Raw genomic sequence first — 54,729 nt, 5'->3', positions numbered from 1 at the left:
CAGCCCGGCCACCGCCGAGGTGACCACCGCCACCCCCAGGCACACCGGCAGCGCGACCCAGCTGAAGCGGAACGGCACCCCGGGCGGAACGAGGCCGTGGCCGACCATGCCGCCGAACCACTCGCGCGCCAGCACCGCACCCAGCGGGCACCCGGCCAGGGCCGAGGGGACCGAGGCCGCGACCGCCTGCGCGGCGGTGGCCCGCCGGATCTGCCAGGGCCGGGCGCCGATCGCGCGCAGCATCGCGAACTCGCGGTGCTGCTGGGTGACGGCGGTGCCCATCGTCGAGGCGACCACGAACACCGACAGATAGACCGAGCCGAGGAGCAGCACGACCGCCATGTCCCCTACGTGATGGGCCGCCATCACGCGCCGTGCGGATGCGGGGACGCCGTCCGCACCGGTTGCGGCGAGCATCGTCGTCGACGCCCCGACCACGGTCGCGGCGAACAGCGTCGCCACCGCCGTCCCCGCGAACGCGGGTCGGTGACCGCGCAGCGCGGCCCGCGCCAATCCGCTGGACATGTGTGTCCCTCTTCCCTCGTTCGCACCCTTCGCGCCGGTCGGTTCCGTTCGTGCCGCCCGGTTCCGTTCCCGGACCAGCGTGACGTCCGGATGCGGTCCGCCACCATGCGGCCCGCACTCCATCCCGGGTGGGGTTTTCCGCAGGTCCGGGGGGCGGAGAACCGCAGGTCGGGGGCCGCGGGCGGGCGGGGCCGGGCGGGAGTGAGGGGGAGGCCGTCGCGGGGCGGCCCCCGGACCTCGTAAGGTCGTGTCCGTGTTGGAGGAGATGCGGATCCGGTCCCTGGGCGTCATTGACGACGCCGTTGTCGAGCTGTCCCCGGGCTTCACGGCGGTGACCGGCGAGACCGGCGCCGGCAAGACCATGGTCGTCACCAGCCTCGGCCTGCTGCTGGGCGGGCGCGCGGACCCCGCCCTGGTGCGGATCGGCGCCAAGTCGGCGGTCGTGGAAGGCAGGATCACCCTCGCCGCCACGGCGCCCGCTGCCGTACGGGCCGAGGAGGCCGGTGCGGAGCTGGACGACGGCGCGCTGCTGATCAGCCGCACGGTCTCCGCCGAGGGCCGCTCGCGCGCCCACGTGGGCGGCCGGTCCGTACCGGTCGGCCTGCTCGGCGAATTGGCCGACGACCTGGTCGCCGTCCACGGCCAGACCGACCAGCAGGGCCTGCTGCGGCCGGCCCGCCAGCGCGAGTCCCTGGACCGCTACGCCGGGGACGCGGTGGCCGTCCCGCTCGCCAAGTACACGGCCGCCCACCGCCGGCTGCGCGCCGTCGCCGCCGAGCTGGCCGAGCTGACCACCCGGGCCAGGGAACGCTCCCAGGAAGCCGACCTGCTGCGCTTCGGCCTCGACGAGATCGCCGCCGCCGAGCCGCAGGCCGGCGAGGACACCGAACTCGCCGCCGAGGCCGAGCGGCTCGGGCACGCCGAGGCGCTGGCCTCCGCGGCGTCCGCCGCGCACGCCGCGCTGGCCGGCAACCCCGAGGACCCCGAGGGCGTCGACGCCACCACCCTGGTCGCCGGTGCGCACCGTGCGCTGGAGGCCGTCCGCAGCCACGACCCGGCGCTCGCCGCACTCGCCGAGCGGCTCGGCGAGATCGGCATCCTGATGGCGGACGTCGCGGGCGAACTGGCGGGTTACGCGGACGGCCTGGACGCGGACCCGCTGCGGCTGGCGGCCGTCGAGGAGCGCCGCGCCGCCCTGAACCACCTGGTGCGCAAGTACGGCGAGGACATCACGGCGGTGCTGGCCTGGTCCGAGCAGAGCGCCGCCCGGCTCGCCGAACTGGACGGCGACGACGACCGGATCGGTGAGCTGACCGCCGAGCGCGACGCCCTCCGCACCGAACTGGGCGAGCTGGCACAGGAGTTGACCGACGCCCGGACCGCCTCGGCGAAGCGCTTCGCGGACGCGGTCACCACCGAGCTCGGCGAACTCGCCATGCCGCACGCCCGGGTGAGCGTCTCGATCCGCCAAACCGAGGTGAGCGGGGACGCCGAGGGCGCCGACGGCATCGAGGTGAACGGCCGGACCGTGGCCTACGGGCCGGCCGGTGCCGACGAGGTCGAACTCCTCCTCGCCCCGCACCCGGGCGCCCCGCCCCGACCGATCGCCAAGGGCGCGTCCGGCGGTGAGCTCTCCCGGGTGATGCTCGCCGTGGAGGTCGTCTTCGCCGGCACCGACCCGGTGCCGACGTATCTCTTCGACGAGGTCGACGCGGGCGTCGGCGGCAAGGCTGCCGTCGAGGTCGGCCGGCGGCTGGCCAGGCTCGCCAAGTCTGCGCAGGTCGTGGTGGTCACCCACCTCCCGCAGGTCGCGGCCTTCGCGGATCGCCAGCTCCTGGTGGAGAAGACCAACGACGGTTCGGTCACCCGCAGCGGCGTCACGGTCCTGGAGGGCGAGGAGCGGGTCCGCGAGCTGTCCCGCATGCTCGCCGGCCAGGAGGACTCCGAGACCGCCCGCGCACATGCGGAGGAACTGCTGGAGGCCGCGCGTACCGGGGCATAGCAGCCGGAACGGGACACCTACGGACAGGCCCGAGGGACGGGGAGCCGAGCGCCGGGACGGGCCGGGTGAGGGGAGCGGCATGTCGGCGAGGGCGGGCGGCGGCGCGTCCGACGACGTGGCCGCCGCAGCCCTCCGCCCCGGGCCGTCGGCGCCTCTTCCGGTCGGACCCGCTCGGGGCCGCGGTCGCGCCCGTACCGGGGACGGGCGGATCCGGACAGTGAAGGACGGGTTCCGGACAGCGGTGGACGGGGACCGGGCGGGTGGGTTCGGCTGGTCCGGAGAGCGATCCGCGTGGTCGGCTTGTCGCCCATGTGGGTGAATCCCGGGATCCGGGGGTGAGACTTCCCACCGGAACGGCGTCCGCACGGTGGCGAATTGACGTCGCCGGACTGGCATCCTGGGCGCGGTGCGCAGTGCCGCCGCCGGCCCGCCCCGTCCCTCCCGAGGACGGGCACCGCCTGCGGGTCGCGGCGCATCGCAGCACCTCGCAGCAGGAAACCGCCTCGCCGGTACGGTACGTGCCGGCGCCGAACCAGGAGCCCGACCACGTGACCAGCACCCCGTCCCCGGCGCACGGCCTGTCGCCGCTGCGCACGGTCCAGGTGCTCGGCCACGGCAGCGGCGGCAGCGCGGCGCACGTCCGTTCGCTGGCCGAAGGGCTGGTCGCACGCGGGGTACGGGTCACCGTGTGCGCCACCCCCGAGGCCGAGGAGGCGTACGGCTTCGGCGCGGCGGGGGCCCGGTTCGTGCAGGTCGCCCCGCGGATGGACCCGGCGGGCATGGCCACCCTGCGCAGCGCCTGCTGGGACGCCGACCTGGTGCACGCCCACGGCCTGCGGGCCGGGCTGCGCGCCTCCGTCGCACTGCGCGGACTGCGCGGCCCCCGGGGCGGACGGGTGCCCCTCGTCATCACCTGGCACACCAAGGCGCACACCGAGGGCGCGCGGGCCCGGATCGTGCATCTGATGGAGCGGCGGGTGGCCCGCGCCGCCGCCGTCGTCCTGGGCGTCTGCTCCGACCTCGTCGACCGGGCGCGCGAGCGGGGCGCCCGCGATGCCCGGCTGGCGCCGGTCGCCATCCCGTGCCCCCGGCCCGACGGCATCCCCGGCGACCCCGCGGACGACGACCGCGCCCGCGACAAGGAGCGGGCCGAACTGGGCGCGGTGGACCGGCCGTTGCTGCTCGCGGTCGGCCGGCTCGACCCGTACCAGGGCCACGATCTGCTGCTGGACGCGGCGCACGCCTGGTGCGCGCTGGATCCCCAGCCGCTGCTCGCCATCGCGGGCGAGGGCGAGCAGCGGGCCGCGCTCCAGCGGCGGATCGACAGCGAGCGGCTGCCCGTCCAGCTGCTCGGCCGCCGCGACGACGTGCCCGAACTCCTCGCCGCCGCCGACCTGGTGGTGCTGCCCAGCCGGTGGGAGGCCCGCTCGCTGATCGCTCAGGAGGCGCTGCGCGCCGGGGTCCCGCTGGTGGCCACCGACACCGGCGGCACCCGCGAACTGGTCGGCCGGGCCGCGGAACTGGTCCGCTACGGGGACGCCACCGCCCTCGCCCGTACGGTGCTCGACCTGCTCGCCGACCCGGTGCGCCGCGACGCCCTCGCCGAGGCGGGCCGCGTCCAGGCCGCCGGCTGGCCCAGCGAGAACGACACGGTCGCCCAAGTGCTCAGCGTCTACGACGAGTTGACCCAGCCGGTGCAGCCGGTGCAGCCGGTCTGACGTGCCGGGCCCGCCGGGCCCCGGACTACGGCCGGTCCGTGTGCCGCCGCGCCCGCAGCGCCAGCCGCAGCCCGAGCACCGTCTGCGGATCGTCCAGGTCCGTGCCCAGCAGCTGGGCGATGCGCGCCAGCCGGTCGTAGAGCGTCTGCCGGTTCACGTTCAGATCGCGGGCGGTCTCCGCCTTGCGGCCCGCGCTGGCCAGGTACGCCTCCAGGGTCGGCAGCAGCGGCTGGCGGGCGCCGCGGTCATGGGCGAGCAGCGGCCCGATGGCGCGTTCCACGAAGTCGGTGAGCACCCCCTGTTCGCCGTGCTCCCGCATCCGCCACAGCAGCAGCTCGATGTCCAGGCGGCGGGCGTCGTACCAGGGCTGCTCCGGCAGCCCCTGGGCGGCTGCCGCGGCCTCCCCGGCGTGCCGCAGCCCGGGGCCGGCCGCCGCCCAGTCGCCCGCCGTACCGACGACGACCACCGGGCGGTGCGCGGACGGCCGGGCCAGGCCCGCGCGGGCGACCCCGGCGCGCAGTGCCTCGGCGATCCGGTCGGCGAGCGCGGCCCGGCCCTGGCCCGCCCGCAGTGCCACCAGCAGCGGGACCCGGCCCTCCACGGGACGGACGCCGAGGAGTACGGGCACGCCGAGGGCGGCCAGTTCCTCGCGCAGCGCCTGGGCGAGCAGCGCCCAGCTGCCGGGGGAGGGCAGCGCGACGGGCAGCCGCATCACCACCGGGAGCACCGGGTCGGCACCGGGGCGGAACCCCAGGAGCCGGGCCTGGGCGGGGGCCTCGGTCGCGGAGATCCGGCCCTCCGCCAGCTCGGCGAGGAAGTCCCCGCGCCCGCGCGCGGCCAGCACCTCCTCCTGGCGGGACTGGAGCATGACGACGGCGAGCAGATCGGCGGCCCGCTCCGCGGCGATCCGGTGGACCGGCGCCGGCGGGGCGTTGACCGGCAGCAGCACCAGCCGGGCGCGGACCGATTCGGGCCCGGGCCCGCCCCCGGGCACGTCGATCCGCATCCCGGTGTCGCGCAGGCCCTCCCAGGCCAGCAGCGGATCGGCGTCCGCGGGCCCGTCGTCGCCCTCCGGGCCCGCCGCGTACAGCGGGCTGCCGTCGGGGGCCTCCAGGCACAGCGGATTGCCGGTGAAGACGGCGAGCAGCCGCAGCACCTCGGGGGCACCGCCGCCGCGCAGCAGCACGTCGGTACAGCGCCGCAGCAGCTCGTCGGCCCGCCGCAGCAAGGTGTAGTGGCTGTTGATGATCTCGGTGTGGATCTCCTCGGTCACCGTGACGTACGGGACCTCGCGGTGCAGCTGGACCAGCGGCAGCCCGCAGTCCCGCGCGGCGTCGATCAGCGCCGTGGGCAGCGTGCCGAACCGGGAGCCCAGCTCCACCACGAGCGCGGCGATGTCGCGGTCGGCGAGTCTGCGGATGAAGGCGCGCTGCTCGGAGGGCCGGGTGCCCACCCCGAGGCCGGTGGTCAGCAGCAGCTCGCCGCCCTTGAGCAGCGAGGCGATGTGCGGGACCTCGCCGGCGTGCACCCAGCGCACCGCCCGGTCCAGCCGGTCCTCGCCGGCCAGTACCTCCGGCAGGCCGCGCCGCAGCGCGGGCAGCTCCAGCGCCCTGCGTACCGTGATCTCGGCTTCGATCTTCCGTTGCTGCCCCATGGCGACGAACGCTACCCGCAGTCCGGCTGTCCGGAGGGCCGTGATCCGGATGGCCGCCGCGCGGCACCCGGGCCGCGGGGCACCCGTCCCGCCCGTACGGGCACCGCGATGCCCGCTCCAACTCCTTTTCCGTTACGCCCCGTTGACGGTGCTCCACCGGCTCGGCAGGGTTCCGGGTACCTCCGTGGCGAGAGCACTCCCGTCACACACCCCCCACAAGGAGCAGCCCGTGATCACCCGTCGCAGCCTCCTCGGCGGCCTGGCCGCCGGCGCCGCCGCCACCGCCGGCCTGGCAACCGCCGCCCGCGCCCTCGGTGCCCCCGCCCCGGCCGGCCCGTCCGCCGCCGGCCTGCCCCTCCACATCGTCAACAGCTCCGGCGCCTACGCCAACTCCTCGGTCTGGGTCTACATCCTCGGCAACGACGGCACCCAGCAGGTCCACGTCACCGCGGACGGGCAGCTCAAGCCCGTCGCCGTCGCCGACAACGGCCCGGACGGCTTCACCGACTACGCCATACCCCTCGCCGCCGGCGGCACCACGACCCTCCAACTCCCCCCGATGTCCGGCCGGATCTACACCGCGCTCGGCGGCAAGCTCAAGATCAAGGCGGTCGCCGACGGCAACGGGAAGCCCGCGCTCGCCTACCCCGCGGGCTGGGTCGCCTCCGACCCCAACTACGACGTGCTGCACGACTGCGCGGAGTTCACCCACACCGCCGGCGGGATGTACTGCAACACCACCATGGTCGACATGTTCAGCGTGCCGCTGGCCCTCCGGCTCACCGGCGCCAGGGACCAGACCACCGGCACGCTCAAGGACGGCGCCCGCGCCCGGATCTTCTCCGACGTCAAGGGCGCCGAGGGCTTCGACCGGCTGGTCGTCGGCGACAAGCGGGTCATCGCCCCCGGCCACGGCCTGGACAGCGGCCTGTTCGGCAAGGACTACCTCGCCCCCGCCATCGACGAGGCATGGACCGCCTACGCGTCCAAGGACCTGACCGTCACCACCAACGCGGGCACGTTCACCGGCCGGGTCAGCGGCGACCGGCTCGGCTTCACGGGCCCCAAGGCGGTCTCCTTCGCCAAGCCCTCCACCCGCGACGTCCTCTTCTGCGACGGCACCCTCGCCGCCCCCAACGACGGCACCCTCGGCCCGGTCGCCGCCGTTCTCGGCGCCGCCCTCAACCGCTCCACCCTCACGACCCACCCCGCCCAGCCCACCACCGACCCGGCCGCCTTCTACCAGCAGCGGCTCACCAACCACTACGCCGCCGCCATGCACGCCGCGACCCGGGACGGCAGGGCGTACGGCTTCGCCTTCGACGACGTCGCCGGCTTCGCCTCGTACATCGAGGACCCCGCCCCGAAGGAACTCACCCTCACCCTGACCGCTTTCTGAGTCCCGACGCCCGCGGCCCCCGGCCCCGGCATACGAAAGGTGCCGCCCGGACCCACCGGGCGGCACCCGGGAACGCGGGAGTGCCGGACGAGCGCGGGGACGCGCCCTACCCCCCGTACGCCCCGCTCGCCGTCAGCCGCAGCGCGGTGTCGATCAGCGGGACGTGGCTGAACGCCTGCGGGAAGTTCCCCACCTGCCGCTTGAGCCGGGGGTCCCACTCCTCCGCCAGCAGCCCCAGGTCGTTGCGGAGCGAGAGCAGCTTCTCGAAGAGCTTGCGGGCCTCCTCCACCCGGCCGATCATCGCCAGATCGTCCGCCAGCCAGAACGAGCAGGCCAGGAAGGCCCCTTCGTCCCCTTCGAGCCCGTCCACGCCCAGCCCCTCGCCGGCCGTCGGATACCGCAGGATGAAGCCGTCCTCCGTGCCCAGCTCCCGCTGGATGGCCTCGATGGTGCCGATGACGCGCTTGTCGTCCGGCGGCAGGAAGCCCATCTGCGGGATCAGCAGCAGCGAGGCGTCCAGTTCCTCGGAGCCGTAGGACTGGGTGAAGGTGTTGCGCTCCTTGTCGTAGCCCTTCTCGCAGACGTCCCGGTGGATGGTCTCGCGCAGGTCCTTCCAGCGGTCCAGCGGCCCGTCCACGTCCCCGGACTCGATCAGCTTGACCGTGCGGTCGACCGCGACCCAGGTCATGACCTTGGAGTGCACGAAGTGCCGGCGCGGACCGCGGACCTCCCAGATGCCCTCGTCCGGCTCGTCCCAGTGCTTCTCCACCCACTGGATCAGCTTGATCTGGAGCAGCGAGGCGTAGTCGTTGCGGGCCAGCCCCGTCATGTGCGCCAGGTGCAGCGCCTCGGTGACCTCGCCGTAGACATCCAGCTGGAGCTGCCCCGCGGCGCCGTTGCCGACCCGCACGGGACGCGAATTCTCGTACCCGGGAAGCCAGTTGAGCTCGTTCTCGCCCAGCTCCCGCTCACCCGCGATGCCGTACATGATCTGGAGGTTTTCCGGATCGCCGGCCACCGCCCGCAGCAGCCACTCCCGCCAGGCCCGCGCCTCTTCGCGGTAGCCGGTGCGCAGCAGGGAGGACAGGGTGATCGCCGCGTCCCGCAGCCAGGTGAAGCGGTAGTCCCAGTTGCGGATCCCGCCGATGCACTCGGGCAGCGACGTGGTCGGCGCCGCCACGATCCCGCCGGTCGGCGCGTACGTGAGCGCCTTCAGCGTGATCAGCGAGCGCACCACCGCGTCCCGGTACGGCCCGTGGTAGGTGCAGTGCTCGACCCACTCGCGCCAGAACTCCTCGGTCGCCTCCAGCGCGCCCTCCGGGTCCGCCGCGGCGGCCGGCGGCTGGTGGTGCGAGGGCTGCCAGCTGAGCGTGAACGCGATCCGCTCCCCGGGCGCGACGGTGAAGTCGGAGTACGTCGTCAGATCCTTGCCGTACGTCTCCACGGACGTGTCCAGCCATACCGAATCGGGTCCGGCGACCGCCACCGTCCGGCCGTCCACCTTGTGGACCCACGGCACCACCCAGCCGTACGCGAACCGCATCCGCAGCTCCGAGCGCATCGGGACCCGGCCGCTGACGCCCTCCACGATGCGGATCACCTGCGGCGCACCGTCCCGCGGCGGCATGAAGTCGATCACCCGGACGGTACCGCGCGGGGTGTCCCACTCGGATTCCAGAACGAGTGAATCCCCTCGATAGCGGCGACGGTCGGCCTGCTTCGGGCCGTTGCCGTTGACGGGGCCCATCCGCCAGAAGCCGTGCTCCTCGGTGCCCAGCAGCCCCGCGAAGACCGCCGGCGAGTCGAAGCGGGGCAGGCACAGCCAGTCGACCGTGCCGTCCCGGCACACGAGAGCGGCGGTCTGCATATCGCCGATAAGTGCGTAGTCCTCGATGCGCCCGGCCACGTGCATCTCCCGTCGAACTGGAGTCACGCCCCCCATGGGACGTTGTGTGCTGTCCGTCCTGCCCATGAAACGTCGCCGAGCAGCTGGACCGGAAATTTCGGGCGGGGGTGGTGCCTTTTCCGGACCGCTCGTAGCGAGTGTCCGAGCAGGATACGACGCGGTCGGGTGTGGCGCGCGGTGCTCACGGGAGTGGGGTGCTCCGATCGAGTGGCCTGGATGATCCCGGGTGATGTCACCGCTCCCCTGAGTCGCCGGGAGCGACCATGCCCGGTCGCTGATAGCCTGGTACCCCGTGGACCGGTGGGACCCGAGCAGAACTACGTCACCCCCGAACCGCAGCGACGGCACCCCCTGAATCCCAGGACCGGCGCCGCTTCGCACCTCTCCACCTCGCGACCACGGGAGCTCCCTCTTGGCCATGCCGCCCACTGCTTCTCGATTGAATGCAGCCACGACGACCAAGCACCTCTTCGTCACCGGGGGCGTCGCCTCCTCGCTCGGCAAGGGGCTCACCGCCTCCAGCCTGGGTGCGCTCCTGAAGGCGCGCGGCCTGCGGGTCACGATGCAGAAGCTCGACCCGTACCTGAACGTCGACCCCGGCACGATGAACCCGTTCCAGCACGGCGAGGTCTTCGTCACCAACGACGGTGCCGAGACCGACCTGGACATCGGCCACTACGAGCGCTTCCTGGACGTCGACCTCGACGGCTCCGCGAACGTCACCACCGGCCAGGTCTACAACACCGTGATCGCCAAGGAGCGGCGCGGCGAGTACCTCGGCGACACCGTGCAGGTCATCCCGCACATCACCAACGAGATCAAGCACCGCATCCGTCGGATGGCGACCGACGACGTCGACGTCGTGATCACCGAGGTCGGCGGCACGGTCGGCGACATCGAGTCGCTGCCGTTCCTGGAGACCGTCCGCCAGGTCCGCCACGAGGTCGGCCGGGACAACGTCTTCGTCGTGCACATCTCGCTGCTCCCGTACATCGGCCCGTCCGGCGAGCTGAAGACCAAGCCGACCCAGCACTCGGTCGCCGCGCTGCGCAACATCGGCATCCAGCCCGACGCGATCGTGCTGCGCGCCGACCGCGAGGTGCCCACCGCCATCAAGCGCAAGATCTCGCTGATGTGCGACGTCGACGAGGCCGCGGTCATCGCCTGCCCGGACGCCCCGTCGATCTACGACATCCCCAAGGTCGTGCACGCCGAGGGCCTGGACGCGTACGTGGTCCGCAAGCTGGACCTGCCGTTCAGGGACGTCGACTGGACCCAGTGGGCGGACCTGCTCGACCGGGTCCACAACCCCGACCACGAGGTCCGGGTCGCGCTGGTCGGCAAGTACATCGACCTGCCGGACGCCTACCTCTCGGTCACCGAGGCGCTGCGCGCCGGCGGCTTCGCCAACCGCGCCCGCGTGAAGGTGAAGTGGGTCACCTCCGACGACTGCAAGACCCCGGCCGGCGCCGCCGAGCAGCTCGCCGACTGCGACGCGGTCTGCATCCCCGGCGGCTTCGGCGACCGCGGTGTGGACGGCAAGGTCGGCGCGATCACCTACGCCCGCGAGAACAAGCTCCCGCTGCTCGGCCTCTGCCTGGGCCTCCAGTGCGTGGTCATCGAGGCGGCCCGCAACCTGGCCGGCATCGAGGGCGCCAACTCCACCGAGTTCGACCCGGCCGCGGCCGACCCGGTGATCTCCACGATGGCCGAGCAGATGGACATCGTCGCGGGTGAGGGCGACATGGGCGGCACCATGCGGCTCGGCATGTACCCGGCCAAGCTCGCCGAGGGCTCGATCGTCCGCGAGACCTACGACGACCAGCCCTACGTCGAGGAGCGGCACCGCCACCGCTACGAGGTCAACAACGCCTATCGCGGCGAGCTGGAGAAGAAGGCCGGCCTGGTCTTCTCCGGCACCTCCCCGGACAACAAGCTGGTCGAGTACGTCGAGTACCCGCGCGAGGTCCACCCCTACCTGGTCGCCACTCAGGCGCACCCGGAGCTGCGGTCCCGCCCGACCCGCCCGCACCCGCTCTTCGCCGGCCTGGTGAAGGCGGCCGTGCAGCGGCAGCAGTCCGCGCGGAAGCCGGGCGCCGCGAAGTAGCCCGCGGCACGACGGATACCGTTGCCGGGGTACGGCCTCCTTCGCCGGGGCCGTACCCCGGTTTCTGCGTTGGCACCGCCGCACGAGAGGACGCGCATGGCGATCAAGGACACCCCGGAGGAGTGGACGGTCACCGCGACCACCACGCCGTTCACCGGTAACAAGACCAGCGTGCGCACCGACGAGGTCGTCATGCCGGACGGTGCCACCGCCCGGCGCGACTACCAGGTCCACCCCGGTTCGGTGGCGGTGCTCGCCCTCGACGACGCGGACCGGGTGCTGGTGCTGCGCCAGTACCGCCACCCGGTGCGCCAGCGGCTGTGGGAGATCCCCGCCGGGCTGCTCGACGTCCCCGGGGAGAACCCGCTGCACGCCGCACAGCGCGAGCTGTACGAGGAGGCGCACGTCAAGGCCGGGGACTGGCGGGTGCTGACCGACGTCTACACCACACCGGGCGGCTGCGACGAGGCGGTACGGATCTTCCTCGCCCGCGATCTGTCCGAGGCCGAGGGGGAGCGGTTCGAGGTCTCCGAGGAGGAGGCCGACATGGAGCTGGCGCGGGTGCCGCTGGCCGACCTGGTCCGCGGGGCGCTGGCCGGCGAGCTGCACAACAACTGCCTGGTCGTCGGGGCGCTGGCGCTGACCGCGGCCCAGGCGGGCGCGGGCGTGGAGGCGCTGCGGCCGGCCGACGCGCCCTGGCCGGCCCGCCCCTTCGAGGTCTGACCAGGGGGCGCGCGGCCCCCTTCCCCGCACCGGTCAGATGATCGTCCGATCCGATCGAGTGATCCAACCGCCCTGCTCCGCGCGGGACGTGACGGTTCGTGAACTACGCTCGGCAGCGTGCCCGACCGCGCTCGCGGCGGGCACGTACGCGCAGGTGGACGGGAGCGTGACCGGTGACGGACCAGGCGGTGGGCGGGGGGCACCTCGCGCCGGAGGCGGTGCGCGGGACCGGCACGGCGGCACAGCAGCGGCGGGCCCCGGGGCCCCGCCAGGACAGTGCCGCCCCCCGCCCCGTCCGCGCCGGTTTCGCCGGCCGCCGCCGTGAGCTCAAGGCCCTGCGCGCCGACATCCGGCAAGCCGGCCTGGACACCCTCTCCGGCCGCCGGGGCGCCCGCAGCCGGGTGCTGCTGATCGCCGGCCGTCCAGGATCCGGCCGTACGGCGCTGGCCGAGGAACTGCTCCGCGAGCTGGCGCACGACTATCCCGACGGGGTACTGCGCGCCGTGCTGACCGGACGCGGCGGCGAACCCCTGGCCACCGACCGCACCGCCCGCGAACTGCTCGGCGCGCTGGGCGTCGACGCCGCACCCGGCGCCCCCGAGGACGAGCTGACCGAGGCGCTGCGCGGTGCGCTCGCCGGGCGCCGGGTGCTGCTCCTGCTGGACGACGCACCGGGCGCCGAAGAGGTCGAGCCGCTGATCCCGGACGCCCCGGACTGCCTGGTGGTGGTGGTCTCGCAGGGGCCGCTGACCGGCATCCCGGACGTCCGGCCGTGCGCTCTCGGCGGGCTGGACACCGCCGCCGCCGTGGAGGTGCTGAGCCGCTACGCCGGACCGACCCGGATCACCGTCGACCCGCGGACCGCGGACGCCGTCGCGGAGGACTGCGGCGGCCAGCCCGCCGCGCTGATACTGGCGGGCGCCTGGCTCGCCGCCCGTCCCAAGTTCTCCGTCGCCGACCTGCGCCAGGCACTGCACGCCGTTCCCGTGCCACCGGACCTGCCCACCGGCGACCGCCCCCTCTACCGCGCCTTCCACCTCACCTACGAGGCGCTGCCGCAGCCCGCCGCCCGGATACTGCGGCTGACCACCCTCGCCCCGGACGGCCTGGTGGACGCCCATGTCGCCGCCGCGCTGGGCGGCTGCGCGGTCGGCGCGGCGGCCACCGTGCTGCACGACTTCGCCGCGCTCGGCCTGCTGCGGCCGGTGCCCGCCGAGGACGTCCCCGGAATCCCGCCCGTCGACGCCGAGCCCTACCCCCGCTACCGGCTGCCCGGCTGCCTCGCCCCGCTCTCCCGCGAACTGCTCCGGGAGTACGAGCGGCCGGCCGATGTGCAGTTGGCCCGCGCCCGGATGCTGGAGCGGACGGTACGGCTGCTCCAGTCCTGCCGGGCGGCGGCCGAACCGGCCGATTCGCCCGCGCGCCGGAAGGCGGCGGGGCTGCCGCGCTCGCTGCGCTTCCCCTCCCGGGCAGCCGCCGCGCACTGGCTGCGCACCCGCCGCGGCGCGCTCCTGGACGCCGCGCGGATCGCCGTCGCGGACGGCCAACTCGACACCCTGGACCGGCGGTTGCTGGCCGCACTGACCCGTGCGCTGCTCGCCCACCACGGCCCCGAGGCCGCCGCGCCCGACCTCTACACCCTGCACCGGCTCGTCCTGGAAGCCGCCTCGCGGCGCCGGCTGCCGCGCGAGCAGGCCGCCGCCCTGCTGAACCTCGGCGACCTGGACGCCCAGGCGGGCCGTACGGAGCAGGCGCTGGCCCGCTACCGGGGTGCGCTGGAGGCGGCGCGCGCGGTGAAGGACCCGGCGGCCACCGGCCGGGCGCTGGAGTCGCTGGGGGACAGCTACGCCGAGCTGGGCGACTGGACGCGGGCCGCCGACTGGTACGGGCGGGCGCTGGAGCTGCGGCTCGCCCGCGGCGAGCGGGCCGACGCGGCGCGGCTGCACGGCCGGATCGGCATCGCGCTCGGGTTCACCGGCCGGTACGAGCAGGCGCTGAAGGAGTGCCGGGCCGCCGCCCGGGCGTACCGCAGGCTCGGTGATCTTGCAGGTCAGGCGCGGGTGACGGGGGAGACGGCCCGCGTGCACGAGCACGCCGGACGGCCCGAGGAGGCGCTGCGGAGCCTCCTGGAGGCCCTCGGCACCGCCCGCGAGGCGTCCGATGCGCGGGCCGAGTCGGGGCTCCAGCTGCGGATTGCGGACACCCTCGACGGCCTCGGAGACCCGGCAGCGGCGCGGCTCCACCGGGCCGCTGGGGAGCGGCTGCGAGAAGAGCAACCCGACTGACCTACGAAATCGGTAGTGGCCCTCCGAAAAATTAATGCTTTGCAAGGCTAGACAACGTGAGGTCCTTCAATAAACTGGGCGAGCCGCGTATGGCGCGGTCAGTTCCGTCATGCATCGCATGAGGGGATAATTCCTCTGCAAGCTCTCATTCAAGGACCGTGATCGACGTGAAGGTCGGCATCCCCCGCGAAGTCAAGAACAACGAGTTCCGGGTGGCTATCACGCCCGCCGGAGTCAACGAGCTCGTCCGCAACGGCCACCAGGTCTTCATCGAGAAGGACGCCGGCCTCGGCTCGTCCATCACGAACGAGGAGTACGTCTCCGCGGGCGCCACCATCCTCGACACCGCCGATGAGGTCTGGGGCACCGCCGACCTGCTGCTGAAGGTCAAGGAGCCGATCGCCGAGGAGTACCACCGCCTCCGCAAGGACCAGACGCTCTTCACCTACCTGCACCTGGCCGCCTCCAAGGAGTGCACCGACGCCCTCCTGGCGTCCGGCACCACCGCCATCGCCTACGAGACCGTCGAGACGGCCGGCCGCCAGCTGCCGCTGCTCGCCCCGATGTCCGAGGTCGCGGGCCGGATCGCCCCGCAGGTCGGCGCGTACCACCTGATGCGCCAGGCCGGTGGCCGCGGCGTGCTGCCGGGCGGCGTCCCGGGCGTCCAGGCGGGCAAGGCCGTCGTCATCGGCGGTGGCGTCTCCGGCTGGAACGCCGTGCAGATCGCCGTGGGCCTCGGCTTCCACGTCACCCTGCTCGACAAGGACATCAACAAGCTGCGCGAGGCCGACAAGATCTTCGGCACCAAGGTGCAGACGATCGTCTCCAACGCCTACGAGCTGGAGAAGGCCGTCGTCGAGGCCGACCTGGTCGTCGGTGCGGTCCTGATCCCGGGTGCCAAGGCCCCGAAGCTGGTCACCAACGAGCTCGTCGCCAAGATGAAGCCCGGAAGTGTTCTTGTCGACATCGCCATCGACCAGGGCGGCTGCTTCGAGGACTCCAAGCCGACCACGCACGCCGAGCCGACCTTCCAGGTCCACAACTCGGTCTTCTACTGCGTCGCCAACATGCCCGGCGCGGTGCCCAACACCTCCACCTACGCCCTCACCAACGCCACGCTGCCCTACATCGTGGAGCTGGCGAACCGCGGCTGGGTCGAGGCGCTGCGCCGTGACCCGGCGCTGGCCAAGGGCCTGAACACGCACGACGGCAAGGTGGTCTACCCCGAGGTCGCCGAGGCGCACGGCCTGGAGTGCACCGAGCTGCGCACGCTCCTCGGCTGAGGCGTCAACCGCGCGCGTCAATGCCGCACAACCGGCCGGGCCTTGTCGACAGGGCCCGGCCGGTCGCATGTGCGACACGCCCCGGAAGCGGCTCCGGGCGGCCGACTCTCAACTCGCCGCGAACGTAACCCTTTAACCGATTCGCGTACCCCCGAAACTTCGCGCCAGTGCGCTGTGCACCCTTGACATCGAGGGGTTCCGTTACCGACACATCGGGCCGGGTCGCGCGGATTGTGTTGCTGCGGACGCCCGACACGCCATAGAGTCGCCAACCGTCGGCATGGTGCCACGCTGACCTATCGATAAGTTTCCTGGTCACATCCAAGGAGGTAAGACGACTTGTGAATGAGTCGACATTTACTCCCGGAGGTGGTCGGCCAGGAGCAGTTGCACGGGGCCAGGGTCCCTCGGGGCGCGAGGCTGTCGGCTCCGTAGCGGTCCACACCTTCGCAGCACACCAGAGCATTTCCACGACAGCCCACCAGAGCATGGACGGCCATCACGTGAACGCCATGGCCGGCGACCGGGGCAGTGGAGAACCCGCCCGTCTCGCCGACTACGACGACCTGCCCGAGGGGCACTTCTACGATCCGGACGCGGAGTACGAACCGGACCCCGAATACGCGGCGACGCTCGCGCCGGACGCCGCGCGCCAGCGCCGCGAGCGCGTCGGCCCGACCGGGCGACCGCTCCCGTACTTCCCCATCCCGGGACCGCTGTCGGATCACGGCCCCGCCAAAATCATCGCGATGTGCAACCAGAAGGGCGGGGTCGGCAAGACCACCTCGACCATCAACCTGGGCGCCGCACTCGCCGAATACGGACGACGGGTGCTGCTCGTCGACTTCGACCCGCAGGGAGCCCTGTCGGTCGGACTCGGCGTCAACCCGATGGAGCTCGACCTGACGGTCTACAACCTGCTAATGGAGCGGGGCATGTCGGCCGACGAGGTCCTGCTCAAGACCGCGGTCCCCAACATGGACCTGCTGCCCAGCAATATCGATTTGTCCGCGGCAGAGGTGCAGTTGGTCAGCGAGGTCGCCCGCGAGTCGACCCTCCAGCGGGCGCTGAAGCCGCTGCTGGCCGACTACGACTACATCGTCATCGACTGCCAGCCCTCGCTCGGCCTGCTGACCGTCAACGCCCTGACGGCCGCTCACAAGGTCATCGTCCCGCTGGAGTGCGAGTTCTTCGCGCTGCGCGGTGTCGCGCTGCTGACCGAGACGATCGAGAAGGTCCAGGAACGGCTCAACCCCGAACTGGAGCTGGACGGCATCCTGGCGACGATGTACGACTCCCGTACCGTGCACAGCCGTGAGGTCCTGGCGCGCGTCGTCGAGGCATTCGACGACCACGTCTACCACACCGTCATCGGCCGTACGGTCCGCTTCCCCGAGACCACCGTCGCGGGCGAGCCGATCACCACGTACGCGTCCAACTCCGTGGGTGCCGCCGCCTATCGCCAGCTCGCCAGGGAGGTGCTCGCCCGGTGTCACGCCGAGTGAGTCTGCCCGGAGCCGACGAACTGTTCCGTACCACCGGGGGAGTGGGGCTGCAACCGTCCGCTCCCCGTCGCTCGGCGAACGGCGCCCCGGCCGGCGAGGCACCCCGCGTGCCTGCGCCGGCCGGTGAGTCGGACTCGGCCGCGGACGTGCCCGAGGCGGGTGCCGCCCGGCAGCGGCGGCCGGAGAACGGCGCGGACCCCGAGGGCGCACCGGCTGCTGACGGCGGTTCAGCGGCGCGTACGGCGCCCGCCGGGGCACCGGCCGAGCACAGCGGCCGGGAGCCGGAGCCGGAGAGCCCCAAGGGGCACCGGACGGCGGCGGGCCGGGCCGGCCGGGGCGAGGCCGAGAGCGCGCAGGGCGCCGGGCCGGGCCGCCGGCGCGGTGGGCGCGGTGCCAACCGCCGCCCCAGCGGCCGGGAACGGCACGACGAGAAGATCACCGTCTATGTCTCCGCCGAGGAGCTCATGGACCTGGAACACGCCCGCCTGGTCCTGCGCGGCGAGCACGGTCTCGCCGTCGACCGCGGCCGGATCGTCCGCGAGGCGGTGGCCGTGGTCCTCGCCGACCTGGAATCGCGCGGCGACGCCAGCATCCTGGTGCGGCGGCTGCGCGGTCGCTAGCCGGCCGCCGGATAGCCTCCTACTTCGGCGGGATGCCCCGCCGTGACCAGCCCGCCGCCCTCAGGCGCGGGACCGCAGCACCCTGGACCGCGATGCCCACGACCGACGACGACGCCCCCGCCCCCCGTGCCCGACGAGCCCTGGGCCGGGGGCCGGGGGCCGCACCGGAGGCCGTACCGGAGCCGGCCCGGGAAACGCCGGCCCCCCGGGAGCAGCCGTATGAGGCCGCGCCGGGAGACACCGTTCCGCCCGAGGCCGTGCTGCCCGAGGCCGTACCGGGTGAGGCCGTGCCGGGCGATGCCGCGCCGCCGGAGGCCGCGGCCGGGGAGCCCGTGGCGGCTGAGGCCGCCGCCCCCGCCGGCGAGGCTCCTCGGGAGGGCGGTGACGGGCGCTTCACCCTCCGGCTGGACAACTTCGAGGGCCCCTTCGACCTGCTGCTCCAGCTGATCTCCAAGCACAAGCTGGACGTCACGGAGGTCGCGCTGTCCAGGGTGACCGACGAGTTCATGGCGCACATCCGGGCCATGGGGCCGGACTGGGACCTCGACCAGACCACGGAGTTCCTGGTCGTCGCGGCCACGCTGCTGGACCTCAAGGCGGCCCGGCTGCTGCCCGCGGCCGAGGTGGAGGACGAGGCGGACCTGGCCCTTCTGGAGGCCCGGGACCTGCTCTTCGCCCGGCTGCTCCAGTACCGCGCGTACAAGCAGGTCGCGGACATCTTCAGCGGCCGGCTGGCCGACGAGGCGCGCCGCTACCCCCGTACGGTCGGGCTGGAGCCGCAGCACGCCGAGCTGCTGCCCGAGGTCGTCATCAGCATCGGGGCGGAGGGGTTCGCCAAGCTGGCCGTCAAGGCGATGCAGCCCAAGGCCAGGCCGCAGGTCTACGTCGATCACATCCACGCGCCCCTGGTGAGCGTGCGGGAGCAGGCCGGCGTGGTGATGGCGCGGCTGCGGGAGGCGGGCGAGGCCGGCTTCCAGGAGCTGATCGCGGACGCACCGGACACCCTCACCGTCGTGGCGCGCTTCCTGGCCCTGCTGGAGCTCTACCGGGAGCGGGTGGTGGCCCTGGACCAGGAGGAGGCCCTGGGGGCGCTGACGGTGCGCTGGACGGGCGCGGAGGGGGCCGCGCCGGTGGTCACCGACGAGTTCGACCGGGAGTCGGGCGAGCGGGAGCCGGACGGGCCGGCGGGAACGACGGACACGGCGGAAGAGGAAGAGGAGGCGCGGGCGTGAGCGGCGCGGCGTACGACATCACGGAGCGGGGCCCCGGGGAGCTCCCGGAGGACGCGGACGCGCCCAGCGGGGCGATGGGCCTCGAAGGGCTGGAGCTGAAGCCCGCGCTGGAGGCCGTCCTCATGGTCGTCGACGAGCCCGCTACCGAGGAGCACCTGGCCAGGGTGCTGGAGCGGCCCCGCCGGGCGGTCGCGCTGGCGCTGCGCGAGCTGTCCGACGACTACACCCGCGAGGGGCGCGGTTTCGATCTGCGGCTGGTGGCCGGGGGCTGGCGGTTCTACTCGCGGGCCGCGTACGCGGACGCGGTGGAGAGCTTCGTCCTGGACGGCCAGCAGGCCCGGCTCACGCAGGCCGCATTGGAGACTCTGGCCGTGGTCGCGTACCGTCAGCCGGTCAGCCGTTCCCGTGTCTCGGCCGTGCGCGGAGTGAACTGTGACGGCGTGATGCGCACGCTCCTCCAGCGCGGCCTGGTGGAGGAGGCGGGGACGGAACCTGAAACAGGTGCGATCCTGTACAGGACGACGAATTACTTTCTGGAGCGGATGGGCCTGCGCGGCCTGGACGAGCTCCCTGAGCTCGCACCGTTCCTCCCGGAGGCGGACGCGGTCGAGGGCGACTCCCCGGAAGGTATCCCGTCGTTCGACGTAGACGACAGCGGCGACTCTCAGACGGATCATGATGCGAAGCAGCGGCAGGAACAGCAGCGGCAGCGGTAGCGGTAGGGGCAACTACCGCGGAGCTGGCAACAAGCGGGACGAGAAGCAGCAGCGCGCGGGCCGCCCCCGTCCCGAGGAGCGCCGCTACGACGTGGGCGGATCCGCCGGGAGCGGCGAGCGCGGGGGCGGCGGCAAGGGCGGCGCCCGCGGCGCGGCGGCCCGCGGCGGAGCCAAGGGCGGTCCCCGTACGGGCGCGTCCCAGGGCGGCCGGCCGGGCGGCAAGGACGGTCAGCAGCGCGGCCGCGGCCCGGCGCCCGCGCGGTCCCGTGAGTACGACGCCAAGATCGAGGAGCGCAACCGCGCCCGCTACGACAAGCCGCAGGTCAAGACCCCCAAGACCTTCGGTGAGCAGGAGGGCGAGCGGCTCCAGAAGGTGCTGGCCCGGGCCGGTATGGGCTCCCGGCGGGCCTGCGAGGAGCTGATCGAGCAGGCGCGCGTCGAGGTCAACGGCAAGGTCGTCATGGAGCAGGGCGTCCGGGTCGACCCGGAGAAGGACGAGATCAAGGTCGACGGCCTGACGGTCGCCACCCAGTCGTACCTCTTCTTCGCGCTGAACAAGCCGGCCGGCGTCGTCTCCACGATGGAGGACCCGGACGGGCGCCAGTGCCTGGGCGACTACGTCACCAACCGGGAGACCCGGCTCTTCCACGTCGGCCGGCTGGACACCGAGACCGAGGGCATCATCCTGCTCACCAACCACGGTGAGCTGGCCCACCGGCTGACCCACCCGCGCTACGGCGTCCGGAAGACCTACCTCGCCGCGATCCAGGGCCCGCTCCCGCGCGACCTGGGCAAGCAGCTCAAGGACGGCATCCAGCTGGAGGACGGCTATGCGCGCGCCGACCACTTCCGGGTCGTGGAGAACACCGGCAAGAACTACCTCGTCGAGGTGAGCCTCCACGAAGGCCGCAAGCACATCGTGCGCCGGATGCTCGCCGAGGCCGGCTTCCCCGTGGACAAGCTGGTCCGGACGCACTTCGGCCCGATCGCCCTGGGCGACCAGAAGTCGGGCTGGCTGCGCCGGATGACCAACACCGAGGTCGGCATGCTGATGCGCGAGGTCGAGCTGTAGGCGAAGCCGCTTGCGGCAGCGCCGGACCACCCCTTAATGTCATCGTGACGATTAAGGGGTGGTTTTTCATGGGGCAGCTCCACGGGGGGCGTGCGGCCACGGGATCGCTGATCGGGCTGGCGCTCGGCGACGCACTGGGCTTTCCGACCGAGTTCAGCGATGTGCCGGGGATCCTGGCGAAGTGCGGGCCGTGGCGGGGGATGGACCTGCCGACGCCCGCGTTCGTCACCGACGACACGCAGATGACGCTCGCGCTGGGGCGCGGGCTGCGGACGGCCATGGCGCGCGGCGAGCTGACCGCCGCGGGGCTGGAGCGGCCCGTACGGGACGAGTACGTGGCCTGGTGGCGGTCGCCCGACAACAACCGGGCACCGGGCGGCACCTGCCTGCGCGCCTGCGAACTGCTCAGCGCCCCGTCGCGGGCCTGGGCCGAAGCCAGCCAGATCGCCTCGAAGGGCTGCGGCGCCAATATGCGCGTCGCGCCCATCGGGCTGGTGCCGGGCCTGACCGCGGCGCAGCGCTCCGGTGCGGCGCAGTTCCAGTCCGCGCTGACCCACGGGCACCCCACCGGGCTCGCCGCCAGCGACCTGACCGCGTATGCCGTACGGGCGCTCGCCGACGGCGCCCGCCCGGCCGAACTGCCCGGTCTGCTGCGGGGATACGCGCACGCGCAGCGCACCGTCTACCGGGAGGACTGGCTCGGCGACCTCTGGCGGCGGTCCCAGGACCCGACGGCGGTGTCCTTCATCGCGCGCGGCTGGGACGAGTGCCTGGGCGTCCTGGACCGGCTGGACGCGGCGCTCGCCGCGCCGGACCCGGAGGCCGATCCGTGCCTGGCAACGGGCGCCGGCTGGATCGCCGAGGAGGCGCTGGCCACCGGGCTGCTGTGCTTCCTGCTCTTCCCCGAGGAGCCGCTCACCGCGCTGCGCCGGGCGGCCTGCACGTCCGGCGACTCCGACTCCATCGCCTGCCTCGCGGGCGCCTTCGCGGGCGCCTGGCTGGGGGCCGGGGCGTGGCCCGAGGAGTGGGCCGGGCGGATCGAGTACCGCGAGGAGCTGCTGGCGCTGGGGACGGCCTGGGATGCCTGAGCGCCCGGCAGCCGCCGGCGGAAGCGCGGTGCCCGCCGGACGGGACGCGGTGCTGCGGGCGGCCGGTCTGCCCGCCGTCGACCTGGACGCCATCGTGGGGGAGCAGCGCGACCCGCTGGTCTTCGCCACGGTCTCCGGCGCGCACCTCTACGGCTTCCCGTCCCGCGACTCCGACGTGGACCTGCGCGGCGCCCATCTGCTGCCGACGGCCGACCTCGTGGGGCTGCGCGAGCCCGAGGAGACCCGGACGCGGATGGGGGACCGGGACGGCGTCGAGACGGACCTGGTCTCGCACGACCTGCGGAAGTTCGCCCGGCTTCTGATGCGCCGCAACGGCTACGTCCTGGAGCAGCTGCTCTCCCCGCTGGTCGTGCGCACCACGCCGGTCCACGAGGAGCTGGTCGCGCTCGCGCCGGAGCTGCTCACCGCCCATCACGTGCACCACTACCGCGGTTTCGCGGGCACCCAGTGGCGGCTCTTCGAGAAGACCGGCGAGCTGAAGCCGCTGCTGTACACCCTGCGGGTGCTGCTGACCGGCATCCACCTGATGGCCAGTGGTCGCCTGGAGCCCCATCTGCCCACCCTGGTGGGCGAGTTGGCGGCGCCCGCCTACGTACCCGAGCTGATCGCGGCCAAGGAGGCGGCGGAACACGGACCGGTCGGCGCGGTGGTGGACCCGGCCCGGCTGCGCACCGACATCGAGGCGCTGCACGCCCGGCTGGACGCCGCGCAGGCGGCGACCGCGCTGCCGGACGCGGCGGGTGCCCGGGACGCGCTGCACGATCTGGTCGTCCGGGCCAGGCTCGGCGGCGCGGGGCGGGACTGACCCCTCAGACCCGGCCCAGCGCCGAGTCGCGGCGGGTCCGGTAGAGGAAGTCCGCCACCCGCGCACGGTCCGGCTCGGCGGGCAGCGGCGAGCCGGACACCGCCGCCTCGGCCTCCTCGGACAGCGCCGCCATCCGGCGCTGCACCGCCTCCCAGGGCACCTCGCCGCGCCGCACCGCCAGCAGCTCCTCGCGGGCCGGGCCGACGTCCAGCGTCAGGACGCCCGTACGCAGCAGGTCGCGGGAGGAGGCCAGCAGCCGCAGCAGGTGCATGGCGTGCTTCCACCGGGGCGCGCCGTACCGCCGCACATCGGCGCGCAGCTGCCTGAGCTGGCCCGTGGCGTAGCCGGCGAAGGTGCGGTGCGCCTGCCGGGAGAGGAACGCCCCGCGCAGCGCGAGCAGTTCTCGTCCGGTGGCGTCGGCGTGCTCCACGAAGGGGGAGTGCAGGCATTCCAGGATGGTGGGGTTGGCGCGCAGCGCCAGCTGGCAGAACCGTTCCAGCTCCCAGGAGAACTCCTCCTCGCGCGGCCCCTCCACATGCGTCGGCGGTTTCTCGAACCGCCAGAAGAGCGAGGTGGGCGCGAGGTAGACGCCGCGGCGGTCGGTGTCGCTGCTCTCGGTGGCGAGCCCGAAGGCGCGCGAGCCCATCACACACGCGTACACGGTGTGCTCGGTGACCAGGGAGTGAGCGGTGGCGGCTTCCGGCATGGCGGCGATTGTCGCTGGTGGGGCGGGCCGCTGTCACCGGGTTGACGACAGCGGGGGTGCCCGGTCGGCCATCTCGCCGACCGGCCGCCGCGGACGGATGTCGGTGCGGCCGATTACGCTGATCGTGCGTGCATATCGCACGGACACGGGGCGCGCCGAGGGTGCGCGACGCGGCACACGACGCAGGGGAGCAGTGACGTGGCGGTACGAGCCGTCCGCGGGGCCGTCCAGCTGGAGCGGGACGACGCGGAGCACATGAAGGAGCAGGTCGGCGAGCTGCTCACCGCCATATTGGAGCGCAACGACCTGGTGCCGGACGACCTGATCAGCGTGTGGTTCACCGCCACCCCCGATCTGCACAGCGACTTCCCGGCCGCCGCCGCCCGCGGCCTGGGCATCACGGACGTCCCGCTGATCTGCGCCCAGGAACTGGACGTCGCCGGCGCCATGGAGCGCGTGGTGCGGGTGCTGGCCCATGTGGAGACCGGGCTGTCCAAGGCCGGTATCGCCCATGTCTACCTGGGCGCGGCCGGAGCGCTGCGGAAGGACATCGCCCAGTGAGGACCGCACTCGTCATCGGAACGGGCCTGATCGGCACCTCCGCCGCGCTGGCGCTGAACGCCCGGGGCGTCCAGGTGTTCCTGGAGGACCACGACCAGGCGCAGGCCCTGACGGCCGCCGCGCTCGGCGCCGGTACGGCCGAGGCGCCCCCGGGGCCGGTCGACCTGGCCATCGTGGCCGTGCCGCCGGCGCATGTCGCGACGGCGCTGGCCGGCGCGATGCGGCGCGGCGCGGCGCGGGCGTACATCGACGTCGCCAGCGTCAAGGGCGGCCCGCGCCGCGAGCTGGAGGCGCTGGGCTGCGACCTGTCCGGCTATCTGGGCACGCACCCGATGTCCGGCCGGGAGCGCTCCGGACCGCTGGCCGCCACCGCCGATCTCTTCGAGGGCCGCCCCTGGGTGCTCACCCCGGCCCCCGGCGGCGAGACCGAGGTGCTCAATCTCGCACTGGAGCTGGTCGCGCTGTGCCGGGCCGTCCCGGTGGTGATGGACGCGGACGCGCACGACCGCGCCGTCGCCCTGGTGTCGCACACCCCGCAGCTGCTCTCCAGCCTCGTCGCGGCCCGCCTCAAGGGCGCCGACGAGACCGCGGTACGGCTCTGCGGCCAGGGCATCCGCGATGTGACCCGGATCGCGGCGTCGGACCCGGCGATGTGGATCGACATCCTGTCCGCCAATCCGGGTCCGGTCGCCGATGTGCTGGCCGCGGTCGCCGCCGATCTGGACGAGACCGTGCGGTCGCTGCGCGCCCTGGAGTCCACCGACGAGGAGAAGCGGGGCAGCGGGGCCACCGGCATCGCCGACGTGCTCCGCCGCGGCAACGCCGGCCGCGAGCGGGTGCCCGGCAAGCACGGCGCCGCCCCGGCCGCGTACGAGACCGTCGCGGTCTACATCGGCGACCAGCCGGGCGAGCTGGCCCGGATCTTCGCCGACGCGGGCCGCGCCGGGGTCAACATCGAGGACGTCCGCATCGAGCACGCCACGGGCCAGCAGGCCGGCTTCATCCAGCTGACGGTCGAGCCGCAGGCGGTGCCGGTGCTCACCGCGGAGCTGCGGGAGCGGGGGTGGTCGATCCGGCAGTGACTCCGTGGACGGCGCGCTGCGGGTGAGCCAGTAACCTTGTCCGAGGCCCTTGTCGCCTTGGACCGCCGCCCCGTGTACAAGAAAGGTGTTCGTCACCGTGGAAACCGCCGCTCGGACCGCCCCGGCTTCAGTGATTGTCGCCATCGACGGCCCCGCAGGCACGGGCAAGTCCAGCACGTCCAAGGCCGTCGCCGCCAAGCTGGGACTCGGCTACCTCGACACGGGCGCGCAGTACCGCGCGATCACGTGGTGGATGCTGACCAACGGCATCGACGTCGACGACGTGACCGCGGTGGCCGACGCCAGCGCCAAGCCGGTGATCGTCTCCGGTACGGACCCGGCCGCCCCGACCATCACCGTCGACGGCCTCGACGCCGCGGGCCCGATCCGCAGCCAGGAGGTCACCGCCGCGGTCAGCGCGGTCAGCGCCGTCCCCGAGGTGCGGGCCCTGATCACCGACCTCCAGCGCAGCATCGCCGCCGAGGCGCCGCACGGCATCGTCGTCGAGGGCCGGGACATCGGCATAACCGTCCTGCCGGACGCCGACCTCAAGGTCTTCCTCACCGCCTCCCCGGAGGCGCGGGCGGCCCGGCGCAACGGCGAGCTCAAGGGCAAGGAAGCCGTCGATCTGGCCGCCACCCGCGAGGCGCTGATCAAGCGGGACGCCGCCGACTCGTCCCGCAAGACCTCCCCGCTGGCCAAGGCGGACGACGCGGTCGAGGTCGACACCACCGATCTGACGCTGGATCAGGTCATCGAGTGCGTGGTCACCCTCATCGAGGGCGTCAGCGCCGAAAAAGCGGGGCGGGTCACTCGGTGACCGACTCCGGCAAGCCGCCGAGCCCCCAGGGCGCCGCGGTCGGCAGGCGGATCGGCATCGGGCTGATGTACGGCCTGTGGAAGCCGCGGGTGCTGGGCGCCTGGCGGGTGCCGGCCAGCGGGCCGGTGATCCTCGCCGTCAACCACTCCCACGGCATCGACGGACCGATGCTGATGGGCACAGCACCGCGACCGGTGCACTTCCTGATCAAGAAGGAAGCCTTCGCCGGCCCGCTCGACCCGTTCCTGCGGGGCATCGGGCAGCTGAAGGTGGACCGCCAGGCCGCCGACCGCAAGGCGATCACCGACGCGCTCGGCGTGCTGGCGGCCGGCGGGGTGCTGGGGATCTTCCCGGAAGGCACCCGCGGCGAGGGCGACTTCGCCTCGTTGCGGGCCGGGCTCGCGTACTTCGCGGTGCGCTCCGGCGCCCCGGTCGTCCCGGTGGCGGTGCTCGGCAGCACCGACCGCCCCAGCCGGCTCACCCCGGCCCTGCCGCGGCTGCGCGGTCGCATCGACGTCGTCTTCGGGGACGCCTTCGAGGCGGGCGACGGCAGCGGGCGGCGCACCCGTAAGGCGCTGGACGAGGCGACCGTACGGATCCAGGAGCGGCTGACCGCCCACCTGGCACAGGCCCGGCGCCTTACCGGGCGCTGACCGACACTTGAGTAGTGGGCCGGCCACGAGCCGCCCACCGACCACATGGATGAACGAGGAACGGACTTCATGAACGAGCAGATCCACACCGGCGACGAGCACGGTGCGCTTGGCGACGCCGAGTACGCGGAGTTCATGGAGCTCGCCGCGGAAGAGGGCTTCGACCTGGAAGAGGTCGAGGGCGACATCGCCGCGGCCGGGCACGGCCCGCTGCCCGTCCTCGCCGTCATCGGCCGGCCGAACGTCGGCAAGTCGACTTTGGTGAACCGCATCATCGGCCGCCGCGAGGCGGTCGTCGAGGACCGGCCGGGCGTCACCCGCGACCGGGTCACCTACGAGGCCGACTGGAACGGCCGCCGCTTCAAGGTCGTCGACACCGGCGGCTGGGAGCAGGACGTGCTCGGGATCGACGCGTCCGTGGCGATGCAGGCCGAGTTCGCGATCGAGGCCGCCGACGCGGTGGTCTTCGTCGTGGACGCCAAGGTCGGCGCGACCGACACCGACGAGGCCGTCGTCAAGTTGCTGCGCCGCGCCGGCAAGCCGGTCGTCCTGGTCGCCAACAAGGTCGACGGCCCGTCCGGCGAGGCGGACGCCGCCATGCTGTGGTCGCTGGGCCTGGGCGAGCCGCACCCGGTCTCCGCGCTGCACGGCCGCGGCACCGGCGACATGCTGGACGCCGCGCTGGAGGCGCTGCCCGAGGCGCCCGCGCAGACCTTCGGCGCCGCCGTCGGCGGCCCCCGCCGGATCGCGCTGATCGGCCGCCCGAACGTCGGCAAGTCGTCGCTGCTGAACAAGGTCGCCGGCGAGGAGCGGGTGGTGGTCAACGAGATGGCCGGCACCACCCGCGACCCGGTCGACGAGATGATCGAACTGGGCGGCAAGACCTGGAAGTTCGTGGACACCGCCGGTATCCGCCGCCGGGTGCACCTCCAGGAGGGCGCCGATTACTACGCCTCGCTGCGCACCGCGGCGGCAGTGGAGAAGGCCGAGGTCGCGGTCGTCCTGATCGACGCCGGGGAGTCCATCAGCGTCCAGGACCAGCGGATCATCACCATGGCCGTGGAGGCCGGCCGCGCCCTGGTCATCGCCTACAACAAGTGGGACACCCTCGACGAGGAGCGCCGCTTCTATCTGGAGCGCGAGATCGAGCGGGACCTCGTGCAGATCCCGTGGGCGATGCGGGTGAACGTCTCCGCACGCACCGGCCGCCACATGGAGAAGCTGGTCCCGGCGATCGAGACCGCGCTGGCCGGATGGGAGACCCGGATCCCCACCGGGCGGCTGAACGCCTTCCTCGGTGAGATCGTGGCCTCCCACCCGCACCCGATCCGCGGCGGCAAGCAGCCCCGCATCCTCTTCGGCACCCAGGCCGGCACCAAGCCGCCGCGCTTCGTGCTCTTCGCCTCGGGCTTCCTGGAGGCCGGCTACCGCCGGTTCGTCGAGCGGCGGCTCCGTGAGGAGTTCGGCTTCGACGGGACGCCGATCCACATCTCCGTGCGGGTGCGCGAGAAGCGCAGCAAGAAGAAGTAGGAGCAGGAGCGGAAGCGGCTGTTTCCTCTCCCCCGTGGTGGTCGGCCGGTGTCAGCGACCGCCGGGGGGCCGGGAGGAATCCCGCTGTCCCGGCGGCAGCGCCGGCATCTGGCCCCGGGACTGGAACGGCTGCCGCCCGACGGCCTCCCAGTGGCCCGTCGACGCCGTCGTACGGCGCCAACTCGCGCTGCCGCGCAGCGATTCCGGTACCTCCACCTCGTCCGTACGGTCCCCGGGCAGCGCCCGGAAGGAGCGGCGGTACTCGGCGTACAACGCGTCGTAGATCGGCGTGGCGGAGCCACGGTCGGCGGTGTGCGGCGTCCGGTGTTCGCGGGACGGCCGCATCGCGGGGATCGAGTGGGGGTAGGGGGCGCGGGGGGAGGGGTCGTATGCGTGCACGTAGGTGCCAACGACCCCGATGGCCCCGGGATGCGGCTTTCGGTCGGAAATGGCTGATCGCGGGCGTAATCCCGCCACATCGGGCGGTCATACTCCCGCGATCGGGGGAACGGCCGGTCAGGTCCCGGCCAGCGGCATCGACGCGGCGACCAGCGCGCCCTTCCCGGCGGCCTGCTCCAGCGCCTGGCGCATCAGGTCCTCGCGCGGCTGATGGCCGATGGCGCCGGAGGGTGCAGCGTACATCAGCACGCTCTGCGCCTTGTTGGCCGCGGTGCGCCAGCCGTCCGAGACGGCCAGCGGCTGATGGGCCTGCCACCAGGCGGACTGGCTGCCGGCGGTGCCGGGCTGGAGGACGGCGTGCAGCTTGCCCATCGCCAGCAGCGCGGACCAGCCGGCGATCGGGGCGGGCAGCGCGTTCATGTCCGTGACCGGGGCGAAGCCGTGCTCGATGAGCAGCGGCAGGAAGTCGTCCTCCAGGCCGGCCGAGCCGGGGCGGGCGATCGGGCCGTTGGGCTCCACCACGAGGGCGGGGTGGAGTTCGTCCTTGACCAGGACCAGGCCGCAGGTGATGCCGAGGGTCGCCTGGCGGTCGTTGGTGGGGATCGGGGCGGGCGGCGCGGGCTCCGAGCCGGGGGTGCGGGGCGCGGCGTCCTCGCCGGTGATCGAGCGCACGGCCCCCCGGAGCTGCTCCTCGGAGACCGGGACGACCTGCGAGGGGATGCACGTGGCATGGGCGAATGCGAGGACCGCGGTCTCCTCGCCGACGAAGAGCACGGTGCTGGTCCGCTCCTGCTCGCTGTCACCGGGGGTCCGGCAGGAGGTGCAGTCGTAGCTGCCGGGGGCATCGTCACCGGCCAGCAGGCGGTCGGCTTCTTCGTCGCCGATCTCGGCGCGAACGTCGTCGCTGACGTCGAGCATGCGCGGCACGGGTGGCTCCTCGATCTCTGAGCGGCTGCCGGGCGGTCTCCCGGCTCGTACAAGGACAACGGGCGACCTTCGGGAGAGTCACGCGCGGACGGGAACAGAATCGAACCAATCGGCGTACAGCGGGAATCGGCGGAAAGGGGTCCGAGAACCGGTCACACACCGCCAATCCCTGTACAGAACGTGGCCCAGGTGGCGGCGTTTTGTACACCGGACCGGGTGGGCTCGCGGGGCGGAGGGCGCGGCGCGGTGGCGCCCGGCGGCCCGCTGCCTACCGTCACCGGCTATGTCGGACAACTCTTCGGCGCCGCGGCGCTTCGCGGAATCCGTCGGGCTGCTCACCGCGGCAGCCGCTGCCCTGGTCCTGTGCTTCCCCAGCGGCGCCGTCGCCGACGGAGAGCCGGTTGGCGGTGGCGGGGCCAGGGGCGGGGGCGGGGGCGGCGGCAGGCCCCCGTACGCCTGCGCCGACGACGAGTGGCCGTGGGGCTGCCTCGCCGAGTGCGAGAGCAGCGGCGACTGGCACGTCAACACCGGCAACGACTACTACGGGGGCCTCCAGTTCTGGCAGCCCACCTGGGAGGCCTTCGGCGGGCTCCGGTACGCCGACCGCGCCGACCTCGCGACCCGGAACGAGCAGATCACGGTGGCCAAGAGGGTGCAGGCCGCCCAGGGTTGGGGCGCCTGGCCGGTGTGCGCCCGGCGCTACGGGCTGATCAAGGACACCTTCCATGTCGTACGGCACGGTGACACCCTCTCCCGGATCGCGCACCACTACCACATCAAGGGCGGCTGGCGGGGGCTGTACAAGGCCAACCGCAAGGCCCTCGGGGAGCATCCGGAGCGGCTGAAGGTCGGGACCCGGCTGAAGCTTCCGGTGGCGCGCCTCCGACGCTCCGCCTGAGTGCCCCGTTCCCGCAAGAGTTCCCGGATCCCGGTTCCGATGCCCTAACCTTTTCGGCACGAGTTGGCGAACGCCCCCAACCGCGAAGGCCGTTCGGCGGTCTTACTCTTCAACAGCCGGACGCCGGAGGCGGTCAGGGGCGGGCGACGTGGTCCGCGGGGGGACCGGGACGAGCGGAGACCAGGGGACGCGGGGACGGATGCACATCTCATTCCTCATTCACCATGCCTATGGCACCGGGGAGACGGTCCGTACGACGTTCGGCCTGGCGGGCGCCCTCGCCGAGCGGCACGACGTCGAGGTCGTCTCCGTGCTGCGGTACCGCGACGCCCCGGCCCTGGAGCTGGGCCCCGGCGTCGCGCTGCGGCATCTCGTGGACCTCCGGGCGCACGGTCCCGCCCGCGACCGCGCCGACCCGGCGCACACCCGCCCGGCCCGGGTCTTCCCGGCCGCCGACAGCAGCTCCGGCCAGTACAGCGAGCTCACCGACCGCCGGATCGCGCAGTACCTGCGCCGGACCGAGGCGGATGTGGTGGTCGGCACCCGGCCGGGACTGAATGTGCACATCGCCCGGCAGACCCGCCGCGGCACGCTCCGGGTGGGCCAGGAGCGGATCGGCCTGGACGGCCACGGCAGGGCGCTCAAGTCGGCGCTGCGCGGCGCCTATCCGCGGCTGGACGCCGTCCTCACCGCCGGCGAGGCCGACGCCCGCGCCTGGCGCCGCGGGCTGCGGCTGCCCGGCGTCCGCGTCGAGGCGCTGCCCAGCGGGGTGCCCGCGCCGCGCCTGGCGCCCGCCGACGGCAGCGGCAAATGGGTGGTGGCGGCCGGCCGGCTCACCCGGGCCGCCCGCTTCGACGTCCTCGTCCGGGCCTTCGCCGGGGTCGTCGCCGTGCGCCCCGACTGGCGGCTGCGGATCTACGGCGGCGGCGCCGAGAAGGCCGCGCTGCGCGCCCTGATCGACGAACTCCGCCTGTACAACCACGTGTTCCTCATGGGCCCGGCCAACCCCCTGGAGTCCGAGTGGGCCAAGGGCTCCATCGCCGCGGTCACCGCCGGCCGGGAGCCGTCCGCGACGACGGCCGCCGAGGCGATGCGCTGCGGACTGCCCGTCGTCGCCGCCGACTGCCCCTACGGGCCCGGTGAGATCGTCGCGGACGGGGTGGACGGCAGGCTGGTGCCGGCCGGGAATTCGGCGGCGCTGACCGGTGCGCTGCTCGCGCTGATCGGCGACGACGCCGCCCGCAGGCGGATGGGCGCCGCCGCGCTCGCCTCCTCCGCCCGCTTCGACCCGGCAGCGGTCGCCGGGCGCCATGCCGCGCTCTTCGCCGAACTGCTCGCGGTGCGGCGCGGCAACAGCCTGCGCGACTCCCTGCACCGCGCCCGGGGAGCCCTGGTCGGCGGTGCCTACGCGGCCAAGTACGCCGCCGAGCACACCGCCCGCGCCGCGGTGAGAGGGGTGCGAACGGCATGAGTGCCTCGACGCGGTCGACCGTCACCGGGCCCGGCGCGGCCGGGAGCCCGGCCCAAAGACCCGACAGCGGCCGGCCGGGGGAGCGGCGGACCACGGCGACGGGAGGGGAACCGCCGGTGCCGGTGGACCTGAAGGCCGACTGCATCGCGGACTCCGCGGGCGGCCTCACCTTCGATCTGAACGTCCCTCAGGGCACCGGCACTTCGTGGAGCGCGGCCCTGGTGCTGCGGCTGCGCGGCGGTGCGGGGACCGAGGGCGCCGATGACGAGGTGCGGCTCCCGCTCGGGCCGAACGGTCCCGGACGGCTGCGCGCCGTACTGCCCAGCACCGTCGCGCTCGCCGAGGGCCGCTGGAACGCCTACGCCGACCTCGGCGACGGGCGCGACGCGTGCCGGCTGCTGCCCGGCGTCAACGATCTGCGTTCGCTGGTGGACCGCCGGCCGCTGGCGGGCATCGGCCGGCTCGGGGTACGGATCCCGTACGCGACCAAGCTCGGCAATCTCGCGCTGCGGAGCTGGCTGCGCGGACCGCACGCCGAGGCCGGCGACATCCTCGTCACGCCCGAGGGCATGACGGTCACCGGCCGCCTCTACGGGGCGAGTCCGGCGGACGGCGCCCAGGCCGAAGCCCGGGCGCGCGGTGCGGACACGGAACCGGCCGCCGTCACCGTCCCGTTGGCCGTCGACGGCCCGGACTTCACCTTCACCGTCCCCTACGACGGGCTGGCCGCCGGCTGGCGCCGCGGCAGCGGGCCGTGGGACCTGTGGCTGCGCCCCGCCGAGGGCGCCCGGCCGGTCCGCATCGCCCGCCTCCTGGACGATGTCGCGGACAAGAAGCAGGTGTTCAGCTACCCGGCGCTGACGGTGCGGGCCGCGGCCGGCGAGCTCCGGATCGGCCCGTACTACACGCTCGACAACGACCTGGCCATCCGCGTCACCGGCCCGCCCGAGCACGGGTAGCGGCCCGTGGTGGCGGGGGAGCCGGGCGGGGTGCCGCCGAGCATCGGGGAGCTGGCCCGCCGGGCGGGGGTGACGGTCAAGACCGTGCGCCACTGCTCGGACGAGGGACTGCTCCCGGACGCCGGCCGCAAGCGGGACGGCGCCGCGTTCCGCGCCGGGCTGCGGGTGGTCTCGGCGGCGGGCGAGGATCCGCGGATGCGGGCGTACCGGCGGTACGTCGACGAGGTGACGGGCGGCGGCGGTCCGACGATGGGGGCCGCGCACGACTGGCTGGTCGGCGCGCTCGGCCGCGACGGCTGAGCGGGAAGCGGCGCGCGGCGGTCCCCAAGGCTGGGAGACTCGGGGCATGTTGGACACGTCGGCGCGTCTGCTGCGTCTGCTCTCGTTGCTCCAGTCCCGCCGTGAGTGGCCGGGGGCGGACCTCGCCGGCCGCCTCGGCGTCACCCCGCGCACCGTCCGGCGGGACATCGACCGGCTCCGCGAACTGGGGTATCCCGTCCACTCCGCGCCCGGCACGGCCGGCGGCTACCGGCTCGGCGCCGGCGCCGAACTCCCGCCGCTGCTGCTGGACGACGAGGAGGCGGTGGCGGTCGCGGTCGGGCTGAGCACCGCGGCGTCCGGCGGCGTCGAGGGCATCGAGGAGACCTCCGTACGGGCGCTGGCGAAGCTGGAGCAGGTGCTGCCGCACCGGCTGCGGCACCGGGTCGGGGCGCTCACCTCCGCCACCGTGCCGATGCTCGGCAGGTCCGGCGGCCCCCGGGTGGACGCCCAGGTCCTCACCGAACTCGCCCACGCCTGCCGGGACTCCCAGCGGCTGCGGTTCCGCTACGCCGACCACGGCGGCACGGTCACCCGCCGCACCGTCGAACCGCACCGCCTGGTGTCCGCGCAGTGCCGCTGGTACCTGGTCGGCTGGGACGTGGACCGCGCGGACTGGCGCACCTACCGCGCCGACCGGATCACCCCCGCCCCGCCGCACGGGCCACGCTTCACACCGCGCACCCCGCCCGCCGAGGACCTCGCCCGGTACGTCTCCCGGGGCGTCTCCGGGCGCGCGTTCCGGACGCAGGCCACGGTGCTGCTGCGGGTGCCGCTGGAGCGGGCCGCGGAGCGCGTCGGCCCGTACGACGGGGTGCTGGAAGCGGTCGACGAGCAGAGCTGCCTGCTGCGCACCGGGGCGCACAGCCTCGATGTGCTGGTGGTCCACATCGTGCTGCTGGGCTTCGACTTCGAGATCCGGGAGCCGGCCGAACTGGCCGTCCGGGCAGGGGAGATCAGGGACCGGTTGTCCCGGGCACTGGGGTGACCGCGGTCTCCGCGGACATCTCGGGGTGGTGCAGGTCGAAGGCCGGCGACTCGGAGCGGATCCGGGGCAGCGTGGTGAAGTTGTGCCGCGGCGGCGGACAGGAGGTGGCCCACTCCAGGGAGCGTCCGAAGCCCCAGGGGTCGTCCGCCGCGATCCGGGTGCCCTGGTGCGTGGTCCGCCACACGTTGTAGAGGAACGGAAGAGTGGAGACGCCGAGCAGGAAGGCGCCGGCGGTGGAGATGGTGTTGAGCGTGGTGAAGCCGTCGGTGGGGAGGTAGTCGGCGTAGCGGCGGGGCATACCGGCCACGCCCAGCCAGTGGTGGACGAGGAAGGTGGTGTGGAAGCCGACGAACAGCAGCCAGAAGTGGACCTTGCCGAGCCGCTCGTCGAGCATCTTGCCGGTGAACTTCGGCCACCAGAAGTAGAAGCCGGCGAAGGTCGCGAAGGTCACCGTCCCGAAGACGACGTAGTGGAAGTGGCCGACGACGAAATACGAGTCGGTGACGTGGAAGTCCAGTGGCGGCGATGCCAGGATGACGCCGGTCAGTCCGCCGAACAGAAAGCTCACCAGGAAGCCGACCGACCAGAGCATCGGGGTCTCGAAGGAGACCGAGCCGTGCCACATGGTGCCGATCCAGTTGAAGAACTTCACCCCGGTCGGCGCCGCGATCAGGAACGACATCAGCGAGAAGAACGGCAGCAGCACCGCGCCGGTCGCGAACATGTGGTGCGCCCAGACCATCACCGACAGCGCCGTGATGGCCATCGTCGCGCCGATCAGCATCACGTAACCGAAGATCGGCTTGCGGGAGAAGACCGGGATGATCTCGGTGATGATGCCGAAGAACGGCAGCGCGATGATGTAGACCTCGGGGTGGCCGAAGAACCAGAAGAGGTGCTGCCACAGCAGCGCGCCGCCCCAGCGGGCGTCGAAGACCACCGCGCCGAACCGCCGGTCCGCCTCCAGCACCAGCAGGGTCGCGGCCAGCACCGGGAACGCCATCAGCACCAGGACCGAGGTGAAGAGGATGTTCCAGGTGAACACCGGCATCCGGAACATCGTCATGCCCGGCGCCCGCAGCGCGATGATCGTCGCGATGAAGTTGACCGCTCCGAGGATGGTGCCGAAACCGGCCAGCGCCAGCCCCATGATCCACATGTCGGGGCCGATGCCGTCGGAACGGACCGCGGAGTTGAGCGGGGCGTAGGCCGTCCATCCGTACGCCGGGCCGCCCTCGGGCGTCAGGAAGCTGCCCAGCACGATCAGGCCGCCGAAGAGGTAGAGCCAGTACGAGAGCATGTTCAGCCGCGGGAAGGCGACATCGGGGGAGCCGATCTGGAGCGGCATGATCTCGTTGGCGAAGCCGGCGAACGCCGGGGTGGCGAACAGCAGCAGCATGATCGTGCCGTGCATCGTCAGGGCCTGGTTGAACTGCTCGTTGCTGACGAACTGGAGCCCGGGGCGGGCCAGTTCGGCGCGCATCACCAGCGCCAGCAGCCCGCCGACGAGAAAGAAGCCGAACGAGGTGATCAGGTAGAGGTGCCCGATCTTCTTGTGGTCGGTGGTGCTCAGCCAGTCGGCCAGCACCGTCCCGCGCTGCCGCGCCCCGGCCGGCCGGGCGCTCTGCCGGGAGATCTCGCTGACCATCGGCTGCACCTTCGTTCGGCCGGGGTTGAAGGGGGGGCGCCGGTCATCATGCTCGCGCCCGGGGCGCAGGGCGAGGGGACGCTCCGGTCCGTTCCGGTGGCGTCCCGCGGACCGCGGGCGGGAGCCGTGCGGGCGGGTCCGGGGCATCCGGGGCGATGTGCGGGAAATGTGTGTGGAATGTGTCTCGATGGCCAATTTTCGGGCGGCCGAAAAAGAGGGTCGGGCAAGGGGAATGCGGGAGTGTCGGGCGATTAATTTCCGCACGCTGCCCGGCTTTGCCCGAAATGGCGGCACAGTGTTCCGCATATGATCAAGAGGGAATTCCGGCCGCTTTGTTTTCCACCCGGTTGAGGCAGCGCACGGCGCGTAAGGGTGAGGGCGGCTGCGGCAATCGCAGGAGCGTTCGCTGTGACACAAGTGTGACCAATGACGGACCGGCAGGTCACCGCGGTGTGCGGTGGACGGCCCTTCCACGCGCCGTCCCGGCCGCCTACGGTGGCTGTCATGGCACCCGTACCGAACCTCCCCGGCGACAGCGACGACATCCAGGACGACGCCGAGGCGTATGTCGGCCTCGGTCGGCAGGAGGCGGAGGACCGGGCCCGGGCCCGCGGCTGGACCACCGTCCGCGCGGTGCCGCCGGGCGCGGTCATCACCATGGAATACCTCACCGGCCGGATCAACTTCGAGGTCGAGGACGGTGTGGTGCACCGGAGCTGGCAGGGCTGACCCGGAGCTGGCGACCCAGGGCTGACAGGGCCGGCTGACCGCCGGCACGGCGAAGGCCCCGGCTGCTCCCGAGGGAGCGGCCGGGGCCTTCGGCGCGGGGCAACAGGTGTGCGTACCGGCCCCGCGGCGCAGGGGCGGTCAGCCGGTGCCGTTGCGACCGCGGCCGGTGGCCGGGGTGAACGGCGCGGCGCCGCGCGGGATGCGGTCCGCGTGCGGCGGCCGGCGGCTGCCCGACGGGGTGACCGGGGTGCGCTCCGCGCGGCTGGTGTGCGGGCGCGACGGGTGGTGCGGCCAGCCGTCCGGGGCGCGGGTGGCGTGGCCGACGCCGACCGCCTCGCGCACCAGGACCTCGCCGTCCGGGGCGACCCGCTGCGGGGAGAGCCCGGGGACCAGCACGCCGGCCGGCAGCGGACCGCGCAGTGAATCGGGGCGCAGCCGCAGCCAGAGCCGCAGCAGGATGCCCATGAGGCGGTCCTCGACCCAGGTGATCCCGGGCTCGACCCACGGCATCGCCAGCAGCACCAGCAGGCCCGCGGCCCAGCCGAGCAGCACGTCGCTGACCCAGTGCGTACCGAGGTAGACGGTCGTCATGCCGACGCCCAGCGCACCCAGCGCGGCGATCACCGACAGGGTCCGGCGGCGCAGCGGGGTGGTCGCGATGTAGGCCAGCACACCCCAGGTGACCACGGCGTTCGCGGTGTGACCGGAGGGGAATATATCGCCGCCGAGCCACATCTCGTTGGAGCCGACCGTCGTCGCGTAGTGCGGGCCGAGCCGGCCCATGCCGAGCTTGGCGGCGCCGACGGTGATGTTCAGCAGCAGGAGCGAGGCGCCGAGCACCAGCAGCGGGTGGAGGTTGCGCTGCTTCCAGCAGCGCCAGCCCAGCCAGGCGGCCACCGCCACCGCGGTCGGGCCGCGCTGGCCCAGTACGACGAAGTAGTCGAGGAAGGCATGGATCGACGGCCACTGCTTATAGGGCCGGAAGAACATGACCTGCCAGTCGAGGGTGACCAGATAGGTGTCGGCCAGCACTCCGGCGACGATCGCGATGTACACCGCCAGCGTGCCCCAGAGCAGCCACAGGCGGGTCCGGGTCATGCGGGGGGGTTTGACGCGATCGGTCGGGAGCTGCTCCTCCATCTGGTCGAGCTTGTCATCGGTACGCACTCAAACGACGTTACCGCGTGTGATGTATGCACTTGGTCAAACCGTGCGCTTTGTAATGACGATGTGATGTGGAATGGGTCTCAATCACCGTTCGGTGACCTGGATTTCGAAGAGAATTCCCGTACCGCTGGATTCCCTTCCGGTCATCCGCGTGTCGGCACCGTACGTGCTTATCTGTTTTTCGCCGACTGAGTTTATCCGCGATTCGCACGGGTGTCGCGGCGTGTTTTCCCGGAGCGGTGATCGCGGAGCGGGATCTTCCGGTCACGGCGGGCCGGAACCGTTGAGCCAGAACGCGCCGTAGGCCGCCGAACCCGCCGCCAGCAGCCCGATGACCAGCCACGACCGCGCCGGACGCCACCGCGCCAGCCCCGCGGCGAGCGGCAGCAGCAGCGGGAAGGCCGGCATCATCAGCCGCGGTTTGGAGCCGAAGTAGCCCCGGGCGGTGAGCGCCAGCAGCAGCACCGTCCCGCCGTAGACCGCCAGCGGCAGCGGCTGGCCTTTTCGTACGCCGTGCACATACAGCCAGATCACCAGCGCGACGCCGATCAGCAGCCCGAGGCCGGCGGCGAACGCGGGCCCGGTCAGCTGGTGGCCGAGGAAGTGGCCGAAGGCGATTCCGCCGTCGAAGCCGTTGCCCCAGCCGGCCTGGACGTCGAGATAGCCGGTGAGCGAGCCCTGCCGGGCGGCGACCCACAGGAAGTAGCCGCACCAGCCGAGCGGTGCCAGCAGGGCGCCGAGCAGCATCCGGCGGTGCGGGCCGCGGAGGAAGGCGCGGAACCGGACGCCGCCGGCCCGCTCGTTCACCACCGTCACCGCCGCGGTGATCCACACCGCGGCGACCACCGCGGCGCCCACCGGCCGGGTCAGCCCGGCCAGCGACGCCAGCACGCCCGCCCACACCCAGCGGCCGGTCAGCACGCAGTACACGCCCCAGGCCGCGAGCGCGGTGAACAGCGATTCCGAGTACGCCATCCACTGCACGATCCCGACCGGCAGCGCGGCCCACAGCGCGGCCAGCGCCACCCCGGCCCGCGGCCCGTGCAGCCGCTCCCCGGTCGCGTACAGCGCCCAGGCTGCGGCCAGCGAGGTCAACCAGGCCACCGCCATCCCGGCGTCCGCGGCGGACAGCGGGGTGAGCGCCGACAGGCCCCGCTCCAGCCAGGGCAGCAGCGGGAAGAAGGCGAGGTTGGAGTGGACGGCGCCGTTGGCCAGGTGGACGGTGTAGCCGTAGCCCTGCTCGGCGATCCGGGTGTACCAGAGGGAGTCCCAGCGGGCGGTCAGCAGGGTGTGCCAGTCCTTGCCGTTCGCGGCCGACCAGACCATGAGCACGACCAGGCCCAGCAGCCGGACCGCCGCGTACGCCGCCAGCCCGGGGGCGGCGCGGCGCAGCGCGGCCCGGACGGCGGGCGGGCACAGCGTGCGGCCGGGAGCGGCGGCGGAGGCAAGATCGTTCATCGGGGTCGATTATCCAGGTGGAAAAGTGCGTCCGACCCCGGCGGGTCGGGCAACGTCCGGTGCTGCGACGAGCGTCTCACCGTGAGGTGGGCCACGCGGGCCCCAGGTGGACTCGCGTAGTCTGACGTCTCAACTCGCCCGTGCCACCGGTTTCCCCGAGGCGTCTTCGCGCCCCGGTCCGTGGCCGCGAGAGCATGACGGCGAGCGCATGACAGGAGGTACTGGATGTCAGGGACGACCGCGTCCGGCAGGGGGCGGACGGGGGGAGTTCCCCGGCACACAGGCGGCGGCGTGAACCGCTGGACCGTGCTGACCGTGCTCTGCGTCAGCCTGCTCTTCGTCGCGCTGGACACCACGATCCTGTACGTGGCGGTGCCCTCCGTCACCGAGGACCTGCGGCCCGGTCCGGTGGAGCTCCTCTGGATCGTCGACATCTACCCGCTGATCGCGGCGTCGCTGCTGATCCTCTTCGGCACGCTCGGCGACCGCGTCGGCCGCCGCCGCATCCTGCTCCTCGGTTACGGCCTCTTCGGGCTGGCCTCGGCCGCCGCCGCGCTGGCGCCCAATCCGCAGATCCTGATGACGGCCCGCGCGCTGCTCGGCATCGGCGGCGCGATGATCATGCCCGCGACGCTGTCGATCCTGCGCCAGGTCTTCCCCGACCGGCGGGAGCGCGCGGTCGCCATCGGCGTCTGGAGCGCGGTGGCCGCGGTCGGCGCCGCGGTCGGCCCGGTGCTCGGCGGCTTCCTCGTCGAGAACTTCTGGTGGGGGTCGGTCTTCCTCATCAACATCCCGATGATGGCGGCGATGTTCCTGATAGGACGCTGGCTGCTGCCGGAGTCGCGGGGCGAGCGCAACGGCCCCTGGGACGTGGTCGGCGCAGTCGTCGCGGCCCTCGGCGTGCTGGGCATCGTCCTGGGCGTCAAGCGGCTGGGCAGCGGCGCGCCCGTGGTGGGCCTGACCACGCTGCTGCCGATCGTCCTCGGTGCCCTGCTGCTGATCCTCTTCGTGCGCCGCCAGCGCCGCCGGGAGCACCCGCTGATCGACATGCGGCTGTTCGCCCGGCCCGCGTTCGGCACCTCCATCGCCTGCATCGTGCTGGCCATGCTCGCCCTGGTCGGGCTCCAGCTGATCGCCGTCCAGTACCTCCAACTCGTCCTCGGGCTGAGCCCGCTGGAGACCGGCCTGCGGATGCTGCCGCTGGTCTTCTCCGCGATGGCCGCCGGACTCACCGGCTCGAAGCTGCTCCAGGCGCTCGGCCCGCGGGCGATGGTCGCCGGCGGCTTCACACTGACCGCGACCGCGGTCCTGACGCTGACCGCGCTGGGCAGTCAGGACCGCTTCTGGCAACTGTCGCTCGGCTTCGTCCTGCTCGGCTTCGGCTTCCAGTCCACGCTGTTCGGCGCGTACGAGTCGATGCTCAGCGAGGCCCCCGCCGAGCAGTCGGGCGGCGCCGCGGCGCTCGGCGAGACCGCCTACCAGCTCGGTGCCGGGATCGGTGTCGCGCTGCTCGGCAGCGTCATGAACGCCGCGTACGCACCGGGCCTGGACCGGGTCGGCGGCGTCTCCGCCACGGCCGCCCGCTCGGCGTCGCATTCGCTCGGTGAGGCGTACAAGGTCGCGGCCGGACTGGGGGAGCACGCCCGGCAGGCGCTGCGGCTGGCCGCCCGGGACTCCTTCATCCACGGGCTGCGGGTCACCCTCGTCGCCAGCGCCCTGCTGCTGCTCGTCGGTGCGGGGATCGCGCTGCGGCTGCCGCGCGCGGCAGCGGAGTCCACCGAGCGGGCCGAGGCCGAGGGAGAGGCCGCCGCCGGCGACGGTGCGCCGGCCGCCGGGCGCGAGGGGGCACCGGCCCCGGCGAGCACCGGCCGCTGAGGTTTTCCGCCCCTGCCTTCGCACGCCCCGCCGCGCGGCGGTGACCCTTGCCCGCGCGGCGCCCGGGGCCGTACCGTCGGACGCGCGTAACTACCACTGCTAGTTTTTCGCGCGAGCGCTGAATCCGCCGGAGGCCCCGCCATGTCCGCAACGCCGTCCTCGCTTCCGCCGTTCGACCCGGGCGACCCCCTGGGCATCGACGATCTGCTCACCGACGAGGACCGCGCGGTCCGCGCCACCGTCCGCCAGTGGGCCGCCGACCGCGTACTGCCGCAGATCGCCGACTGGTACGAGCGCGGCGAGCTGCCCGACATCCGCGAACTCGCCCGCGAACTCGGCGCGATCGGCGCCCTCGGCATGTCCCTCACCGGCTACGGCTGCGCCGGCGCCTCGCATGTCCAGTACGGGCTCGCCTGCCTGGAGCTGGAGGCCGCCGACTCCGGCATCCGCTCGCTGGTCTCCGTCCAGGGCTCGCTGGCCATGTACGCGATCTGGCGGTTCGGCTCCGAGGAGCAGAAGCAGCGCTGGCTGCCCGGGATGGCGTCCGGCGAGATCATCGGCTGCTTCGGGCTGACCGAGCCGGACCACGGCTCCGACCCGGCGAGCATGCGGACCCACGCCAGGCGCGAGGGCTCCGACTGGGTGCTGACCGGGCGCAAGATGTGGATCACCAACGGGTCGGTGGCCGGCGTCGCGGTGGTCTGGGCGCACACCGACGACGGTATCCGCGGCTTCGCCGTACCGACCGACAGCCCGGGGTTCTCCGCCCCCGAGATCAAGCACAAGTGGTCGCTGCGCGCCTCGGTCACCAGCGAACTGGTCCTGGACGAGGTGCGGCTGCCCGCCGACGCGGTGCTGCCCGGCGCCAAGGGGCTGGGCGCCCCGCTGCGGTGCCTCGGTCAGGCCCGCTACGGGATCGTCTGGGGCGCGATGGGGGCGGCGCGCACCTGCTTCGAGACGGCCGTCGACTACGCGCGCACCCGCGAGCAGTTCGGCCGGCCCATCGGCGGCTTCCAGCTCACCCAGGCCAAGTTGGCGGACATGGCGCTGGAACTCCACAAAGGGGTGCTCCTCGCACACCACTTGGGGCGGCGCTGCGATGCGGGGACGCTGCGTCCGGAGCAGATCAGCTTCGGCAAGCTCAACAACGTCCGGGAGGCGATCGAGATCTGCCGCACGTCCCGGACCATCCTCGGAGCCAACGGGATCTCCCTCGAATACCCCGTCATGCGGCACGCCACGAACCTGGAGTCGGTGCTCACCTACGAGGGCACCGCGGAGATGCACCAGCTGGTGCTGGGCAAGGCGCTCACCGGGCTCGACGCCTTCCGGTGAGCGGTCCTGCCGCTGCTCGCTGGTATTGCCGTTGCCGTTGCCGTTGCCAGGGACGGTGCCGCGGGCGGCCGGCGCCCGGACCCCCGGCCAAAGACCCCACGCCCATCAACTCTGGTTGAAGAAGCCGCCGTTGCGGTGGGCGCGGGACTCGCCGGTGACCACCTTGTAGTCGGCGGGGGTCAGCAGGAACACCCGGGTCGCGACCCGCTCGATGGAGCCGCGCAGGCCGAAGGTCAGGCCCGCGGCGAAGTCGACCACGCGCTTGGCGTCGGCGGGCTCCATGGCCGTCAGGTTGACGATCACCGGGACGCCGTCCCGGAAGAGCTCGCCGATACCGCGGGCGTCCCGGAAGGAGGCCGGGGTGACCGTGGCAATACGGGTGCCCTGGTCCTTGGCGGCTTCGTCGGCCACCCGGACCCGGGGGTCGGTCACCCAGGGATTGCCACCCGAGTCCGCGGACTCGGGTCCCTCGGCGTAGTCGTCGTCGTAGTAGCGCTCGTCATCGTTGTCGTCGACGAGGCCAAGCCAGGCACTCGCCTTGCGCACCGATCCCATTGACGCCTCCTCTCACCCGCGGTGTCTGTGTTCTGTCCGCCCCTATCGTCGTTCATGAGGCCGAGTGTGTGCCAAGTGGATAGCCGCCGCACGGGGGGTTCGTGACATATCTGGTGCAAAGAGGGTGGTGCGCCGTCAGGTTGCGTGCCCCGGCGGTGAACTGACAGTACGACGGGGGTCACGGTCGGTGCCAGTCCGCGGTTGTCGACTTGTGGCCGGAGCTGACGGGATCGGACCTGTGGGTAGGTTCGCGGGTGGGACCAGGGCATATGTCGGCGGTCTTGGTCGCGGGTCTGGGTATCCCGATGATCGGGTGACTGGTCCGGAGGAGTGTCGTTGACGCCGGCGCGCGGAGCGTGCGCGGCCACGGGGCGGGCGGTCCGGCGGTCGCGCGCCCCTGCGGTCAGCGGATCTCCGGCGGACTGATCCGCGAGGCGGCGATGGCCGAGGGGGCGGTGCCCCACTTCTCCAGGATCCGGTCGTAGGTCCCGTCCTTCTCCAGGCGGTTGACCGCGGCTTGGAAGGCGGGCGCCAGCGGTGTCCCCTTCTTGAAGGCGAAGCCGACGTCCAGGCGCTTGAACTCGTTGAGGAACCGCAGTCCCGGCTGCTGCTTCACGGCGTAGCGCAGCCCGTTGACGGTGCTCATGACGACGTCGGTGCGGCCCTGCTGGAGCGAGATCCACAGCGCGCCCTGCTCGGCGAACGTCCTGACGTCGTACGGCTTCTTCCCGGCGTCCTTGCAGAGGTGCGCGTTCTCCTCCAGCGTGGTCTCGAAGGTGGTGCCGGCGCCGGTGGCGACGGTCAGGCCGCACAGCCGGGTCAGTGCGGTGATCTTCTTCAGCGGGCTGTCGGTGCGGACCGCGAAGCCCTGCCCGTCGTTGACGTAGGTGACGAAGTCGATGGTCCTGCGGCGTTCGTCGGTGACGCCGAAGTTGCCGGTGCCCAGGTCGTATTTGCCACTGTCCAGGGCCGGGAGGATCGCCTCGAAGCTCGCCACCTCGCGGTGGAGGCGGAGGCCGAGGACCCGGCCGACCGCGTCCGCGAAGTCGATGTCCTGGCCGGCCAGGGTCGTGCCGTCGGGCAGGTAGGCGGCGCCGGGCAGGGTGCCGACGGCGGTGGCGAGGGAGAGGGTGCCGCGGGCGCGGACGCCGGCGGGCAGCAGCCGTGCGGCGGCCGGGTCCTTCCGGACGGTGGAGACCACGTCCGCGGTGGGGATCCGGGCGTCGGCGGCGGCCGGCCCGGCGTCCCTGGCGCCGGACGCCGCACCGCCCGTACCGCAGGCGGTGAGCGACAGCACCGCGGTGGCCAGCAGCGCGGCGGTGCGGGACGCGAGGATGGGGGTCCCCCCGCTTGAGCGAAGCCGAGAGTGGGGGAGGGGCGGGGGTGTCCGGGGGCTGCGGGTGGTCATGGTCGCGGGATCTCCAGGTGCTTCTCGAACGGCAGCGGGCCGATCGACTCCGGTGCGGCGGTGAGGTCGAACAGCGGGCGGTAACCGGCGGCGAGACAAAGGCCCTTGGTCTCGGGTAGGCGGGGGCCGGTGGTCAGGTGGACGCGGGTGTAGCCGCGGTCGGCGGCGTGCTGCTCCAGGGCGTCCAGGACGCGCCGGGCCAGGCCGCGCCGGCGGTGCGCGGAGCGGGTCCGGATCCGTTTGAATTCGGCGGTATCCGGGTCGTAGCGGCGGAAGGCGCCGCCGGCGACCGGCGTGGCGCGGCGGTCATCGAGTCGCCTCCGTGGCCAGTGGCGGCGCGCGACGGCGTACGAGCGCTCCGGAGGAAGGGAGGTTACGGGACGGGGAAGGCCGAGAAGAGAGTGCGAGGGTCGGGTCGGGACAACGGGACAGAACGAGGGGAGGGGTGCGCCCTACGAGGGCGCGGGGTGTGAAGGCGCGCGGCGGGAAGGGGGATCCGGAACAGCCGGGCGGACCGGAGGGACCGGGAGAACCGTGAAACGGCCCGGCCTGGGGCGGCGGGCTTCAGGGCAGGGGGTCAGCTCAACAGGACGCGGACCACACACGACCGAAGTCGATGTGGTCGCGGGTGACCAGCCGCTGCCATGGATACATGCGACTAAGTGGAACAGGCATCCGTTTCCGCGTCAACCGCGACGTGATCCCTCGCTCAGAGTCCGGACAGCGGGCCGGACGCCCTTGACAGCAAGCCGTGTTCACCCCATAGCCTCAAGGGCCGGTCGTGCTGAGGGGCGCGGCCCGTTCTGCCTGTGTGAAGGCGCTCGACTCCCGTGCTCGATCTGACGCGTCCACGGAGCCTTCGCATGCCTTCCGACACCCTCGACGCCCCTGCCGTACCCGCCGCGGCCCCGCCCGGCGCGGACGCTGCCGTACCGCGCATCGTGCCGCGGCGCCGCCCCGGCCGGTGGGCGGCGGCCGTCCTCGTCCTCGTCCTGGCGGCCCTGGCCGTCACGTCCGTGGTCCGCAACCCCGCCTTCCAATGGGGCGTGGTCGCCGACTACTTCCTGACCGACGCCGTGCTGCGCGGCCTGGGGCTCACCCTCTGGCTGACCGCGGTGGTGATGGTGCTGGGCTTCGCGGTGGGCACCCTGCTCGCGGTGCTGCGGCTGTCCGGCAACCCCGTGCTGCGCGGCGTCGCATGGGGCTATGTCTGGCTGTTCCGGTCGATGCCGATCCTGGTGCAGCTGCTGTTCTGGTTCAACATCGGTGCGCTGTACCCGGTCGTTCTCGGCGTCCGCACGGTCGATCTGCTCGGCCCGGTCACCGTCGCCGTCATCGGACTCACCCTGCACGAGGCCGCTTACGCCGCCGAGGTCGTCCGCGGCGGCATCCTGTCCGTCGACAAGGGGCAGTTGGAGGCCGCGCAGTCGCTGGGCCTCGGGGCCTGGCGGCGGCTGCGCCGGATCGTGCTGCCGCAGGCGATGCGGTCGATCGTGCCGCCGGCCGGGAACATGCTGATCGGCACGCTCAAGGGCACCTCGATCGTCAGCGTCATCGCGGTCCAGGACCTGCTCTATTCCGTCCAGTTGGTCTACCACCGCACCTACCAGGTGATCCCGCTGCTGCTGGTGGCGACCATCTGGTACGTCGTCGTCACCTCCGTCCTCGGCGTCGGCCAGCACTACGTCGAGCGGCACTACGCCCGCGGTACGGCCGGTGCCCGGTGAGCCCGGCCGCGCGCGGCGCCGTACGGCCGTCGGTGGTGATCGTGGGCGCCGGCCCGCGGGGCACCGGAATCCTGGAGCGGATCGCCGCCAACGCCCCCGAGCTCTACGGCGATACGCCGCTCGACCTGCATCTGGTCGATCCGCACCCGCCCGGCGGCGGCCGGATCTGGCGCCGCGACCAGTCGCCGCTGCTGTGGATGAACTCCACGTCCGAGGACGTCACCATGTTCACCGACGAGAGCGTCGAGCTGGCGGGGCCGGTGCGGCCCGGCCCCTCGCTCGCCGAGTGGGCGCGGACGGTGCGGGCCGGTGGGATCCCGGTCGCGCCGGACGTCGCTGGCGCCATCGCGGCGCTGGGGCCGCAGGACTTCGCCGGGCGCCGGCTCCAGAGCGCGTATCTGCGCTGGGTGTACGAGGACGCGGTGGCCGCGCTGCCGCCACGGGTCACCGTGCACGAGCACCGGCGCACCGCGCTGCGGATCTCCGGACCGCGCGACGGGTGCCAGCAGGTGTGGCTGGAGGGCCGCCCGACCCCGCTGCGGGCCGATCTGGTCGTTCTGGCGCTCGGCCATCTGGAGTCGGAACTCTCCGAGGGGCAGCGGGAGTTGAGTGACTTCGCGGCCCGGCACGGGCTGACGCACCTGCCGCCGGCGTTCACCGCCGACAGCGATCTGAGCGCGCTGCGGCCGGGCGAGCCGGTGCTGGTGCGCGGCTTCGGGCTGGCCTTCGTCGACCTGATGGTGCTGCTGACCGAGGGGCGCGGCGGTACGTACACCGCGGGCGCCGACGGGCAGTTGACGTACCGGCCGTCGGGCCGCGAACCGGTCCTGTACGTCGGATCGCGGCGCGGGGTGCCGTACCACTCCAAGATCGGATACCGGCCGACCGGTGAACGGCCCCCGCTGCCCCGGTTCTTCGGGCCGCGGCAGGTCGACGAGCTGCTGGCCCGGCCCGGCGGTCCGGACTTCCGGAGCGACGTCTGGCCGCTGATCGACAAGGAGCTGGGCTTCGCCCACTACCACCGGCTGTTCACCGCGCACCCCGAACGCACCCGGATGCACCGGCCGGACTTCGAGGAGAAGTACGCCGCCGCCGACCCGGGCAGCGCCGCACTCCAGGCCCTGGTCGCCGCCGCGGTCCCGGACCCGGCCGACCGGCTCGACCTCGACGCGCTGGACCATCCGCTGGACGGGGTGCGCTACGAGAACGGCGCGGCCCTCCAGGAGGGGCTGCGCGGCTACATCGAGGCCGACCTCGCCCGCCGCCACGACCCCGCGCACAGCCCCGACCTGGCGGTCTTCCTCGCGCTGCTGTCGGTCTACGGGCAGCTGATCCGGATCGGCGACCGCGGCCCCTGGTGGCACGGCTTCTTCAGCTACCTCGCCTCCGGCCCGCCGGGGCCGCGGCTGCGGCAGCTGCTGGCGCTCTCCCGGGCCGGGGTGGTGCGCTTCCTGGGCGCCGGCCTCACCGTCACCGCCGATGAGGCCCACGGGGTGTTCCGCGCCACCGGCGCGAGCGTGCCGGGGGAGTCGGTCGTGGCCCGGGCACTGGTGGAGGCGCGGCTGCCGGAGCCGACCGTCGTGCACACCCGGGACCGGTTGCTGCGCGCCCTGCACGCCGAGGGCGCGCTCGCCACGCCCGCCGGCCTGCTGGCCGTCGACCCCGCCGACGGCCGGATCCTGGACCGGGCCGGCCGCCCGCATCCGCGCCGCTTCGCCCTCGGCCCGCACACCGACGCGCGGGCCGGCGGCGCCTTCGCCCGCCCCCGTACCAACGCGCCCGCCTTCCGGCAGAACGACGCGAGCGCGCGCGCCCTGCTCACCTTCCTCCGGGACCGCGCCGCCCCGCCGGTACCCGTCCCCGCACTCACCCCCGAGGACCCCCATGCCGCTGACCAGTGATCCGCCCGCCGGCTCCGCCGTCGCCGGGACGCCCGCCCCGCAGCGCGCCGGGCCACCGGAGGCGGACGATCCGTCGGCCCTGAAGGTCGTGCCCGTACGCCACCCCTGGCGCTGGGCGGCGATCGCCGAGACCGTCCGCGCCGGCGTGCTGGCGGTGGACGGCGGGCAGTCGGAGGCCGCGGCGGCCCTCGGCATCCCCCGGCTGCGGCGGCTGCGCCGGATCGTGCTGCCGCAGGCGATGCGCGCCATCCTGCCGAACGCCGGAAACGAGGTGATCTCGCTCTTCAAGGGCACCTCGATCGTCTCCGTGACGGCGATCGGCGAACTCTTCTACCAGGTCCAGGTCGTCTACGGACGGAACGGCCGGGTGGTGCCCCTGCTGATGGTGGCCACCGCCTGGTACATCCTGCTCACGACGGTGCTCTCCGCCCTCCAGTACTACGTCGAACGCCACTACGCCAAGGGGGCCGGGCGATGAGCGCCATGGTCGAGGTCCGGTCCGTCCACAAGAGCTTCGGCCCGCTCGGCGTGCTGAAGGGGGTGGACCTCCAGGTCCGTACCGGCGAAGTCGCCGTCGTACTCGGCCCGTCGGGATCCGGCAAGTCCACCCTGCTGCGCACCATCAACCACCTGGAGAAGGTCGACAGCGGCTGGATCAGCGTCAACGGCGCGCTGATCGGCTACCGGCGGTCCGGCGACCGGCTCCACGAGCTGCGCGAGCGCGACATCCTCAAACAGCGCACCCGGATCGGTTTCGTGTTCCAGAACTTCCACCTCTTCCCGCATCTGACGGTGCTGGAGAACATCACCGAGGCGCCGGTCTCCGCGCTGCGCCGGCCGAAGGCGGAGGCGGTCCGCACCGCCGAGCGGCTGCTCGACCGGGTCGGGCTCGCCGACAGGGCCGGCGCCTACCCCAAGCAGCTCTCCGGCGGCCAGCAGCAGCGGGTCGCCATCGCCCGGGCGCTCGCCCTCGAACCCGAGCTGCTGCTCTTCGACGAGCCGACCTCGGCGCTCGACCCGGAGCTGGTCGGCGAAGTCCTCGACGTCATCCGGGACGTGGCCGACCAGGGCACCACCATGATCGTCGTCACCCATGAGATCGGCTTCGCCCGTGAGGTCGCCGACACCGTCGTCTTCATGGACGGCGGACGGATCGTCGAGCAGGGCCCGCCCGGGGAGGTCCTGGACCGCCCGCGCCACGAGCGCACCAGAGCCTTCCTCGCCAAGGTCCTGTGACCGCGATGGCCCCGACACCTGCGCACCCCGCCCCGACCACGAGGAGACCTCCGTTGATCCGCCGCCGCCCTTGCGCTCGCCGCCGGTTCCGTCCTGCTCACCTCCTGCGGCACCGGCGACGCGGCCGTCGCGCCCGCTGCACCTCGCCGTCGCGTTGGACGCCCCGCAGGCCCCGCCCGCGTACGAGGCCGCGCACCACGTCGCGCTCGCCCGGCTCGCCGAGCGCGGCACTCTGGACTTCGTCACCCTCGGCGACGACCTCGCCGGCCCCGGGCTCGACGCGCTCGCCGTCCTCGCCCGGGTCGCCCCCGCCACCTGGGGGTCCCCCGGCCGGAGGCCGGGGGAGGATCGGCCTCGTCCCGGCGGTCACCACCACGCACACCGAACCGGGCGGCCTCGACCCGTTCGTCGACCGGGTCGTACCGCTGCTCCAGGAGCGCGGCGTGCACCGCACGGAATACACCGGGACCACGCTGCGCTCCCACCTGGGGCTGCCCGACCCGGTACGTCCGGCGGGAGAGGACCGACCGAGATGACCGGGACCACATCCCGAAGGGACGCGCCCCAGGAGGGGCAGGACCGGCGCGTCGGGCGCACCGCCGCGGTCTTGGCACCGTACGGCGCGCTCGCGCTGTCCGGCACCCACTGGCTCACCGACCACTTCAGCCGCCCCTTCCCACCGCCCGGCGACGCCCTGCCGTTCGTGCTGCGGGCGGGGGAGCGGCACCGCCTCGTCCACTGTCCCGCGCCGGCCCCAGGAGGTGCCGCGCCGCCCCGGCGGCCGTCAACGCGTCTGCCGGGGCGGCGCGTTACGGGCGCACGGGGGCGTCGCGCACGCCGCGTGAGAGGGGGGAGGCCCTCTTGTGCCCCGGGGACGGCGCACCGGACACTCCGGTCAGCGAGCGCGTGTCGGGGGTGCGCAGAAGCCACCCCGCGAGTTCCCCCTGTGCGGACATCCGTCCGCCCCTCGGTTGCGCCTCACCGGCCGCCCGCCGGCGGTCCCCGATCCCCCTCGGAGGAATCAGTGAGGAACGAGCGCACCGTCCCCCGCGGCGGCGCGGCGAGACGCCCCCGGCTGATCGCCGTGGCGTCCGGCCTGGTGGCCGCCGGCGCCGGCGCCGGGCCGGCCGCCGGCGCCCAGGACCCGGCCCCTGCCCGGACGTTCAGCGCCGCGCAGCTCACCGCCGCCGGCGACGCGGTCCGCGCCGCGGACGTCGCGGGCACCGCCTGGCGGGTGGACCCCGCGACCCGCACCCTGGTCGTCACCGTCGGCAGCACCGTCTCCCCGGCCGGGATCGCCAGGATCCGGCGGGCCGCGGGCAGCAACGCCGGCGCGGTCCGCATCGAGCGCACCGCGGGCCGGATCCGCAAGCTGATCTCCGGCGGCGACGCCGTCTACGCCCCCGGCCGGCGCTGCTCGCTCGGCTTCAACGTCCGTGGCGGCAGCACCACTTACTTCCTGACGGCCGGTCACTGCACCGACGGGAAACCGCCCTGGTACACCAACTCCGCGAACACCACGGACATCGGTCCGACCACCGGCTCCAGCTACCCCGGCAACGACTACGGCATCGTGAAGTACACCAACGCGTCCGTGGCGCACGACGGCACGGTCGGCGACCAGGACATCACCCGGGCCGCGAACCCCGTGGTCGGCCAGTCGGTCACCCGCCGCGGCTCCACCACCGGAGTGCGCAGCGGCAAGGTCACCGCCCTGAACGTCAGCGTCAACTACGGCAGCGGCGAGATCGTCTCCGGCCTCTTCCGGGCCACGGTGTGCGCCGAGCCCGGTGACAGCGGCGGCCCCCTCTACTCGGGGACCACGGCGCTGGGCCTCGCCTCCGGCGGCAGCGGCGACTGCACCGGCGGCGGGAGCACCTACTTCCAGCCCGTCACCGAGGCGCTCGGCGCGTACGGCGTGAGCGTCTACTGACCGGCCGCCGGCCGGCGCGGGTCCCCGCCGACCGGCCGACGGGGCCCGGCCCCGGGCCCGCCGCGAGCCTCGACCGCTCCCCGGGCCGGGCCTACCATGGGAGACAAAAGCGACTCGGGCGACGCAACGGCACACTTCAGGGGGCCGTGATGGTCGAAGAACTGGTCGCGGCCGGGGTGGCGCTGGCCTCCGCGGGCGCGGTGTATCTGATGGCGGCGGCGCGGGTGGTCAAGCAGTACGAGCGCGGCGTGGTGCTCCGGCTGGGGCGGCTGACCTCCGAGGTGCGCGGACCGGGCTTCAACATGATCATCCCCGGCATCGACCGGATGCGTAGGGTCAACATGCAGATCGTCACGATGCCGGTGCCCGCGCAGGAAGGCATCACCCGCGACAACGTCACGGTCCGGGTCGACGCGGTGGTCTACTTCAAGGTCGTGGACGCCGCCGACGCCGTCGTCCGGGTCGAGGACTACCGCTTCGCGGTCTCGCAGATGGCGCAGACCTCGCTGCGCTCGATCATCGGCAAGAGCGAACTGGACGACCTGCTGTCGAACAGGGAGAAGCTCAACCAGGGCCTGGAGCTGATGATGGACAGCCCGGCCATCGGCTGGGGCGTGAGCGTCGACCGGGTCGAGATCAAGGACGTCTCGCTGCCGGAGACGATGAAGCGCTCGATGGCCCGCCAGGCGGAGGCGACCCGGGACCGGCGGGCCCGCGTGATCAACGCCGATGCCGAACTCCAGGCGTCCAAGAAGCTGGCCGAGGCCGCCGCGGCGATGTCCGACCAGCCCGCGGCGCTGCAACTGCGGCTGCTGCAAACCGTGGTGGCGGTCGCCGCCGAGAAGAACTCCACCCTGGTCCTGCCGTTCCCCGTGGAGCTGCTGCGGTTCCTGGAGCGCTCCGGGCTCCAGGCCCAGGCGCAGACGGTCCAGGCGGAGGCGGAGACCGAACGGGCGCGCGCGGAGCGTCCGGCCGCGCCCCCGGCCCCGCCCCCGACTCCGGTGGAGAACGGCGCCGTCGACGGCGAACTGCCCCTGTTGGAGGACCTCCCGGAGGCCGAGAACCTGTCGTAGGCCCCGCCGCCTCCCGCTGATCGCCGTACGCGCCCGTCCTCGTGGACGGCGCGCGTACGGCGATTTCGCGCGCTGCGCGCCGTCATTTTCCGGACAGGTGCGGCCCTCACACTTCGCGCTCCGGCGGCGCTCCGGCGCACCCTCTGATGTCCGCACTCAGGACCGGAGTGCGCAGATATCGGTGTGACCAACGTGTGATGAAAACGTGAACTCCCGTACTCGAGACCGGAACTCGGTCTTGTGCACGAGTGTGGCGGGTGGGAATACTCGGCTCCTGCACGTTGGCATGGACGCGACTCCCCGAGATGCCGTTGCGGGGCCGACCCGTCTGTGCTCCGATTCCTCACTCTCGGGCCCGTGCTCTCCCCCCAGTCCGGGCCCATCCCCCCACGGGAGGCTCTGAGTTGAAGCACCGACGCATACCCAACCGCCGCGCGATGCTGGCCGGCGCGGGCGCGCTCGCCCTCGCCACCACCGCGACCGTCACCCTCGCCAACGCCAACGCCGCCCCGGCCCCCACCCCCACGGTGGCCAAGCTCACCTCGGCCGCGGCGACCACCCTGGCATCCCAGCTCAAGACCGGTACGGCCGGCGCCTATTACGACGCCAAGGCCCAAAAGCTCGTCGTCAACGTCGTCGACGAGGCCGCGGCCAAGACCGTACGGGCCAAGGGCGCGGAGGCCAGACTCGTCAAGTACTCGCTCGCCCAGCTCGACTCGGCCCGGCAGACGCTCAAGGCCAAGGCGACCATCCCCGGCACCGCCTGGGGCGTGGACCCGAAGAGCAACAAGGTCGTGGTGACCGCCGACCGCACGGTCAAGGGCGCCAAGCTGGACCAGCTCGCCAAGGTCGCCAAGGGCCTCGGTGACAAGGTCGAACTCCGCCGGACCAAGGGGGAGTTCAAGCCCCTCATCGCCGGCGGTGACGCGATCTGGGGCAGCGGCGCCCGCTGCTCGCTCGGCTTCAACGTGACCAAGGACGGCCAGCCGTACATCCTGACCGCCGGCCACTGCGGCAACGCCGTCCAGGACTGGTCCGACCAGCAGGGCGGCCAGACGATCGCGACCACCGAGACGTCCAAGTTCCCGGGCAACGACTACTCGATCGCCAAGTACACCGGCAACACCGACCACCCCAGCGAGGTCGACCTCTACAACGGCAGCACCCAGAAGATCACCAAGGCGGCGGACGCCACCGTCGGCGAGAAGGTGCAGCGCAGCGGCAGCACCACCCAGGTCCACGACGGCACCGTCAAGGCGCTGAACGCCAGCGTCAACTACCAGGAAGGCACGGTCGACGGCCTGATCCAGACCGACGTCTGCGCCGAGCCCGGTGACAGCGGCGGCGCCCTCTTCGACGGCGAGAGCGCGCTCGGCCTCACCTCCGGCGGCAGCGGCGACTGCACCAACGGCGGCGAGACCTTCTTCCAGCCGGTTCCGGCGGCCCTCCAGGCCACCGGCACGCAGATCGGCTGACCTCCGCACGTATGATGCGGCACCGGCCCCCGGACGGTTGCGTCGTCCGGGGGCCGGTGGCATGGGTGCTGGGGGGCGGTCGGTCAGAACTCGAAGACCGTGTCGTGGTCCGCCATCTCGCAGGCGTTGGGGAAGACGTGCGTGTACGAGACGCGGCGGCCCTGCCAGACGCCGTCCGCGGTGACCACGACGGGGTCCCAGATCTTGGGGCATATCCGGCCGCTCTCGGTCTCCGCCACCTCGGTGAAGTCGCCGGACGCCGCGCGCAGTTGGGTGCAGGCGGCCTGTGCGTACGGGTGGGTGCCGGACGCGCCCGGCATACAGCTGAGGGTCGCCGCGCGCAGCTCCGTGGCGGTCGCGCGGCTGGCGCCCTGACCGACCGTCAGTACCAGTTCGCTCTGGGCGTACAGCCCGCCGGTCCGCGCGGGCTGCACCGGCGCGGTGGCGGCCTGTGCGGTGGTGGCGAGCGACCCCAGGACCAGCGCCGCGCCGAGCGCGATCGCCCCAGTGATGTACCGCATAACGAACACTCCTTTGCTCGTGGGTTCAGATGCCGGACTGGAGTCTGGCCCAACTGCATCTCAAACGCACGCAGGGCGTTCACTTTCGGTCGTTGGGTGAAAGCTGAGGGTAATGGCGCGATCGGTTCGGGATGCGGGGGAGCCGAGTGCGGGAGGGTGGGGTGCTGCCAGCGCGGATGCGGCCGGGCCGGTGCCCCCGTCACGTGCGCGGGCGGGTCCGCGGGGGAGAAATCCAGCCGCCGACCGGTCGTTCGGGCGGTTTTCGATCTCCGGCGATTGGCCGAAGGTCCGGGCCAGTTGTGAAGCGCCCGGCTACTTGTGACACCTGTTCAGCTCCGGCAGTCCCGCGGTCAGCGCGCGCATCCCGCGGACGACCAGTGCGCCGGGTCCGTGCGGGCCGTCCGGCCGCTCCTCGCCCGCGGCCCACTCCTCGACCGCGACCCGCATCGCGGTGTTGGCGGCGGCTGCGGCCAGCCGCACCGCCAGCGGGTCCGCGCCGGTCAGCCGCGCCAGGACCGGCCGCAGCGCCTCCTCGGAGTCGTGGTGGACGCGGTGCCAGACCGCGCGCAGCCCGGGATCGCCGGGCATCGCCCGCAGCAGCCCGCGGGTCCGGCGCAGTGCCTCGGCGGCCGGCTCGTCGGCCGGGGAGCGCCCGCCGGGCGGCCGTCCAACGTGCCTGCGGTCAGGGGCTGTTGCGGGGTGCGGCGCCCCGCGC

The 54,729-nt window shown here is 73.2% G+C and carries 46 protein-coding genes and 4 pseudogenes; 35 read left to right on the top strand and 15 right to left on the bottom strand.

From position 1 onward, the window contains the following. On the bottom strand, window positions 1-525 hold a 525-nt coding region (locus tag IEZ17_RS42995; RefSeq protein WP_229852746.1), incomplete at its 3' end, for an FtsX-like permease family protein. Window positions 526-790: 265 nt separating this feature from the next. Here IEZ17_RS42995 and recN point away from each other — a divergent pair. Together recN and IEZ17_RS28650 are read left to right on the top strand one after the other, a co-directional pair. Further along, complete coding sequence (gene recN / locus IEZ17_RS28655) at window positions 791-2,527, top strand: DNA repair protein RecN (RefSeq protein WP_189305139.1); 1,737 nt, start codon at window positions 791-793, stop codon at window positions 2,525-2,527. Window positions 2,528-3,075: 548 nt separating this feature from the next. Beyond that, the gene (locus tag IEZ17_RS28650; RefSeq protein WP_189305096.1) at window positions 3,076-4,245 is read left to right on the top strand and encodes a glycosyltransferase family 4 protein; all 1,170 of its coding nucleotides are present in this window, start codon (window positions 3,076-3,078) and stop codon (window positions 4,243-4,245) included. A 25-nt stretch (window positions 4,246-4,270) separates the two neighbouring features. Here IEZ17_RS28650 and IEZ17_RS28645 read toward each other — a convergent pair whose 3' ends face one another. Beyond that, complete coding sequence (locus IEZ17_RS28645; RefSeq protein WP_189305093.1) at window positions 4,271-5,899, bottom strand: PucR family transcriptional regulator; 1,629 nt, start codon at window positions 5,897-5,899, stop codon at window positions 4,271-4,273. Between the two features lie 229 nt (window positions 5,900-6,128). Between IEZ17_RS28645 and IEZ17_RS28640 the strand changes: the two genes are divergently transcribed. Continuing rightward, window positions 6,129-7,298: a beta-1,3-glucanase family protein gene (locus IEZ17_RS28640; RefSeq protein WP_189305091.1), complete on the top strand. Its 1,170-nt coding sequence runs from the start codon at window positions 6,129-6,131 to the stop codon at window positions 7,296-7,298. A gap of 106 nt (window positions 7,299-7,404) precedes the next feature. Here the strand turns inward: IEZ17_RS28640 and IEZ17_RS28635 are convergent, their stop codons facing one another. Then, window positions 7,405-9,210, bottom strand: a complete 1,806-nt coding sequence (locus IEZ17_RS28635; protein WP_189305137.1) for a glycoside hydrolase family 15 protein — start codon at window positions 9,208-9,210, stop codon at window positions 7,405-7,407. A 412-nt stretch (window positions 9,211-9,622) separates the two neighbouring features. On the opposite strand from IEZ17_RS28635, the gene pyrG reads away from it, so the two are divergent. From pyrG to IEZ17_RS28580, 11 genes are all read left to right on the top strand, one after another. Beyond that, on the top strand, window positions 9,623-11,311 hold the full coding sequence (pyrG, locus tag IEZ17_RS28630) for a CTP synthase (RefSeq protein ID WP_189305089.1): 1,689 nt from the start codon (window positions 9,623-9,625) through the stop codon (window positions 11,309-11,311). Between the two features lie 96 nt (window positions 11,312-11,407). Then, window positions 11,408-12,034 (top strand): NUDIX domain-containing protein, encoded by a 627-nt coding sequence (locus IEZ17_RS28625; RefSeq protein WP_189305087.1) that lies wholly within the window; start codon window positions 11,408-11,410, stop codon window positions 12,032-12,034. Between the two features lie 173 nt (window positions 12,035-12,207). Then, on the top strand, window positions 12,208-14,319 hold the full coding sequence (locus IEZ17_RS28620) for a tetratricopeptide repeat protein (RefSeq protein WP_189305085.1): 2,112 nt from the start codon (window positions 12,208-12,210) through the stop codon (window positions 14,317-14,319). A 167-nt stretch (window positions 14,320-14,486) separates the two neighbouring features. Continuing rightward, complete coding sequence (ald, locus tag IEZ17_RS28615) at window positions 14,487-15,602, top strand: alanine dehydrogenase (RefSeq protein ID WP_189305135.1); 1,116 nt, start codon at window positions 14,487-14,489, stop codon at window positions 15,600-15,602. A 488-nt stretch (window positions 15,603-16,090) separates the two neighbouring features. Then, window positions 16,091-17,107 carry a ParA family protein gene (locus IEZ17_RS28610; RefSeq protein WP_018087947.1) on the top strand — a complete coding sequence of 339 codons (1,017 nt, stop codon included), beginning with the start codon at window positions 16,091-16,093 and terminating at the stop codon, window positions 17,105-17,107. Continuing rightward, window positions 17,092-17,727 carry a hypothetical protein gene (locus IEZ17_RS28605; protein WP_189305079.1) on the top strand — a complete coding sequence of 212 codons (636 nt, stop codon included), beginning with the start codon at window positions 17,092-17,094 and terminating at the stop codon, window positions 17,725-17,727. Before IEZ17_RS28610 ends, IEZ17_RS28605 begins: the two co-directional genes overlap by 16 nt. Window positions 17,728-17,819: 92 nt before the next feature. Continuing rightward, window positions 17,820-18,959, top strand: a complete 1,140-nt coding sequence (locus IEZ17_RS28600) for a segregation and condensation protein A (protein WP_189305077.1) — start codon at window positions 17,820-17,822, stop codon at window positions 18,957-18,959. Window positions 18,960-19,033: 74 nt separating this feature from the next. Next, entirely contained in the window at window positions 19,034-19,675 is a 642-nt protein-coding gene (gene scpB / locus IEZ17_RS28595) for an SMC-Scp complex subunit ScpB (protein ID WP_229852751.1), read from the top strand. Next, window positions 19,638-20,747, top strand: coding sequence for a pseudouridine synthase (locus IEZ17_RS28590; RefSeq protein WP_189305133.1), 1,110 nt, complete (start codon window positions 19,638-19,640; stop codon window positions 20,745-20,747). Before scpB ends, IEZ17_RS28590 begins: the two co-directional genes overlap by 38 nt. Before the next feature lie 68 nt (window positions 20,748-20,815). Further along, window positions 20,816-21,835, top strand: coding sequence for an ADP-ribosylglycohydrolase family protein (locus IEZ17_RS28585; RefSeq protein WP_189305073.1), 1,020 nt, complete (start codon window positions 20,816-20,818; stop codon window positions 21,833-21,835). Then, window positions 21,828-22,661 carry a nucleotidyltransferase domain-containing protein gene (locus IEZ17_RS28580; protein ID WP_189305071.1) on the top strand — a complete coding sequence of 278 codons (834 nt, stop codon included), beginning with the start codon at window positions 21,828-21,830 and terminating at the stop codon, window positions 22,659-22,661. The genes IEZ17_RS28585 and IEZ17_RS28580 overlap by 8 nt, the downstream gene beginning before the upstream one ends. 4 nt (window positions 22,662-22,665) lie before the next feature. Here the strand turns inward: IEZ17_RS28580 and IEZ17_RS28575 are convergent, their stop codons facing one another. Then, entirely contained in the window at window positions 22,666-23,367 is a 702-nt protein-coding gene (locus tag IEZ17_RS28575; protein WP_189305068.1) for a nucleotidyltransferase domain-containing protein, read from the bottom strand. Between the two features lie 198 nt (window positions 23,368-23,565). Here IEZ17_RS28575 and aroH point away from each other — a divergent pair, with 198 nt between their 5' ends. The 5 genes from aroH (at window position 23,566) to der (ending at window position 28,013) form a co-directional block, all read left to right on the top strand. Then, the gene (gene aroH / locus IEZ17_RS28570) at window positions 23,566-23,928 is read left to right on the top strand and encodes a chorismate mutase (protein WP_043263717.1); all 363 of its coding nucleotides are present in this window, start codon (window positions 23,566-23,568) and stop codon (window positions 23,926-23,928) included. After that, window positions 23,925-25,010 (top strand): prephenate dehydrogenase, encoded by a 1,086-nt coding sequence (locus IEZ17_RS28565; protein ID WP_189305066.1) that lies wholly within the window; start codon window positions 23,925-23,927, stop codon window positions 25,008-25,010. Before aroH ends, IEZ17_RS28565 begins: the two co-directional genes overlap by 4 nt. Before the next feature lie 85 nt (window positions 25,011-25,095). Next, window positions 25,096-25,830: a (d)CMP kinase gene (gene cmk / locus IEZ17_RS28560; protein ID WP_189305064.1), complete on the top strand. Its 735-nt coding sequence runs from the start codon at window positions 25,096-25,098 to the stop codon at window positions 25,828-25,830. Continuing rightward, complete coding sequence (locus tag IEZ17_RS28555; RefSeq protein WP_189305062.1) at window positions 25,827-26,483, top strand: lysophospholipid acyltransferase family protein; 657 nt, start codon at window positions 25,827-25,829, stop codon at window positions 26,481-26,483. The genes cmk and IEZ17_RS28555 overlap by 4 nt, the downstream gene beginning before the upstream one ends. A 69-nt stretch (window positions 26,484-26,552) precedes the next feature. After that, window positions 26,553-28,013 carry a ribosome biogenesis GTPase Der gene (gene der / locus IEZ17_RS28550; RefSeq protein ID WP_189305060.1) on the top strand — a complete coding sequence of 487 codons (1,461 nt, stop codon included), beginning with the start codon at window positions 26,553-26,555 and terminating at the stop codon, window positions 28,011-28,013. Between the two features lie 51 nt (window positions 28,014-28,064). Here the strand turns inward: der and IEZ17_RS28545 are convergent, their stop codons facing one another. Beyond that, window positions 28,065-28,358: a hypothetical protein gene (locus tag IEZ17_RS28545; RefSeq protein ID WP_229852744.1), complete on the bottom strand. Its 294-nt coding sequence runs from the start codon at window positions 28,356-28,358 to the stop codon at window positions 28,065-28,067. A gap of 171 nt (window positions 28,359-28,529) precedes the next feature. Continuing rightward, window positions 28,530-29,339: a DUF8842 C-terminal domain-containing protein gene (locus IEZ17_RS28540; protein WP_189305056.1), complete on the bottom strand. Its 810-nt coding sequence runs from the start codon at window positions 29,337-29,339 to the stop codon at window positions 28,530-28,532. Between the two features lie 283 nt (window positions 29,340-29,622). Between IEZ17_RS28540 and IEZ17_RS28535 the strand changes: the two genes are divergently transcribed. From IEZ17_RS28535 to IEZ17_RS28515, 5 genes are all read left to right on the top strand, one after another. After that, the gene (locus IEZ17_RS28535) at window positions 29,623-30,237 is read left to right on the top strand and encodes a LysM peptidoglycan-binding domain-containing protein (protein ID WP_189305054.1); all 615 of its coding nucleotides are present in this window, start codon (window positions 29,623-29,625) and stop codon (window positions 30,235-30,237) included. 199 nt (window positions 30,238-30,436) lie between these two features. Beyond that, the gene (locus tag IEZ17_RS28530) at window positions 30,437-31,708 is read left to right on the top strand and encodes a glycosyltransferase (RefSeq protein WP_189305052.1); all 1,272 of its coding nucleotides are present in this window, start codon (window positions 30,437-30,439) and stop codon (window positions 31,706-31,708) included. Beyond that, on the top strand, window positions 31,705-32,667 hold the full coding sequence (locus tag IEZ17_RS28525) for a hypothetical protein (RefSeq protein WP_229852742.1): 963 nt from the start codon (window positions 31,705-31,707) through the stop codon (window positions 32,665-32,667). The genes IEZ17_RS28530 and IEZ17_RS28525 overlap by 4 nt, the downstream gene beginning before the upstream one ends. 30 nt (window positions 32,668-32,697) lie before the next feature. After that, window positions 32,698-32,967 (top strand): MerR family DNA-binding transcriptional regulator, encoded by a 270-nt coding sequence (locus IEZ17_RS44615; RefSeq protein ID WP_373299970.1) that lies wholly within the window; start codon window positions 32,698-32,700, stop codon window positions 32,965-32,967. A gap of 46 nt (window positions 32,968-33,013) precedes the next feature. Further along, window positions 33,014-33,973 carry a helix-turn-helix transcriptional regulator gene (locus IEZ17_RS28515; protein ID WP_189305050.1) on the top strand — a complete coding sequence of 320 codons (960 nt, stop codon included), beginning with the start codon at window positions 33,014-33,016 and terminating at the stop codon, window positions 33,971-33,973. On the opposite strand, the gene ctaD is transcribed toward IEZ17_RS28515, so the two are convergent. Next, on the bottom strand, window positions 33,942-35,621 hold the full coding sequence (gene ctaD / locus IEZ17_RS28510) for an aa3-type cytochrome oxidase subunit I (protein WP_189305048.1): 1,680 nt from the start codon (window positions 35,619-35,621) through the stop codon (window positions 33,942-33,944). The genes IEZ17_RS28515 and ctaD overlap by 32 nt on opposite strands. 504 nt (window positions 35,622-36,125) lie before the next feature. Here ctaD and IEZ17_RS28505 point away from each other — a divergent pair. Further along, window positions 36,126-36,350 (top strand): I78 family peptidase inhibitor, encoded by a 225-nt coding sequence (locus tag IEZ17_RS28505; protein ID WP_189305046.1) that lies wholly within the window; start codon window positions 36,126-36,128, stop codon window positions 36,348-36,350. A 138-nt stretch (window positions 36,351-36,488) separates the two neighbouring features. Here IEZ17_RS28505 and IEZ17_RS28500 read toward each other — a convergent pair whose 3' ends face one another. Together IEZ17_RS28500 and IEZ17_RS28495 are read right to left on the bottom strand one after the other, a co-directional pair. Beyond that, entirely contained in the window at window positions 36,489-37,517 is a 1,029-nt protein-coding gene (locus IEZ17_RS28500) for a phosphatase PAP2 family protein (protein ID WP_189305044.1), read from the bottom strand. 264 nt (window positions 37,518-37,781) lie between these two features. Continuing rightward, window positions 37,782-38,975 (bottom strand): putative hexosyltransferase, encoded by a 1,194-nt coding sequence (locus IEZ17_RS28495; RefSeq protein ID WP_189305042.1) that lies wholly within the window; start codon window positions 38,973-38,975, stop codon window positions 37,782-37,784. 225 nt (window positions 38,976-39,200) lie between these two features. Between IEZ17_RS28495 and IEZ17_RS28490 the strand changes: the two genes are divergently transcribed. Together IEZ17_RS28490 and IEZ17_RS28485 are read left to right on the top strand one after the other, a co-directional pair. Beyond that, a complete protein-coding gene (locus IEZ17_RS28490) occupies window positions 39,201-40,850 on the top strand; it encodes an MFS transporter (protein ID WP_189305040.1) in 1,650 nt (549 codons plus the stop codon). A 141-nt stretch (window positions 40,851-40,991) separates the two neighbouring features. Next, the gene (locus IEZ17_RS28485) at window positions 40,992-42,185 is read left to right on the top strand and encodes an acyl-CoA dehydrogenase family protein (RefSeq protein ID WP_189305038.1); all 1,194 of its coding nucleotides are present in this window, start codon (window positions 40,992-40,994) and stop codon (window positions 42,183-42,185) included. A 105-nt stretch (window positions 42,186-42,290) separates the two neighbouring features. Here the strand turns inward: IEZ17_RS28485 and IEZ17_RS28480 are convergent, their stop codons facing one another. From IEZ17_RS28480 to IEZ17_RS28470, 3 genes and pseudogenes are all read right to left on the bottom strand, one after another. Then, window positions 42,291-42,740 carry a cell division protein SepF gene (locus IEZ17_RS28480; RefSeq protein WP_189305036.1) on the bottom strand — a complete coding sequence of 150 codons (450 nt, stop codon included), beginning with the start codon at window positions 42,738-42,740 and terminating at the stop codon, window positions 42,291-42,293. A gap of 403 nt (window positions 42,741-43,143) precedes the next feature. Next, complete coding sequence (locus IEZ17_RS28475) at window positions 43,144-44,148, bottom strand: ABC transporter substrate-binding protein (protein WP_189305034.1); 1,005 nt, start codon at window positions 44,146-44,148, stop codon at window positions 43,144-43,146. Then, a pseudogene (locus IEZ17_RS28470) lies at window positions 44,145-44,441 on the bottom strand (GNAT family N-acetyltransferase); the annotation flags it as partial. The pseudogene IEZ17_RS28470 and the gene IEZ17_RS28475, both read right to left, overlap by 4 nt. A gap of 570 nt (window positions 44,442-45,011) precedes the next feature. Here IEZ17_RS28470 and IEZ17_RS28465 point away from each other — a divergent pair. From IEZ17_RS28465 to IEZ17_RS28450, 4 genes and pseudogenes are all read left to right on the top strand, one after another. Beyond that, the gene (locus tag IEZ17_RS28465; protein WP_189305032.1) at window positions 45,012-45,875 is read left to right on the top strand and encodes an amino acid ABC transporter permease; all 864 of its coding nucleotides are present in this window, start codon (window positions 45,012-45,014) and stop codon (window positions 45,873-45,875) included. Continuing rightward, on the top strand, window positions 45,872-47,776 hold the full coding sequence (locus IEZ17_RS28460; RefSeq protein ID WP_189305030.1) for an FAD/NAD(P)-binding protein: 1,905 nt from the start codon (window positions 45,872-45,874) through the stop codon (window positions 47,774-47,776). Before IEZ17_RS28465 ends, IEZ17_RS28460 begins: the two co-directional genes overlap by 4 nt. Window positions 47,777-47,891: 115 nt before the next feature. Beyond that, a pseudogene (locus tag IEZ17_RS28455) lies at window positions 47,892-48,254 on the top strand (ABC transporter permease subunit); the annotation flags it as partial. Then, window positions 48,251-49,012 (top strand): amino acid ABC transporter ATP-binding protein, encoded by a 762-nt coding sequence (locus IEZ17_RS28450; protein ID WP_308427719.1) that lies wholly within the window; start codon window positions 48,251-48,253, stop codon window positions 49,010-49,012. The pseudogene IEZ17_RS28455 and the gene IEZ17_RS28450, both read left to right, overlap by 4 nt. Window positions 49,013-49,109: 97 nt before the next feature. Here the strand turns inward: IEZ17_RS28450 and IEZ17_RS28445 are convergent, their stop codons facing one another. Further along, the gene (locus IEZ17_RS28445) at window positions 49,110-49,382 is read right to left on the bottom strand and encodes a hypothetical protein (RefSeq protein WP_189305025.1); all 273 of its coding nucleotides are present in this window, start codon (window positions 49,380-49,382) and stop codon (window positions 49,110-49,112) included. 7 nt (window positions 49,383-49,389) lie between these two features. Between IEZ17_RS28445 and IEZ17_RS44265 the strand changes: the two are divergent. From IEZ17_RS44265 to IEZ17_RS28430, 4 genes and pseudogenes are all read left to right on the top strand, one after another. After that, window positions 49,390-49,548: pseudogene (locus IEZ17_RS44265) on the top strand (F420-dependent methylene-tetrahydromethanopterin reductase); the annotation flags it as partial. 488 nt (window positions 49,549-50,036) lie between these two features. Continuing rightward, window positions 50,037-50,945 carry a S1 family peptidase gene (locus IEZ17_RS28440; protein WP_189305023.1) on the top strand — a complete coding sequence of 303 codons (909 nt, stop codon included), beginning with the start codon at window positions 50,037-50,039 and terminating at the stop codon, window positions 50,943-50,945. A 149-nt stretch (window positions 50,946-51,094) separates the two neighbouring features. Beyond that, window positions 51,095-52,018: a slipin family protein gene (locus tag IEZ17_RS28435; RefSeq protein ID WP_189305127.1), complete on the top strand. Its 924-nt coding sequence runs from the start codon at window positions 51,095-51,097 to the stop codon at window positions 52,016-52,018. Between the two features lie 404 nt (window positions 52,019-52,422). Beyond that, window positions 52,423-53,493, top strand: a complete 1,071-nt coding sequence (locus IEZ17_RS28430) for a S1 family peptidase (protein WP_444544828.1) — start codon at window positions 52,423-52,425, stop codon at window positions 53,491-53,493. 83 nt (window positions 53,494-53,576) lie between these two features. On the opposite strand, the gene IEZ17_RS28425 is transcribed toward IEZ17_RS28430, so the two are convergent. Further along, window positions 53,577-54,014, bottom strand: coding sequence for a subtilase-type protease inhibitor (locus tag IEZ17_RS28425; RefSeq protein WP_189305021.1), 438 nt, complete (start codon window positions 54,012-54,014; stop codon window positions 53,577-53,579). Window positions 54,015-54,326: 312 nt separating this feature from the next. After that, window positions 54,327-54,729 (bottom strand): annotated as a pseudogene (locus IEZ17_RS28420) (TetR family transcriptional regulator); the annotation flags it as partial.

It is taken from the genome of Streptomyces albospinus (genome assembly GCF_014648695.1).
Lineage (GTDB): Bacteria > Actinomycetota > Actinomycetes > Streptomycetales > Streptomycetaceae > Streptomyces > Streptomyces albospinus.
This window is presented reverse-complemented; position numbering and strand designations above follow the sequence as displayed.

Excerpts from the sequence above, each read along its gene's own strand:
- ctaD (WP_189305048.1), bottom strand. The coding sequence starts at position 35,621 with ATGGTCAGCGAGATCTCCCGGCAGAGCGCCCGGCCGGCCGGGGCGCGG.
- IEZ17_RS28465 (WP_189305032.1), top strand. The coding sequence starts at position 45,012 with ATGCCTTCCGACACCCTCGACGCCCCTGCCGTACCCGCCGCGGCCCCG.
- IEZ17_RS28480 (WP_189305036.1), bottom strand. The coding sequence starts at position 42,740 with ATGGGATCGGTGCGCAAGGCGAGTGCCTGGCTTGGCCTCGTCGACGAC.
- IEZ17_RS28610 (WP_018087947.1), top strand. The coding sequence starts at position 16,091 with ATGGACGGCCATCACGTGAACGCCATGGCCGGCGACCGGGGCAGTGGA.
- IEZ17_RS28525 (WP_229852742.1), top strand. The coding sequence starts at position 31,705 with ATGAGTGCCTCGACGCGGTCGACCGTCACCGGGCCCGGCGCGGCCGGG.
- der (WP_189305060.1), top strand. The coding sequence starts at position 26,553 with ATGAACGAGCAGATCCACACCGGCGACGAGCACGGTGCGCTTGGCGAC.
- IEZ17_RS28625 (WP_189305087.1), top strand. The coding sequence starts at position 11,408 with ATGGCGATCAAGGACACCCCGGAGGAGTGGACGGTCACCGCGACCACC.
- IEZ17_RS28505 (WP_189305046.1), top strand. The coding sequence starts at position 36,126 with ATGGCACCCGTACCGAACCTCCCCGGCGACAGCGACGACATCCAGGAC.
- IEZ17_RS28580 (WP_189305071.1), top strand. The coding sequence starts at position 21,828 with ATGCCTGAGCGCCCGGCAGCCGCCGGCGGAAGCGCGGTGCCCGCCGGA.
- IEZ17_RS28590 (WP_189305133.1), top strand. The coding sequence starts at position 19,638 with ATGCGAAGCAGCGGCAGGAACAGCAGCGGCAGCGGTAGCGGTAGGGGC.
- IEZ17_RS28575 (WP_189305068.1), bottom strand. The coding sequence starts at position 23,367 with ATGCCGGAAGCCGCCACCGCTCACTCCCTGGTCACCGAGCACACCGTG.
- IEZ17_RS28585 (WP_189305073.1), top strand. The coding sequence starts at position 20,816 with ATGGGGCAGCTCCACGGGGGGCGTGCGGCCACGGGATCGCTGATCGGG.
- IEZ17_RS28485 (WP_189305038.1), top strand. The coding sequence starts at position 40,992 with ATGTCCGCAACGCCGTCCTCGCTTCCGCCGTTCGACCCGGGCGACCCC.
- IEZ17_RS28490 (WP_189305040.1), top strand. The coding sequence starts at position 39,201 with ATGTCAGGGACGACCGCGTCCGGCAGGGGGCGGACGGGGGGAGTTCCC.
- IEZ17_RS28425 (WP_189305021.1), bottom strand. The coding sequence starts at position 54,014 with ATGCGGTACATCACTGGGGCGATCGCGCTCGGCGCGGCGCTGGTCCTG.
- IEZ17_RS28450 (WP_308427719.1), top strand. The coding sequence starts at position 48,251 with ATGAGCGCCATGGTCGAGGTCCGGTCCGTCCACAAGAGCTTCGGCCCG.
- IEZ17_RS28600 (WP_189305077.1), top strand. The coding sequence starts at position 17,820 with ATGCCCACGACCGACGACGACGCCCCCGCCCCCCGTGCCCGACGAGCC.
- scpB (WP_229852751.1), top strand. The coding sequence starts at position 19,034 with ATGGGCCTCGAAGGGCTGGAGCTGAAGCCCGCGCTGGAGGCCGTCCTC.
- IEZ17_RS28545 (WP_229852744.1), bottom strand. The coding sequence starts at position 28,358 with ATGCGGCCGTCCCGCGAACACCGGACGCCGCACACCGCCGACCGTGGC.
- IEZ17_RS28515 (WP_189305050.1), top strand. The coding sequence starts at position 33,014 with ATGTTGGACACGTCGGCGCGTCTGCTGCGTCTGCTCTCGTTGCTCCAG.
- IEZ17_RS28530 (WP_189305052.1), top strand. The coding sequence starts at position 30,437 with ATGCACATCTCATTCCTCATTCACCATGCCTATGGCACCGGGGAGACG.
- IEZ17_RS28435 (WP_189305127.1), top strand. The coding sequence starts at position 51,095 with ATGGTCGAAGAACTGGTCGCGGCCGGGGTGGCGCTGGCCTCCGCGGGC.
- IEZ17_RS28635 (WP_189305137.1), bottom strand. The coding sequence starts at position 9,210 with ATGCACGTGGCCGGGCGCATCGAGGACTACGCACTTATCGGCGATATG.
- pyrG (WP_189305089.1), top strand. The coding sequence starts at position 9,623 with ATGCCGCCCACTGCTTCTCGATTGAATGCAGCCACGACGACCAAGCAC.
- IEZ17_RS28645 (WP_189305093.1), bottom strand. The coding sequence starts at position 5,899 with ATGGGGCAGCAACGGAAGATCGAAGCCGAGATCACGGTACGCAGGGCG.
- IEZ17_RS28475 (WP_189305034.1), bottom strand. The coding sequence starts at position 44,148 with ATGACCACCCGCAGCCCCCGGACACCCCCGCCCCTCCCCCACTCTCGG.
- IEZ17_RS28495 (WP_189305042.1), bottom strand. The coding sequence starts at position 38,975 with ATGAACGATCTTGCCTCCGCCGCCGCTCCCGGCCGCACGCTGTGCCCG.
- recN (WP_189305139.1), top strand. The coding sequence starts at position 791 with ATGCGGATCCGGTCCCTGGGCGTCATTGACGACGCCGTTGTCGAGCTG.
- IEZ17_RS28535 (WP_189305054.1), top strand. The coding sequence starts at position 29,623 with ATGTCGGACAACTCTTCGGCGCCGCGGCGCTTCGCGGAATCCGTCGGG.